We start from the raw sequence: 55207 nt of genomic DNA, 5'->3' as shown, positions 1-55207 counted from the left end.
ACGACGGCCACGGCCACGGTCATCACGGCCACGCTCACTAGTTAGTTTCAACGGAACACCCCCGGTCACCAGGCCGGGGGTGTTTTCGTTTTGATATGGACCGCATTTGGCAGTGGGCGTGGGACCGGTTTGGAGCGAAACACCGCTTGGCGGGTCTGGCCGTCGTATTGCCAGCAGGATTGCCGATCTACCTGTTCTGGTCGTTCCTCATCGTCGCTGTGGAAGGCTCCCGTCACTACGTTGAGGCAGGCGTCGTGACCCTCGTCGCTCTGCTGGCGCTGAATCTGTACGCGGCTTTCGCCGACCGCAAGCGCTATCGCCCGGTCGAGCAATGGGCGGCCGGCCGCGACGTCGATCGGGCAACAGCGCTGAAGGCCACATATAGCTTCTCCCGGAGCGCGGTTTACCGGGCGCTTTGGTTAGCCGCGGTTTGCTTTGCCCTGATGTCGGTGAGCATCGGTGCAATTGTTGGAGCGAGCGGACCGCGACTTGCACAGTATGGTGTGCTGGGCGCCGCGGTCGGGACCGTGACGTATCTCATCAGTGTGCACAGCATGTTGGAGGCGACCGCTCGGCCTGCACGGGTCGCGATCGCTGGCGACACGAGCATCGGGGACTCTCTACCCCGCGCTCGTCCGACGATCGCCGCGTGGTCAAACATGACGGTCCTGGGGACTGCGTTCGTTTTCTCCGTCGACAGCGCAATGTTGGTTGCCGCGATCGTTGGGGCCAGCCCGCAGCCACTTCTGTTCCTTGGGATCGGCACTGCCTTGACAGTCGCATTCGGAATTCCGCTAGTCGTCGGCGTCGGTTTCTCACCGTCGATGCGGCCGATTCGGGATCTCGCGGAGGGAACCGAGCGCGTCGCAGCCGGTGACTACGGCAGGCGCGTGCCGGTGGTTCAGGACGACGATCTCGGAGTGCTGGCAGCGTCGTTCAATCGCATGCAGGCGGGATTGGCTGAGCGCCAACGACTTCAGGCGGCATTCGGCACCTACGTCGACCCCGCTCTCGCCGCGCGACTGCTCGAGCAGGGCGACGATGTTTTCACCGGCGAGCGCCGCGAGGTGACGGTGATGTTCGTCGACATCCGCGACTTCACCCCGTTCGTCGAGGCGAACACCGCGGAGGACACCGTAGCCCGACTCAACGCCCTGTTCGAGATCGTGGTGCCCGCTGTCCTCGACGCCGGAGGGCACGTCAACCAGTTCCTCGGCGACGGCGCGATGGCCGTCTTCGGCGCTCCGAACGATCTCGCGAACCATGCCGACGCCGCAGTGAGCGCCGCGGTGCTGATTCACCGTCTCGTTGCCGAGCGATTCGGCGGTGAGCTTCGGATCGGCATCGGGATAAACACCGGTACGGTGATCGCCGGCACTATCGGCGGCGGAGCTCATCTTGAGTTCGGCCTGATCGGCGATACCACGAACGTGGCTGCCCGCGTCGAGCAACTCACCAAGACCACCGGCGATGCCATCCTTCTCACTGACCAAACCGTTGACGCCCTGGTTTCTCGACCGCCCGGACTGGCTGACCGTGGTCTCCACGCGCTGAAGGGTAAGTCAGCCCAGACCACGGTCTTCGGTCTTGACCCGGTCGCGACGCCTTCGTAGCGCCGCACCCGCCTCAGCAGTGATCAGACTGGCTTCCTCCAGTTGCGGCACAAGCAGATACGCGTCGGTGTACAGGGTGCTGATCTCACAGGGGAGGCAGACAAAGTCGGGCAGCGCCGAGACCTGAGCTTCGGGCGGCGCAGCGACCAGGCGCAGGCTGTCCACCAGCATGTGATGTTGGACCGCAGGTGTCATAGCCATGAAAGATTGTTCGTTCAGAGCGTGTGCTTGGTCAACCTATTTGGGCTTCGCCGCAACGCGCAGGTCTAGTTCGAACGGAACACGCCCCGTGGCCGGGCCGGGCATGTTTTGTTTTCGGTATGGACCGTATCTGGCAGTGGGCGTGGGATCGGTGGGGGTCGACATACTCGTGGGCCGTCTGGGGAATCATGGTCGTCCCCATGCTGGTGTCGTACCTTGTCGTGTCGTCGTTGGTTGTCGCTTTCGAGAAGTCGGGTCATTACGCCGAAGCGGCCGCCTACACCGTTGCCGCCGTGGTGGTAGACGCGTACGTGGTGATTCTTCCGGGCAGCCGGCTATTCCGCCTCGCTCAGCGGTGGGCAGCCGGCCACGAGGTCGACCGCGCTCAGGCGTTGCATGACACGTACACCTGGACTCGGGCGGCAGGTGTCCGAGCGTTGTGGTTCCAACCCGCGTGGACGGCAGTGCTGCTAGTGGTTGTTGGTGCGATGTCCCAAGCGAGCGGGGCGCGGCTGATTGAATACGGAATCTTGGGCGCTACCTTGGGAGTCGCCATGGCGCTCATGGGTTTACACACGTCTGTGCAAGGAATGTTGCGGCCCGCCAGGGCGGCCCTCGCCGGAGACACCGCCATCGGCGACACGCTTCCCCGCTCTCGCCCGACCTTTGCCGCCTGGTTGAACCTCGCCTTCCTGGGTGCCATTTTCACCTTTGCGATCGGGGGCGCGCTGCTGGCAGTTGTATTGGACCGAACGAGTGATTTTCCGGTGCTCACCGTGGTAGTGACCGCGTGTGCGTGGACGGCGTTCGCGGTGCCCGTCACCGTCGGCGTACTCATCGCGCCGTCACTGCGACCGGTTCGCGACCTCGCCAAGGGCACCGAACGGGTTGCCGCCGGCGACTATTCGCAACGCCTGCCCGTGGTCCAGGACGATGATCTCGGTGCGCTGGCGGCGTCGTTCAACCGAATGCAGGCGGGTTTGGCTGAGCGGCAACGACTTCAGGCGGCTTTCGGCAGCTACGTCGATCCGGTGCTCGCGGCTCGGCTACTCGAGCAGGGCGACGACGTGTTCACCGGCGAGCGCCGGCAGGTGACGGTGATGTTCGTCGACGTCCGCGATTTCACGCCGTTCGCCGAGGCGAACACGGCAGAGGACACGGTCGCCCGTCTCAATGCACTGTTCGAGATTGTGGTGCCTGCCGTCGTCGATGCCGGGGGACATGTCAACAAGTTCCTCGGTGACGGCGCGATGGCCGTCTTTGGCGCCCCGAATGATCTTGCCGATCACGCCGATGCGGCGGTGAACGCCGCGGCGCTGGTTCACCATCGCGTCGCCGAGCGATTCCGCGGCGAGTTGCGTATCGGGATCGGGATCAACACCGGCGTCGTGATCGCCGGAACGATCGGCGGCGGAGGCCATCTCGAGTTCACCCTGATCGGCGACACGACCAATGTCGCCGCCCGTGTCGAGCAGCTCACCAGGGTCACCGGTGATCCAATTCTTCTGACCCAGCAGACCGTTGACGCTCTTACGTCTCCACGATCGGGACTCGTCGACCGAGGACCGCACGCGCTGAAAGGCAAATCAGCCGAGGTGAAGGTCTTCGGGCTCGATCCGAGTGTGAATGAATAGCCTCCGCTCGATGACGTACGGGCATACGCTGCCAACAAGATCAGCACCAGATGACGAGGAAGTATGCCTCTGACTTGGCTATCTCGCGTAGCCGCCGGCCTTGTTGCCGCCGTGGCCGCGATCGCGTTCGGGTCGCCGGTCCGTGCTGACCCGGGAGAGCCGATTCCGGGCAGCGGTTTCTTCGTCGTTGGCACAGACATTGCGCCCGGCCTGTACCGGACGGACGGGACGGCATCGACCTGGCAGGTGTTGATAAACGATGTGCCGACCGAGGATTCGATGTGCCTGTGGTTCACCTACAGCACGCCTGATGCGAACAAAGACCATGTGGTCGCGACGAACATGTCCGTCGGTCCGATGTATGTGACCATCAACTCGACCGTGAAGGCCTTCGAGTCGCAGAACTGCGAACCCTGGATCAGAGTCACCTGAGTTCGTTTCTCACTTCTGTTGGCCCCACACGCTTAATCTCGCGGGATGGACCGTATCTGGCAGTGGGCGTGGGATCGGCACGGACCGAGGTACTCGTGGGTGATCTGCGTGGTGTTCTCCGCGATCATGCTGCCGATCTACCTCTTCGCGTCGGTCGTCGTTGTTGCTTTCGAGGGCTCCAGTCATTATGCCGAGGCTGTCGTGGCCACCCTTGTGGCCGTGCCGGTGCTGGTGTACTTGTCGGTTCTCCCTGGTCTGGGTCGGGTCCGCCTTGCTGAGCAATGGGCTGCCGGCCACACGGTGGACCGGGCATCGGCAATGGAAGCCACCTACACCTGGGCTCGGCGTTTGGTCATTCGAACGCTGAGCGTCAACTCTGGTTGGGCCGCTTCGGTAATGGTCGCTGTCGCTGCGATCGCAGGGGCGACCGGGTCACGGCTCGTCCAGTACGCGGTCCTTGGCGCCGTACTCGGACCTTCTATCGTTGTGATCGGTGTGCACAGCGGGTTTGAAGCAGCGCTGCGGCCGGCCAGGTCCGCCATCGCCGGTCACACCGGGATCGGTGATTCACTTCCGCAGTCTCGGCCGACGTTTGCCGCGTGGACAAACATGGCTATGCTCGGCGCTGTCTTCGCGTTCTCCGTCGCGAGCGCGCAGTTGGCAGCCGTGTTCGACCCGGCTGGGCACGGCCCATTGATTGTTCTCATGATCGCTTGTGCTCTAACACTTTTCAGTGTAGCGATCACCCTTGCTCCCTCATTTTCGCCGTCCCTGCTACCGATTCGCGATCTCGCCGAAGGGACCAAGCGCGTTGCGAGCGGGGATTACGGTCAGCGAGTGCCGGTGGTGCAGGACGACGATCTCGGTGCGCTGGCGGCGTCATTCAATAGCATGCAGGCGGGTTTGGCTGAGCGGCAACGACTTCACGCTGCCTTCGGCACGTACGTCGATCCCGTTCTGGCGGCCCGGTTGCTCGAGCAGGGCGACGACGTGTTCGGCGGGGAGCGCCGGGAGGTAACGGTGATGTTCGTCGACGTCCGTGATTTCACGCCGTTCGCCGAAGCAAACACCGCCGAGGAAACTGTCGCGAGGCTCAACGCACTGTTCGAGATCGTCGTGCCCGCGGTCGTCGATGCCGGTGGGCACGTCAACAAGTTCCTTGGCGACGGCGCGCTGGCGGTGTTCGGCGCACCGAATGACCTTGCAGATCATGCTGACTCGGCTGTGAAAGCCGCGCTGCTGATTCAGCGACTTGTCGCCGAGCGGTTCGCCGGAGACCTTCGGATCGGCATCGGGATCAACACCGGCAAGGTGATCGCAGGCACCATCGGGGGCGGAAGCAAGCTCGAGTTCACGTTGATCGGCGACACGGTCAATGTCGCTGCCCGCGTCGAGCAGCTCACCAAAACCACCGGAGACGCGATCCTTCTCGCCAAGCCCACCGTCGACGCGCTGGGATCTGCACCGACCGGACTGATCGACCGTGGGGCGCACGCGCTGAAAGGCAAGGCGGACGCTGTGACGGTGTACGGTCTCGCGCAATAGACGATCGGTGCCCCGGGCTTCGTGTTGCGGCTAGATTTTCAGGCATGAGCCAGGGTTCTCACAGGTTGGGTGGCCGCTTCGCGGCGTTGACTATCGCGGGCGCCGCACTGCTGTGTGTATTGACCGCATGCGGCGCTTCGCCCGAGCGGCCGATGCCTGCGACCGACGGCATGGCGGGAGTTGCGGGAGCGCCACCACCGCAGGATGTGCCTGGGCCGGCACCGAAGGTCGAGCGCGACATCGTCAAGACGGCGTCAATGACCGTCGTCGTGGCCAATCCCGCTGAGGCCGCCGACAAGGCCGCCGTCATCGCCGGGGACGCGGACGGCCGAGTCGACAGCCGGTCCGAAGATGCCGGGTCGGGCAGCGGGAAGGCGAGCACATCGGTGACGCTGAGAATTCCCGCCGCGAAGCTCGACGAGGCGATGCGGGATCTCAAGGCACTGGGCACCGTCGAACGTGCCGAGGTCAGCGCCGAGGACGTCACCGCGCAGCGCGTCGACCTCGACGCCCGGGTCAAGGCACTGCAGACGTCGGTAGATCGGTTGCTCGCCATCATGCGAGATGCCAGGGATCCCGATGCGCTGATCAAGGCCGAGGACGCGCTGTCGAAACGTCAGGCGGAGCTCGACAGCCTGCGGGCACAACGCCAGGCTCTCGGGGACCGTATCGACTACAGCACCGTCAACGTCACCTTCATCGCCGAGACCGTCGGCGGCCCGGCGCCCAACGAGTATCAAGGTTTCCTGGGGCAGATCGAAAGAGGTTGGGATGCATTGGTTTCCGTAGTCGGTAACCTGGTGCTGCTCTTCGGTCTGGTGCTGCCCTGGCTGGGGGTGCTGGCCGTAATCGGCGGCATCGGCTACGGCGCCATCAGGCTGATGAAGGCTCGCCGGTCGTGAGTGCGCCGGACTTCATCCAAGCCGCGGATATCCTCGTCAAGGCCATGGGCTATTGGCCGTCGTTCCACGACGCCGACGTTCGACAAGCCACTCGGGATTCGGATTCCTGCACCGTGATCATCCATGTCTACGAAATGACCGATCAGGTTGATTCGGCGGGCTTCTTCGTCCTTCGCAAGCATCACCTGGTCGAACTCTTGATGCTTGGCGTGCAGTCAGATTCGTTGCCCTCACCGTATGAGGGAGATGTTCTGAGCAGCCTGAGCTTCCAGAGGGCAGGGTCTGGTATCCGAGTGACTTTCGATTCTCACATGGATCTTGGCGGCGAGGTCGTGTGTGAGGAGGTGCTCGTCAAGAGCGTCGTGCCCTACGTGGAGCCCGGTCGGAGTTCCTAGAAAGGCTATCGCTGCTTCGCGATAAGGCGCCGCCGCGGCTACGCACATCGAGATAGCTGCACGACGCCGCGCACTGTGATTTGGCGGAACACTCGCATGCCTCAACCTGGCAGGTGTAACGCCCTGGAATCGTCCGGCGATAGGGAAAATAACGTGACAGTAAACTTTATTGACTACATGCCTCTACTGTCTATTTGCCTGATGAGTGCTGTATAACTGTTAAAAACGTGGTTACCAGCGATTACACAGTTTATAACGATTTTATTGATTGTTTGCCAAACGCCTAACAGGCGCTATTCTTGGCAAACCAGGGCAACAACAGGAGGGTGAAGGCAAGCATGAACAAGGCAACGAAGGCGGTCGGTGTTGGACTCGTCGCGGGCGGACTGTTGCTGGCAGCGCCGGCAGGAATGGCATTCGCAGACGGCGCGCTCGACTCGGCCGTGAGCGGCGCGAACGGCGCGGTGCAGAACATCGTGAACCAGAACAACAAGGGTCTGCAGGGCATCACCGCTATCAACAACGGTGGTCTGCAGAGCAACACCTCGCTCAACAACTCGGGCCTCCAGAATGGCGTTGGCTCCCTGAACGCCTGGTTGCAGAGCTTCCTCGGCAAGTAGTCCTGCGCCGCTGAGTAGCACGCGAAACACCCCCGGCTGTCCGCCGGGGGTGTTTTGCGGTGTGAGCGAAAACACCGGGAACTCTGGGAGATAACGGAACGAGCACCGGGGGCCCGCGCGTTGTGGTGTCCGAGTGAGCGGGAGTAAATGGAGGAAAGTGCAGTGCAGTTGACCCGTGGGCGCGCGGGCCAGCCGTGGGGGGCGCGTCAACGCGAAATCTTGAATCGAATAGTCCGGGAAACCGATCCGCCGACGGGCAGTCTGCCTCGGATCACCGATCCAGTGCGCAGCGAGCACGACGCTGCTTATCAGGAGCTTGTCGGTGAGGTGCTCGATCTGGCAGGCAACATCGGCGCCATTCTGATGGCCTCCGGTACGCCCGCTACGGCCACGATGGACCAGGTCGCGGCGATCGCCGCCGCGTACGGCATCGAGCGGTGCCAGGTCGACGTCATCAACACGACGATCCACGTCGCCGCATACCGTGGCCCGACGATGCCTGCGGCCACCACGTTGCACATCGTGCATGCCAGATCGATGGACTTCAGCCGGCTGGCGGCCGTTGACCGCCTGATCGGCCGGATCCGTGCGGGCGAGGTCCCGCCGTCGCAAGCCCGCAAGGAGCTCGACGCCATCGTCACCGCGCCGCATCCCTACAAGCGCTGGATCGCCACTCTCGCCTGGGGCGCGTTGGCGTTCGCGACCGCGGGCACGCTCGGCGCGGGCTGGCTGGTCTGTCTGGTCAGCGCTGTCAGTGCGATGACGATCGACCGCGTGAACCGGGTGCTCAACCGGCATGGGCTGCCGTTCTTCTTCCAGTACGCAGTTGGCGGTGCGATCGCGACTGCGCCCCCGATCCTGCTCTACGCGCTGAGCCCGAAGCTCGGATGGCACTTCGAACCGACGGTGGCCATCGCGGCCGGCCTGGTTGTTCTTCTTGCCGGCCTTTCGTTGGTGGGTTCGGTTGGTGACGTGATCACCGGGGCCCCCGTCACAGCTGCGGCGCGCTTCTTCGAATTGGTCATGTTGACAGCTGCGACGATCGCAGGCGTTGCATTCGTACTGCACCTCGCCAGCCGCTTCGGCGCGCCGTTCGTCGCCATCAGCGCCGATGCCCCGCCGGCCCTGGCAGAGTTCCCCGCACGTGTGGCATTCGGCGCGGCGAGCGCCGCGGCTTTCGCCTTGGCCTGCTATGCCGAGCGGTCCGCAGCCATGGCCGCGGCGTTCGGCGGCGCGGCGGGCACCATTGCGTTTCTTCTCGCTCAGGGAGCGGGCCTGGGCGCAGTGGTGGCATCGTTCGTCGCGGCAGTGCCGATCGGCCTGGTCGGCCGGCTGATGGAACGACGCAATCTGGCTCCGCCGCTTGTGGTTTCGATTACGGGCATCGTGCCCTTACTGCCTGGCCTTGCGCTGCTGCACGGCATCTATGCGGTTCTCAACGACCAGCACGCCGTTGGATTCGCTTCGGTGCTCGGTGCGCTCGCAATCGGCACCGCACTGGCGGCCGGCGTCACGCTGGGTGAGTGGAGTTCGTGGAAGGTCAGGCGGCGTCCTAGCTTGCGGCGTTCCGCGACGTCGTAGCGATGTCGATCTCCGACGTCAGGGTCTGATGAACGGGGCAACGTTCGGCGATCTGCAGCAGCCGCTCGCGTTGCGTGTCGTCGAGGTCTCCCACTAACTCGATGTCGAGATCGATGTGGTCGATGAAACCCTTGGTGGTCTCGCATTCGGCACAGTCCCTGGCGTGAATACGCTTGTGCCGCAACGTTACCCGAATACTCCTTAGCGGCCAGCCCTTGCGGTCGGCGTACATCCGTACTGTCATGGAGGTGCAGGCCCCGAGCGCGCCGAGCAGAAGATCGTAGGGCGTCGGTCCTGTGTCGTCGCCGATCGGCGCCGGCTCGTCGGCGACGAGCTCGTGGCGCCCCGCTGTGATCTGTCGGGTGAAAGTCCCCGAACCGGTCTCTGTGACGATCACCGTGCCTTCGGCCGATGCAGTCTCTGGTGTTGTCATGCCACCTATTGTCACTGGGTGATCGAGGACGCAGTCCAGTGGAAAGACGAGCTTGTCAGGGTCGCCGACCGACTGGAGGCGAAGACCAGGCAGACGCGGTGGACCGAGCGCACCGGCTTGCTGATCGAACGGGATTTCATCGTCGGTTCCTACGCGATGCGAAAGCTCGTCGATTCACACGGCGTGTCGGCGGAGATGTGTCGGCGTCACATCCCGGTCAGGCGATACGAGCTGACCGCGGCGCCGCCGCCTGATCCAGACGACATCTCGGGGTGCTACGACTTCGAGAACGGCCGTCGCAGCACGCTTTCGGTCACGGACCTGTGCCACGAGATCATGCACAGCTTCGCTTTCACGTTCTTTTGTGGTGAGACCGCGGACCTCTTCGATGGCATCTACGTGTCATCTGATCGCGACAAGAAGCGCCACCTCTACCTCGTGCTGGCATCGGACTTCATCGCGCTGTGTTCGGACGTGGCGGCAGAAGACCAGACGAAAAAGGCCCCACCCGGATCGCCGGAGTAGGGCCCTTTCGGTATGGGGTCTTCAGGAAGCGCGGCGGATCCCTCGCTTCAGCAACAATTCACGCTCAGATTCGGACAGGCCACCCCAGATGCCGTAGGGCTCGCCGACGGCCAAGGCATGGGCGCGGCACTGGGCGACGACGGGGCATTGACGACACATCTCTTTCGCGCGCATCTCACGCTGTGCGCGGGCCCGGCCACGTTCGCCGTCGGGATGAAAAAACATTGCCGAATCGACACCTCGGCACAGGCCGGACATCTGCCAATCCCAGATGTCGGCATTTGGTCCGGGTAGCTGCTGCGGCTGTGGCATAGGAAAACCCCTCTCTACCCACCCTTTTCGCGACAGATGGGCGCATGAGTTGTGTGGAACCGATCCGAGCACAAGTCGCCAATGACTACTCGTGCACACAAACTAGGGGCGCTCACGAAATTTCGTCAATAGCCCGATCATGTGCTCAACCACATAACCGCAGGCCGAGAATTTACATCACGTTCATCGTTGCGACCCTCCGGCAACGCCAGCGGTGGTAACGAAAGACCGGCACTGCAATCACGACTTGTGTTTTCGCTGTTCGCTTCTCGTCGCGTCGCAAACAAAGGCTGTGGCTACCTGAAGCCAGTTGACATCGATTTAACGTGGCGACCACGAACTGTTAACCGATCACAATTTTCGCAACTCGTCCGAGGCGTGCCCAGCGGTACCGGGTATTGCACGGCGTATTGATAGCGTCGCGACCCGATGAGCAGTCTCAGTGATGCGGCCTTCGGTGGCACACCGAATCTCTGGCCGTTGCCGGCGGCGTCCACTCCGCACGAGCTGTGGCTGCGTGCGGTGGCTGCGGGCGGGCAGGGCCGCTACGGCAACGCCATCGCGGATCTGGACGAGCTGTGCCGGACACAGCATCGCGGTCCGTTGGCGTCGCTGGCGCACAGCACCAGGGCGTCGTTCCTGCGTCAGCTCGGCTGGCACGACCGCGCCCGCGGCTGGGACGGGCGGGCACTGGCGCTGGCAGGTTCCGACCAAGAGGCGGGCGCTGACGCGCTCATCGGGCTGGCCGCCGACGCACTCGGCGTCGGCAGGCTAGCCGCCTCGGCTGTCGCGCTCCAGCGCGCCGGCGGGTTGGTCAGCGGATCAAGGTTGCCGGTCCGGCTGGCGTGGGTGTCTGCGGAGCTGGCGATGGCCTGCGGTGAGGGTGCCAGGGCCGTTGGCCACGCGGAACGCGCCGTCGAGTTGGCCGAGGCGCTCGGATCGGCCCGGCACGCGGTGAAATCGGAGGTCGTCAGGGCCGCGGCGTTGTGCAGTGCCGGCGAGCTGGATGCGTCCAGGGAGGTCGCCGATGCCGCACTACAGGACACCGAGCGGCTGGGAATCATCCCACTGCGCTGGGCGTTGGCCTGCTTGCTGGCCGACATCGGCAGCGCCCGTCACACAGCACCAGAGATGCTGAGGATTCGTAACGAATGCGCAGCTACGGTGCGTCGCCGGGGTGGCGACCTGGCGGAGCGCTGACAATGGTCACGCCTTGATGATCGTTATTGTTTAGCTGACGTCCACACCTCGGGGACGTGTCCCTCACGTAACGCTGGAGATACCACTCACGATGACATTTTCGGGAGAACGTCTCGATGCTGTCGTTGCTGAGGCGGTGGCTGGCAACAGGGACGCGCTCCGGGAGGTACTGGAGATCATTCGCCCGATCGTGGTTCGGTACTGCCGAGCCCGGGTTGGGACGACAGAGCGAAGTGGTCTTTCAGCCGATGACGTCGCACAGGAGGTGTGCTTGGCCGCCATCACGGCCCTGCCGCGCTACAAGGATCAGGGACGACCGTTCCTGGCCTTCGTGTATGGCATCGCTGCACACAAGGTTGCTGACGCGCACCGCGCGGCGGCCAGGAATCGTTCCGACCCGACAGACGTCGTGCCGGAGCGATATTCCCTGGAAGCGGGACCCGAGCAGATGGCTTTGGACTCCGAATCGGCCGCCAGGATGAACAAGCTGCTGGCCGTGCTGCCCGAAAAACAGCGCGAGATCCTGATCCTGCGCGTGGTCGTCGGGATGAGCGCCGAAGAGACCGCAGAGGCCGTCGGCTCGACGCCCGGCGCGGTCCGGGTCGCACAGCACCGGGCACTGGCCAAGCTGAAGTCTGAAATCAGCGCGACGGAGCACGGCCGTGCCTGACTTCGGACGCTGGAACGCGAGCGGCGGCGACCCGTCGCTCAATGAAATCAACCGCACGGACCGGTTCCTCGATGCACTGGCCGGTCAACAGCCGGTGTACTCGACCGAGCCGAGCGAGGCTGAACTCGCGCAGCTGCTGGCCGGTTGGCGCGACGAGATTCGCACTCCGCCGTTGATGCGGCCCGTGACGCCGCGCGATGCCGCGACGGCGTTGACGCGTGCAATCGACGCCCGCAAGCGCACCCGCTTCTCGATGGCTCTGGTCGGCTCGGTCGCCGCGGCCGTGTTGTGCATCGGCGGTTTCGGTGCCGTAATCGCGAGCTCCGGTCCCGGCGACGCGCTGTACGGCTTGCACACGGCATTGTTCGGCGAGCAGACCCGAACCGACCAGGTGACGCTCGCCTCGCAGCAACTGGCCGAGGTGCAGCAGCTGATCGACGAGGGTCAGTGGCAGGCCGCGCAGGACAAGCTGCAGGCTGTCACCACCACGGTGGCGACCGTCAATGACGTTGAGCAGAAACAAGAATTGGTCACGCAGTGGCAAGAGTTGACCGTCAAGGTCGACGCCAAGGACGCCGACGCGACGCTGCCGCCCGGTGCGCCACCGCCGCCGATGCCCGAGCCCGCTGTGGTTGCGCCGGATTCCAACACGGGGACGACTTCGTCGGTGACCGACAGCGCAACGTCGTCGGCGACCACCACTTCGTCTTCGCCGTCGGAGACGTCGTCTTCGTCGTCGGCCACCACGCCGAGTTCGTCGACATCGGGTTCGGCTTCTGCTGAACCGCCGCCGCCGAGTGGCACGCCGACCACGACCACGTCGTCGCCGACTCCGACGACAACGACCACGACGACAACGACTACTCACGCGGTCACGACGACCACCACGACCTCACCGGCTGTCATCGCCGGGCCGCCTGCGGGTGGCGGCGCACCGCCCGCGGGGGGCGACTCCGGTTCACCGGTCGCCGGCGGCGCCCAGGTCGTCGCGCCCCCGGTCACGGTTCCGTCAGAGGCGCCGCGTCAGCGCGCACCTGAGGCCCCGGCGATTCAGAGCCCGGCGACACAAAGCCCGGTGACGCAGAACCCGGCGCCTCAGAATCCGGTGGTCGAGAATCCGCCGTCAGTCAACATTCCGGTCACGACGACGACATGGGAGATGCCGCCGCCCAAAAAGCGCGGCGACGGCTGACAGCGGGTTTAGCCCTTAGCGATAACCGTCGGATTCCGACGTGGCTTCGTTGAGCGACGCGTCGGCATAGCCGCGGCAGTAATCCCAGGTCACGTAGGCATCGGGCTCGGGGTCGTAGGCCGGCTCGTGCGGACGTACGGTGCCGTCGACCAACAGCTGCAGCAGGTTGGCGCGCAGCATGTCCCAGTCGTGATAGTGGTCCTGCTGGCATTCGTCGCAGCACACCACGAGACCACGAATTCCCTTGTGCGCCAACAGCGCTTCGTAGACCGCCAGATCGGCGAGATCGGCCTCGACCGCTGTCCGCTCCTGCGGGTCAAGCGGCTGGCCAGGCTCGAGTGCATCAAGCGCCGCCGAGGGGTCGCACGGGTCATCGGCGAACGGATCGGGCGGCAAACCCGGTGGCAGGTGATCTCGCACGAGTCCACACTACGCAGCAGCCCTGGCATCGCGCCAGCCGTTGGCAACCTCGTTACCTGCGTGTCCGCAAGCCAGTGTGGGGCCGAAGCGGTGACTTCATTGCCGATAAGATGGATGTCTAGCTCGACGACTGTGCTTGTCACGGGAAGGCCCGCCCATGTCGATTGCTGAAAGCAGCATTCCCATCGCCGTTCCGGTGCCGACCGGCGGCGATGACCCGACCAAGGTCGCCATGCTCGGGCTCACGTTCGACGACGTACTGCTGTTGCCCGCCGCTTCAGATGTGGTGCCCGCCACGGCCGACACCTCCAGCCAGCTCACCAGAAAGATCCGCCTGCGGGTGCCGTTGGTCAGCTCGGCGATGGACACCGTCACCGAGTCCAGGATGGCCATCGCGATGGCCCGCGCGGGCGGCATGGGTGTGCTGCATCGCAACCTGCCCGTCGCAGAGCAGGCCGGCCAGGTCGAGACGGTCAAGCGCTCAGAGGCCGGCATGGTCACCGACCCGGTCACATGCTCGCCGGACAATACGCTGGCCGAGGTCGACGCGATGTGCGCGCGGTTCCGGATTTCCGGGCTGCCGGTGGTCGACGCCGACGGCGCGCTTGTCGGCATCATCACCAACCGCGATATGCGATTCGAGGTCGACCAGTCCAAGCCCGTCTCCGAGGTGATGACGAAGGCCCCGTTGATCACCGCGCAGGCCGGCGTCTCCGCCGAGGCCGCGCTAGGACTGTTGCGCCGCCACAAGATTGAGAAGCTGCCGATCGTCGACGGACACGGCAAGCTGACCGGGCTGATCACCGTCAAGGACTTCGTCAAGACCGAACAGTTCCCGCTGTCCACCAAAGACAGCGACGGCCGGTTGTTGGTCGGCGCCGCGGTCGGTGTGGGCGACGACGCGTGGACGCGCGCGATGACCCTGGCGGATGCGGGCGTCGACGTACTTGTGGTGGACACCGCACACGCACACAACCGCACGGTGCTCGAGATGGTGCACCGGGTCAAGACGGTGCTGGGCGATCGGGTCGAGGTGATCGGTGGCAATGTCGCCACGCGCACCGCGGCCGCCGCACTGGTCGATGCGGGCGCCGATGCGGTGAAGGTCGGGGTCGGCCCCGGCTCCATCTGCACCACGCGCGTGGTCGCAGGAGTTGGCGCACCCCAGATCACCGCGATCCTCGAGGCCGTCGCCGCCTGTGCGCCACACGGCGTGCCGGTCATCGCCGACGGCGGATTGCAGTACTCCGGCGACATCGCCAAGGCGTTGGCCGCCGGCGCGTCCACTGCGATGCTGGGCTCGCTGCTGGCGGGCACCGCCGAGTCGCCTGGCGAGCTGATCTTCGTCAATGGCAAGCAATTCAAGAGCTACCGCGGCATGGGCTCGCTCGGTGCGATGCAGGGCCGTGCCGGCGCCAAGTCATATTCGAAGGACCGCTACTTCCAAGACGACGCGCTCTCCGAGGACAAGCTGGTGCCGGAGGGCATCGAGGGCCGGGTGCCGTTCCGCGGGCCGTTGTCGACGGTGATCCACCAGCTCACCGGCGGCCTGCGCGCGGCCATGGGGTATACCGGTTCGGCGACTATCGAGCAGTTGCAGCAGGCGCAGTTCGTGCAGATCACCGCGGCGGGCCTGAAAGAGAGCCATCCGCACGACGTCGCGATGACCGTCGAGGCGCCCAACTACTACGCCCGCTGAAGGGTGGGCGCGCTGATGTGCGCGTGCGTGAAGAGGAGATGACCCATGCGAGACATGGTTGAAATCGGCATGGGCAGAACCGCCCGTCGCACATACGAACTCGGCGACATCAACATCGTGCCGTCGCGGCGCACGCGGTCGTCGCAGGATGTGTCGACGGCCTGGCAAATGGACGCGTACCGATTCGAGATCCCGGTGGTGGCGCATCCGACCGACGCGCTGGTCTCACCGGAGTTCGCGATCGAACTCGGGCGATGCGGTGGGCTCGGCGTGCTCAACGGCGAAGGGTTGATCGGCAGGCACGCCGACGTCGAGGAGAAGATCGCTCAAGTTCTCGAGGCCGCCGAGAAGGAACCCGAGCCGTCGGCGTCGATTCGACTGCTGCAGCAATTGCATTCGGCGCCACTGGATCCCGAGCTGCTTGGCGCAGCGGTCGCGCGGATCCGTGAGGCAGGCGTGACGACAGCGGTGCGGGTGAGTCCGCAGAACGCGCAGTCGCTGACGCCGGCGTTGGTCGCCGCGGGCATCGACTTGTTGGTCATCCAGGGCACCATCATTTCGGCCGAACGCGTCGCGCAGGACGGCGAGCCGCTGAACCTGAAGACCTTTATCTCCGAGCTCGACGTGCCGGTGGTCGCGGGCGGCGTGCTCGACCATCGCACGGCGCTGCACCTGATGCGCACCGGCGCCGCCGGCGTGATCGTCGGCTACGGTTCGACCTCCGGCGTCACGACGAGCGACGAGGTGCTTGGCATCAGCGTGCCGATGGCGACGGCGATCGCCGATGCGGCTGCGGCCCGTCGCGAATATCTCGACGAGACCGGCGGGCGCTATGTGCATGTGCTGGCCGACGGGGACATCCACACTTCCGGCGACCTGGCCAAGGCCATCGCGTGCGGAGCCGACGCGGTGGTGCTCGGCACGCCGCTGGCGACGGCGGCCGAGGCGCTTGGCGGCGGCTGGTTCTGGCCGGCCGCGGCTGCCCACCCGTCGCTGCCGCGCGGCGCGCTGCTGCAGGTGGCCATCGGTGAGCGGCCGCCGCTCGAGCAGGTGCTCGGCGGCCCGTCGGACGACCCGTTCGGCTCGCTGAACCTGGTCGGCGGGCTGCGCCGGTCAATGGCGAAGGCCGGTTATTGCGACCTCAAGGAGTTCCAGAAGGTCGGCCTGACCGTCGGGTCCTGATTTCCGCTGCTCGGCGACGCGTCGCTTTACAAATTAGGCCCCCCTGTCTAGAACTTTGCGAGCGCTAAGTCCATACTGGTCGCATGCGACCTGACTATGACGTTCTGATCATTGGTTCGGGGTTCGGGGGAAGTGTCACCGCGCTGCGGCTCACCGAGAAGGGCTATCGCGTCGGGGTGCTCGAGGCGGGCCGACGGTTCAATGACGAAGACTTCGCCAAGACCTCGTGGAACCTGCGCAAGTTCCTGTGGGCGCCGAAGCTCGGCATGTACGGCATTCAACGAATCCATCTGCTGCGCAACGTCATGATCCTGGCAGGCGCCGGCGTGGGCGGCGGTTCCCTGAACTACGCCAACACGCTGTATGTGCCGCCGGAGCCGTTCTTCAACGATCCCCAGTGGAAGAACATCACCGACTGGCGCGCCGAGTTGATGCCCCACTACGACCAGGCTCAGCGGATGCTCGGCGTGGTCAAAAACCCGACGTTCACCGACGCCGACCGCGTGATGAAAGAGGTCGCCGACGACATGGGCGTCGGTGACACCTTCGTGCCGACACCGGTCGGGGTGTTCTTCGGGCCGGACGGTGAGAAGGTGCCGGGCAAAACCGTGCCGGACCCGTACTTCGGTGGCGCCGGGCCAGCCCGCACCGGATGCATCGAATGCGGTTCCTGTATGACGGGCTGCCGCTACGGCGCCAAGAACACGTTGGTCAAGAATTACCTCGGGCTCGCGGAAAGAGCTGGGGCAGAGGTCATTCCGATGACCACTGTGACCGGTATCGAGCCGCAGTCCGACGGGTCATGGAAGGTCCGCACTGCCAGAACGGGCTTGCTGCCGCTCAAGCGGCGCACGTACACCGCCTCGCATGTGGTGCTCGCTGCGGGCACGTGGGGCACGCAGAAGCTGCTTTTCAAGATGCGCGACAAGGGCAAGTTGCCCAAGCTGTCCGACAGGCTCGGCGTGCTGACTCGGACGAATTCCGAGTCGATCGTGGGTGCGGGCCGCTTCACCGTGGCGCCCGACCTCGACCTCACGCACGGTGTCGCGATCACCTCGTCGATCCATCCGACGTCGGACACACACGTCGAGCCGGTGCGATATGGCAAGGGCTCGAACGCGATGGGACTGTTGCAGACGCTGATGACCGACGGCGACGGGCCGCAGGGGACTGACGTTCCGCGGTGGAAGCAGTTCTTCCAGCAGGCCGGTGAGGATCCCCGAGGAATGATTCGGTTGCTCAACCCTCGGCGGTGGAGCGAGCGCACGATGATCGCGCTGGTGATGCAGCATCTCGACAACTCCATCACCACCTTCACGCGGCGCACCAGGCTCGGCATCCGACGGCTTGACAGCAAGCAGGGCCACGGCCAACCCAACCCGTCGTGGATCCCGGCAGGCAACGAGGTCACTCGTCGGATCGCCAAGAAGATCGATGGCGTGGCGGGCGGTACCTGGGGCGAGCTGTTCAACATCCCGTTGACCGCGCACTTCCTTGGCGGGGCCGCCATCGGCGATACGCCCGAGCACGGCGTCATCGACCCGTACCAGCGGGTGTACGGCTACCCGACGCTCTCGGTGCACGACGGTGCCTCGATTTCTGCGAATCTTGGTGTGAATCCGTCACTTTCGATCACCGCGCAGGCCGAACGGGCGGCGTCGCTGTGGCCGAACAAGGGTCAGGTGGACCAACGCCCGGCACAGGGCCAGCCATACAAGCGGCTCGCACCCATTCCGCCGGAACATCCTGTCGTGCCAGCCGACGCGCCTGCGGCGCTGCGCCAGCTGCCCATCGAACCGGTTAGCTCAGCGGGCTGACAGGCAGCTCTACGTAACGGTTCTGGTGCCTGTCACTGGCCGGCAGGTATGAATCTCGCTGTCCGATCGTAACTTTGCGAGGAAGCGAGAGCCCGTTGTCGTTGATCACTGCCCATATCCGCAAGCGCGCATCCCTGAGCGTCGGCATCACCGCCGTCGCGGCCGGGGTGCTCTCGGTGGCGTGCAGCACGAGCGCGACACCCGCGCCGACCGCGACTACCACGACAACAACGACCACGGCGACTTCGGCCGCGGCGTCAGGTGGCGGCCACCATGAAAAGCACGACTCGTCGGGCGGGTCAGGTGGTGGTGCAGCCCAAGCTTCCGAAACCGACACCGTCACAGTCGCTCCCAACACGGTGACGAATACCGAAACCGACGTGCAGACGACAGTGCAAACCACCGTCCAGACGTCGGTGGCGACGGAGACTCAGACAGTCACTGCGACGCCGACATGGCAGCAACGCGACCAATTTGGACACACCGACAACCGCAACCAGTTCGGCACCCAGCAAGGCCACTGATCCGCACCGGTTTGCGTCGCTCCGGCTTGGGTACTTGCTACGCGAGTACCCTGAGACCGGAGGTCAGACCATGCGGACAACCTTTCACGAGGAGCTTTCCGCACTGTCCGCGCAAGTTGGCGACATGTGCGGGCTGGCCGCCGACGCGATGGAACGCGCCACCGAAGCGCTACTGGGCGCCGACCTATCGGTGGCCGAGCAGGTCATCGCCGACCATGAGCACATCGTCGCGATGAGCAGAAAGGCCGAGGCAAGCGCGATCAAACTGCTCGCGACGCAGCAACCGGTCGCGGGTGACTTGCGGACGATTGTGGGTTCGCTCCACATCGGCGCCGACGTCGAGCGGATGGGCGCGCTGGCGGTGCACGTCGCCAGAATCTCCCGGCTGCGGCATCCGGAATGCGCGCTGCCCGATGATGTGCGCGCCAGTTTCTCCGAGATGGGTTACAGGGCAGTGAAATTGGCGCGGATGGCCCGAGAGGTGCTGATTTCGCGCGACCCCGAAAAGGCCGTACAACTGCGCGCCGAGGACGACGCCGTCGACGCCGAACACCGCCACCTGTTCACGCTGCTGATCGATCACAAGTGGCAGGACGGGGTGTGTTCGGCGGTCGACGTCGCGCTGCTCGGCCGGTTCTACGAACGCTTCGCCGACCATGCCGTCGAGATCGGCAAGCGGGTGGTGTTCGAGGCGACGGGCGGGTTGCCCGACCACAAACAGATGGCTTAGTGCTTCTTCAGCGATTCCCAGTCGTGCTTGTCTTCTAGGTGGGCGATCGCCTTGGCGGTGCGTTCGCGCAGCAACAGCGTCATGCCGATACCGATGAGCACCGCGACTACGAGCGCGATCCACGAAAACCTCGACAGCCACTTCTCGGCGGCCAGCCCGAGATAGTAGACAACTGCGGTGGTGCCGCCGGCCCAGCACAGCGCGCCGCTGGCATTGGCGGCAAGAAAACGCGGATAGGGCATCTTCAACGCGCCGGCGAGCGGGCCTGCCAAGATCCGCAACAGCGCGATGAAGCGACCGAAGAAGACCGCCCAGACACCCCAGCGGTGGAACAGCTGTTTGGCCAGCGCGACGTGACCGGTGCCGAAGTGTTTGGGGAAGCGGTTGCCGAGGCGTTCGAACAGCGACATGCCGTACCGGTGACCGATCGAGTACCCGATCGTGTCGCCGATGATGGCTCCGATCGTGGCGGACGCGCCGACGGCCACCGGGCTGATGTCGAGGGTATGACGGGATGCCAGCAGGGCGGCACTGACGAGCACGATCTCCCCGGGCAGCGGGATGCCAAGGCTTTCGATGCCGATGACGGCCCCGACGATGAGGTAGATGGCCAGCGGAGGGATCGTCTGCAGGATCGCGTCGACATTCACACCGCTAAGGATGCACCATCGACGTCGCACAACCCAGCTAATGCGCCGCCATGCGATCCCTGCGCGAATTGCGCTGTCCGCGAAGTCGAGAAACGCTCCGACAAAACATTGAGTGCTTTATGGTTCTGCGAATGGGCGCACTCGACGGGAAGATCGCGATCGTCACGGGCACGAGTAGGGGCGTTGGCGTCGGCATCGCGCACGAACTGCTGCGTGCAGGCGCCACCGTGATCGGCTGCTCGCGCTCGAAAATCGACGAGCTGCCGGGCATCACACCCGAGTGGTCGTCGCGCTGCGCCCAAATGACGTGCGATCAAGGCGATTACCGCGCGATCGATGAGTTTGTCTCCGAGGTGGTTGCGACCTACGGCCGCATCGACATCCTGGTCAACAACGCCGGCGGCACGGTACCTACCCCGCACGTCGAGGAGGTGCCGTCGTTGGTTTCGAAGATCCAGGGCGCGCCACGTAGCGACGACGAATTCGAGCGCACCGTGCTGTTTCACTCGTTCGCGATCCAAATGAACCTGATCAGCCCGTTGTGGTTCGCGATTCGGGTGTACCGGCAGATGCGCGAACAGGACGGCACCGGGTCGATCATCAACATCTCCAGCGGCGCTGGGCATCCCGCTGGTTCACCGACGCTGGTGTCCTACGGCGCCGCCAAGGCGGGCCTCAACCAGCTGACCCGTTCGCTGGCCGAGGAGTGGGGGCCGCGCGTGCGGGTCAACGCGCTGGCCCTCGGCCCGACGATGACCGACAACTTCCGCAGCTTCGTATTGCCCAAGGACGATCCCGACGGTGCGCAGTATTTCCGCAGCGTGCCGCTCGGACGCGCGGGGGAGCCCGCGGAAGTCGGTCGCACCTGCGTGTTCTTGTGCAGCGGCGCAGCCGATTTCATCAACGGCACCACCATCGAGATCGACGGCGGCATGCTGCCCGGTGTGCTCTACGAGGCCGGCCTCAAAACCATCACCGATCTGCTCTAGGGAATCCACGTGCGACGAGTCATCCAATACTCCACCGGAAACGTGGGCCGCCATGCGCTGCGCACGATCATCGAACGCCCCGACCTGGAACTGGTCGGCGTGCACGCCAGCGGCGCGCAGAAGGTGGGCCGCGACGCCGCGGAGTTGTGCGGACTGACGACGCCGAGTGGCGTGGTGGCGACCGACGACATCGACGCACTCGTCGCGCTGGGTGCGGACTGCGTGGTGTACACGTCACAGGCAGAGATGCGCCCGAGCGAGGCCATCGATGAGATCTCCCGATTCCTCGTGGCGGGTACCAATGTCGTTGGGACGTCCATGGTCTGGCTGGTCGCGCCCGGGTACGCCGACGGGTGGCTACGCGAGCCCCTGCAGTTCGCATGCGAGGCGGGCGGCACGTCGTTGTACATCAACGGCATCGATCCCGGCTTCTCCGGCGATACGTTGGTGTACACCGCGCTGAGTCTGGCGGCGCGTGCCACCGCGATCACCGTGCAGGAGATCTTCGACTACGGCACCTACGACGATGCCGAATTCACCGGCGTCAGTATGGGATTCGGTACGACACCCGATCACACCCCGATCATGTTCGCGCCAGGGGTGCTGAGGTCGCTGTGGGGTGGGCAGGTCAAAAGTCTCGCCGAGTGCCTCGGCGTCGAGCTCGACGACGTTCGCGAGCGTCATGAAACCTGGGTGACTCCAGAGCCGATCGCGTGCACGATGATGACAGTCCCAGCGGGTGGAGTGGCTGCCGTCCGGTTCGCAGTCGAGGGCGTGCGTGCCGGGGAGCCCATCATCACCATGGAGCACGTCAATCGGCTTACCGACATCGCAGGACCGGACTGGGCGTATCCGCCTGACGGTCGCGCTGGCGTGCACCGCGTCACCGTCGCGGGTGACCCCGGCGTCGAGATCAACGCACATGTGGGGCTGGCCGGCGTCGACCACAACCAAGGCGGCGTGATCGCCACCGCCGCCCGCGCCGTCAACATGATCGAACCGGTGTGCACCGCACCCAGTGGACTGCTGGCCGCCCGTGATCTGCCCGCAGCGCATATCCGCGGTGTGATGCGGTGACACAACTGCGTGCCGAGCGCACCCGCGCACTGGTGATCGACGAGACGATTCGCTGCATCCTCGACGAGGGGTTCGCCGCTGCCAGCGCCAAACACATCACCGAGCGGGCCGGGGTGACATGGGGTGTCGTGCAGTATCACTTCGGGGACCGCGACGGCCTGCTGATGGCGGTCGTGGACAAGGGCTTCGCCGAACTGACCGCGGCGCTGCGCGGCCTGCCGCTCGCCGCCGAAAACGTCGGTGACCGAGCAGAATTCGTCGTCAACGCGGCTTGGGAGGCGTTCTCCAGCCCGACGTCGATGGCGGCGCTGGAGATCCTGATCGCCACCCGCGCCATGCGGGATACCGGGGCCAGTGCGCACCTTGCCACGCTCGGCGCCACGATGGCCCGGTTGGGCAAGCACATCGGCGAAGGCCTTCACGCGCGCCACGCGGCGGCGATCGGCAATCTGATCTGGGCGACGCTGCGCGGGCTCGTGGTGGCCACGCTTGTGGTGTCGGAGCCGGTGGACACCCGCCGTGAGCGACGCGCGCTGGTGGACATGATCACCCACTACGTCGAGGGCGTCTCTGCGTGACCGGCCTGCGGTGACGAGGCCGTATCGGTGCTGTGGCGGCTTGATTCACCACGCAAACAGCAAATCGGTGCCTTATATTGAGCGGGTTTCACAGCGGCGCTCGCAAACCCGTGACGCCAGTTGGTTCTAGAAAAAGGACTTACTACATGACGTATCAGCCGCCCCCACCGCCGCCGTCCGGACCTCCGCCCTATGGACCCCCGCCCTATGGACAGCCGCCGTACGGAGCGCCGCAGGGTGGCTACCCCGTGCAACAGCCGGACAGCAACCTCGTGTGGGGCATCCTGTGTGCGCTGCTGTGCTGTCTGCCGCTGGGCGTCGTGTCGATCTTCTACGCGAGCAAGGTTTCGGGGCTGTGGGTGCAGGGTCGCTACGCCGAGGCCCAAAGCGCCGCCGACAGCGCCAAGAAGTGGGCCATCTGGGGCGCCGTGGCAGGCGTCATCGGGCTCATCATCTACGGCGTCCTCGCCGTCGCCGGTGGGCTATCCGGCTACATGTCCGTTTCGTGATGCACGTCCACCCGCTTGCTGCGCCGTTGGCGGTCGCCGCCGCGGCGGCGGGCGGGTGCGCCGTCATCTGGGCGGCCAACCCGACGATCCCCGGCGGGATCCTGCCGGTCTGCCCGACGAAGGCGCTGCTGGGCATAGATTGCCCGGGCTGCGGGAGCCTGCGGATGATCTATTCCCTGCTCCACCTTGATTTCGCCTCCGCGGCGCACTACAACGCTCTCGGTCTGGTGGCGGTGTTACTGCTGGTGTGGGCATTCGCGGCGTGGACGTACGGGAGGGTGGTGGGCAGGCAGGTGCGCAGCTGGCAGCACCTGCGATGGTCGGCGCCGACGGTTCTCGCGTTGACGGTCGTGTGGTTTGTGGTGCGCAACTTGGGTTTTGGGCCGTTTCCAGCGCTGCATGTCTGAAGCGTCGACGTCACGGCGCGCGTTTTGCCCAGCCAACTAGACTGAGTCGGTGGAATCAGCATCGCCTCGCCCCGTGTTGGTGGTCGACTTCGGCGCGCAATACGCGCAGCTCATCGCCCGCCGCGTCCGGGAAGCCAGGGTGTTTTCGGAGGTCATCCCGCACACCGCCAGCGTCGAGGACATCAAGGACAAGGACCCGCAGGCCATCGTGTTGTCGGGTGGACCGGCCAGCGTGTACGCCGACGGCGCGCCGCAACTGAATCCCGCGATGTTCGACCTCGGGGTCCCGGTGTTCGGCATCTGCTACGGGTTTCAGGCGATGGCACAGGCACTCGGCGGAACGGTCGCGAAGACCGGAACCAGCGAGTACGGCCGTACCGACCTGAATGTGTCTGGGGGACAGCTGCATTCGGATCTACCGACGACCCAACCGGTGTGGATGAGTCATGGCGACGCCGTCACCGCCGCTCCCGATGGGTTCGATGTGGTGGCCACCAGCGCCGGCGCCCCGGTGGCGGCGTTCGAGAACCGGGAGCGGCGCCTGGCGGGTGTGCAATATCACCCCGAGGTGATGCACACGCCGCACGGACAGCAGGTGCTCAGCCGGTTCCTGCACGAGTTCGCGGGTATCGACTCGTCCTGGACGCCGGCCAACATCGCTGACTCGCTGGTCGAGCAGGTGCGCAACCAGATCGGCAACGGCAGGGCTATCTGCGGACTGTCGGGCGGCGTGGACTCCGCCGTGGCCGCAGCGTTGGTTCAGCGCGCCATTGGCGATCGGTTGACCTGCGTCTTCGTCGACCACGGCCTGCTTCGTGCGGGCGAACGCGCACAGGTGCAGCGTGATTTCGTCGCCGCCACCGGGGCCAACCTGGTGACTGTCGACGTCGCCGACCGGTTCCTCGAAGCGCTGGCCGGGGTCACCAACCCGGAGGGCAAGCGCAAGATCATCGGCCGCCAGTTCATCCGCGCGTTCGAGGGTGCTGTCCGAGACATCGTGGGTGACAGCGGTTCTGACGTCGAGTTTCTGGTGCAGGGCACCCTTTATCCGGACGTCGTCGAATCCGGCGGCGGCACAGGCGCGGCCAACATCAAGAGCCACCACAACGTCGGCGGGCTTCCCGACGATCTGAAGTTCAAACTCGTCGAGCCGCTGCGGCTGCTGTTCAAGGACGAGGTGCGCGCGGTGGGCCGCGAACTTGGTCTGCCCGAGGAAATCGTTGCGCGCCAACCATTTCCGGGGCCCGGTCTCGGCATCCGGATCGTCGGCGAGGTCACTGCCGCCCGGCTGGACACGCTGCGCCGCGCGGACTCGATTGCCCGCGAGGAGTTGACCGCGGCGGGCCTGGACAACCAGATCTGGCAGTGCCCGGTGGTGCTGCTGGCCGACATCCGGTCGGTCGGCGTGCAGGGCGACGGCCGCACCTACGGCCACCCGATCGTGCTGCGTCCGGTGTCCAGCGAGGACGCGATGACCGCCGACTGGACGCGGGTGCCCTACGAGGTGCTCGAACGCATCTCCACACGCATCACCAACGAAGTTCCCGAGGTGAACCGGGTTGTGCTGGACGTCACCAGCAAGCCGCCCGGCACCATCGAGTGGGAGTAACTTCTCTTTGTGAAAGTCGCCCGCCCCATGTGCAGTGCTTAGTGGCTCGCGGACGAAGCTCCAACTGTCTCATCGAGCAGGTCTAGCACCGCCTGCCAGGCCCGTGTCGCGTGCAAAGCGTGATGACCGACGCCGGGCACGGTGGCGACGACGTGGGTGGTGCCACCGGTCAATGAACCGTCGGGATGCGTCGGAGCGGCCCAGAAGGCATGCTTGGCTCCACCGTAAACGTTTACGCGCCAATCAACTCCGGCATCCTGAAGCGCACTGGCGAACGCGAACAGTTGATCGGGAGTGCAGAGGGGGTCCTCGGAGCCTGTGCATAGCAAGTAGGCTCCGCCCACGTTGTTCCAGTCTTCGGCGCGCGCGGCTGGCAGGCCCGGATGGATCACGGCGACTGCCTTGAATGGCACTCTCGCGCTGGCAAGTTCGAGCACGATCCGGCCACCGGCACCGTATCCGAGCGCTGCGAGCCGGTCGTGGTCTGCGCCGGGTACAGCGAGTAGAACGTCGAGCGCAGCACGGCCGATGGCGTGCATGCGGGTGGGGTCAGCCATCAGGGGCATAACCCGCGCCAACATCGCTTGCGGGTCGCCGAAGAACGTCCGGCCAGCGTGGTAATCCATCGCGAGGGCGAGGTAGCCGTGCTTGGCGAGGTCGTCGGCGCGGCCGCGTTGATAGTCATCTAGACCGATTCCATCGTGTCCGATGAGCACTGTCGGCCAGGGACCCTTGCCGTCTGGCCGTGCCAAGTGGGCCACCATCGTCAGACCGTCGACGTCGTAGGTGACCTCCTGCGTGACGATCATGTGGCCAACGCTAACCAGGATTTGTGCACCTCAGCGCCGCGTTCGCCCTAAGCTGACCGACCCCATCATCGGAGGTGCTTCGACCAGGCTGCTACGCGTCCGCGTCGGGCGCCGCCGCGACATAGTCGGCGAGGATGCGGCTGACCAGTTCCTCGATCGTCGACTCGATGGACGACGCCAGCGTCGCGGTGACCGCCGCCACCGCCTGCGTCCGGAACCGCACCAGCATCGTGATCAACTCGGCGACCTCGGTGTCGTCGGGCAGTCCTACGCCGGGTTTGATCCGATCCTGCACGTGCTCGAGGCCCGCCTGCACCAGGATCGCACTGATCTGGTCGACCAGAGGCAGCACCTGTTCGTGGATGTCGATGAGCTTGTCGATGGACACCCCGTACTCGCGGATGTCGTTGAACGCCTCGATCAGCTTGGGCCGCACCACGATTGCGTCGTCATCCTCGAGCCGAATCAACCCAGCCCCGACCAGCCGGTCGAACGCGGCGTCGTCGTCGATCAGCCGACGCGCGTCGACGACCGTCATCGTCTGCGGCTTCTCCGCCGCCCAGGTGCCCGCGATCGCCGACTCCAGCCCGAGCACCGAGCCCAGATCCTTGCCCTGCTCCCAGGCGCTGAGCATCTCATTGACGTGGGCGATGTTGTAGCCGCGGTCCAGCAGCGACGTGATCAGCCGCAACCGGGTCAGATGCGTGTCGTTGAACAGGGCCAGCCTGCCGACGCGCAGCGGAGGGTGCAGCAACCCGCGATCGCGATACACGCGGATGTTGCGGGTCGTCGTGCCCGCCAGCCGGGCCAGGTCATCGATGCGGTATTCGCCCGACGCGGCGACCCCGTGCGGGTGGACGGCGGCGTCGAACAACTGCGCTACCGCCGTCTCGATGACGTCGCGTGAGCCGCGCTGGACCCGGCGGCGAAGGTTTGTCAGCACCGTGGAAATCGCACCGGACTGCTGCCGCGGCTTGCGCGACGACGCGTCCGGCCTGGTGGTCATGCTTGTACGCGGGCACCGATCGCGTCGTGCGCGACCGCCTCGTAGTCACCGAACCGGAAGTCCCGCATCTGTCGAAGATACTGCGTGGCAAAGCCGGGATACATCGCGGCGTTGAATCCGTCGGCGGTCAGGTACCAGCTGCTGCAGCCCGACATCCATGTCGTCTTGGCCAGCCGCTTCTGAATGCGGTCGTTGTAGCGCAGCTGCACGTCCGCGCGCACATCGAGATAGCGCAGATTCTCATTGAGAATCGTGGTGATGGCACGCACGGCGTAGTCGAGCTGTCCCTCGACATAGACCAGCAGCGAGTTGTGGCCAGGACCGGAGTTGGGCCCCGTCATGAAGAACAGGTTCGGGTAGCCGTGCGCGTTGATGCTCTTGTACGCCTGTGCTCCGCCGGCCCACTCCTGCGCCAGGGACCGGCCACCGATTCCGGTGACCGGATACGGCGGCCCCGTCAGATGCACGTCGTAGCCGGTGGCGAAGACGACGCAGTCGACGTGATGCTCGATGCCGTCGCTGGTGCGGATTCCGGCCGGGCTCATCGTGGCGATCGGCCAGTCGATGAGCTTGCAGTTGTCACGCTGCAACGCGGGGTAGTAGTCGCTGGAGATCAGCATCCGCTTGCACCCCGGCGTGAAGTCGGGTGTGAGCTGGCGCCGCAGCCATGGGTCCTTGACCTGGCGGCGTAGGTGGGCCTTGCCGAGCCTGGCCACCAGCCCCGTCAGCGGAGTGTCCCACACCAGTGCCGTCGCCGAGATCTCGTGTCCCCAGAACAGGGCTTGTCGCGCGAGTTGTTGTACCGCAGGCACTTTCGCGAACAGTTCCTGAGCTTTGGCGGGCGTGGCCAGGTCGAGCCTTGGCAGCACCCAGCCCGGTGTGCGCTGGAAGACCTTGACGAACTGCGCCTCCTTGACGAGTTCGGGGATGATCTGCACCGCGCTAGCGCCGGTTCCGATGACCGCGACCCGCTTGCCGGTGAAGTCGTAGGTGTGATCCCAACGGGCGCTGTGGATCTTGTGACCCTCGTAGGTGTCCAGGCCGCGGATCGCCGGCCAGTCATGGTCGGGTAACGGACCCGACGCCAGCACGACGGTGCGAGCCCGGAAGCTGTTGCGCCCGTTCGCCTTTACTGTCCACAGGCCTTGGGTTTCGTCGAATTCCAGCGCGTTGACCTCGACCCCGAACTGGATCTTGGGTTCAAGGCCGAAGTCGGACACCGTGTCCTCGATGTGCTTGCAGATCTCGTCGGCCGGTGAGTAGGCGCGAGACCAGGCCGGGTTGTGGACGAACGAGAACGAATACAAAAGCGAGGGGATGTCGCAGGCGGCACCGGGATAGGTGTTGTCGCGCCAGGTTCCGCCGACGCGGTCGGCGCGCTCGAGGATGACGAAGTCGTCGACGCCCGCTTCGGTCAGCTTGATCGCTGCGCCTACGCCGGTGAAGCCGGCACCGACGATCAGCGTGTCGTATACGTGAATGGGCATGTCAGGCCGCCGGCTCGTGGGTGACCTCTTTGACCCAGCTCGGTACTGAGGGCAGCAGCGGCCTCGGATAACGGTCGGAGAGCCAGACCATCGAATTCGCCAGCAGGTGGTACGGGTGACGCGGGTTGGTGACCACGCCTGCGTAACGCCTCAGGAACCGGTATGTCGGTACGCGACTGGTGTATTGGCCCCGATCACCCAGCTCCTTGAACCGCTTGACGGCCCGGTAAAGCCGCTCGGGTTCCATGCCCATGGCCGTGATCTCGTTGCGGATCCGGTTGATCAGCGGTGCGCCCATGATCGCGCCGATGATGAGACCGGGAGTCGCGTTGTGGCCGATGAAGTCGATCAACATCCGCCGGATCTTGGCGTGCCCGATCATGTCGAGCACCTCGAAATCGACGACGAGGTGCCGGGACTCGTCGTTGTTGATCTTCTCGAAGACCTGATGGCACACGGGATCGTGCACTTCGTCGAGAAGGAACTTCAGCAGCGCGCCGTCAAGGGCGACCTCCAGCATCGGGATCACCGTGCCGAGCAACGACAGCGGCATGTCGTCGGCCCAGCGGTCCAACCAGTCGATGGCCAACCGGATGTTGACGTTCGGCTCGGGCACTTCACCGTCGGAGAGCATGCCCCACCGCTTCATCAGTGCCAGTTCGGCATTGGCGTGCCGTTGCTCCTCGGCGTGGAAGTAGCGATAGATCTCGGCGATGGTGGGCGTCGGCGCCTTCTTGGCCAGCGCGGCGAAACCCCGTGCGCCGATGTTCTCGATCCAGCACAGGTCGGCCATGAATGCCTTCAACTGTGGGCGCTGCTCGTCGGTGATCATCTCGGCGCCCGGTGCATCCCAGTCGATGTCGGCCAGCGCCCATTGGCGGTCCTTGATCTTGGCCAGCATGACATCCATGTCGATCATCGCGTCCTCCTACGTCGTCACGCGGTTGGCGAGGCCGGCGGCGCGGGTGTACACCGTCGGAGTGAAACGCTTGATGCCCCAGCCGATCCGGGCATCGGGTTGCGGCATGCAGTACAGGCCGCCGCGGTCGTTGGTGTCCAGGCACATCCGGGCCACGCGTTCGGACGAGAAGCCCGTCCAGCGCATCAGCCGATCGGCGAGTTGGCTGGATTGTGCTGTGATGCGGCCGGATTCGACGATATTGGTCTTGACGAACGTCGGGCAGAGCACGGTGACATTCACCCCGGTGCCGGACAGTTCGGCGGCAAGCGTCTCGGACAGCGAGAGCACGCCTGCCTTGCTGACGTTGTAGGCGGCCATGCCGGGTGCGGCGCCGAACGCCGCAGCCGATGCCACGTTGATGATGCCGCCGAAGCGCGCTTCCCGCAGAATCGGCGTGAATACATGGCAGCCGTTGATCGGACCCCACAGGTTGATGCTCAGCACCCAGTTCCAGTCATCGAGGCTGGTTTCACCGATCGCCGTGCCGCCCGCGCCGACGCCGGCGTTGTTGATGACGAGCGTCGGCGGCCCGCCGAACCAGTCCTGCGCATCAGCGGCGAGACGTTGCACTTCGTCGACCTGGGTTACGTCGCATTTGGTGGCCAGTGCGCTTCCGCCGTCGGCGATGATCGCGTCGGCCGTTGTACGGGCTGCTTCTTCATCGATGTCGCTGCAGACGACGCGACCGCCGCGGCTCGCCAGTTCTGTCGCGAACGCAGCGCCGATGCCGCTGCCCGCTCCGGTGATGACAGCGGCGGCATCGTGGCTGCGCTTCTTCGAAGTTCCGAACAGTCCCATGCGGATCACCCCGCGGCCTTGTCTTTTTGGTTGTGGCGCAATGCATGTGCGATGAAGCCCGCGATATGGCGCATGGCCGGGCGGGCCTCCGGGCTGATTCGCGGGAGCGCCTGGAAGACGTGCACCTGGTCGGGCCAGATCTGCAGTTCGCACTGTCCGCCTGCGGAGCGGATGTGGTCGGCTAGCGCGATCGCGTCAGCGGCCAGCATCTCGGCTCCGCCGGCCTGGATCAGCGTCGGCGGAAGGATGCGCCCGGCCGCGACGTCGAGCTTCAGCCGGGGATGGCTGGAATCGATGTCCGCGCAGTACAACTCGATGAGACGGATGGCGTCGCGAGAGCGGACGGCCGGATCGCTGCGCAGTCGTTCGCGGGTGCGGGCGAGGGTGAACGTCAGGTCGATCGCGGGGGAGAGCAATACCGCGCCCGCCGGGTGGACGACGTCGGGTTGCAGGAGCAGGTCGACCGACAGATGCCCGCCTGCGGAGTCGCCGGCCACGATGGTGCATTCGGGCGAAATCCCATAGTCACCGGTCAGCCAGTCCCACCCGGAGCGGACATCGTCTGCGGCAGTGGGGAATCGGTACTTTGGCGCCAGGCGGTAGTCGATGCTGAATACCGGGATTCCGGTCAGGCGGGAGAGCCACGAGGCCAGCCGTCGATGTGTCCGTGGCGAGCACAGGGCATAGCCGCTGCCGTGAACGAAATAGATTGCGGCATCGGCAGGACCGTGGGGCACCCCGGCGCCGTAGACCCATTCGCCGACGACGCGGCGGCCATCGGAGGTCCTGGTGTCGACGGGGATGACGTGGGTGCCGGTGAGCGACGGCCCGAACGTGTCCATCACGCGGGCGATGATCTGGCGAGACAGCCAGATGCCCCATGCCGGTTCGGAGGGAATCACGGCGGCGATCTGCCGGAGGGTCAGGCTGCTGACTGCTGCGGCGCCGCGGGAACGGAGCGATCCGCGCTCATCATTGAGCATCGCTGGAGTACAGCACCGAATGATGACATTTGTCAATGTCACCATCGATCAATGGGAACTTATGCGGCCCCTGACCAGTGGTATCGCTAAATGTAGGGAAGGTTCCCCGATGCCGCTGACCTTCTCAGCGGCGCAGACTGTTGCAATGAATGAGGTCTACCTGGCATTCCAGATCAAGTCCGACAACACGCCGTGGTTGGCCGTGGGGCTGATCGCAGTAATTGCGGGAGTTATCGCATGGGGCCTTTGGATGACGTTCATCGGATCGAGGCAAACCAAGATTCGTGGCCAGGCGCTGACTGGAACCGCGCGGGTCTTGGGAGTGAAAACCCGTGGGGCCGTGGGTGACGCGGTTCAGGGTGCCCAGCGGGTCGTGTGTCGAATACGTCTGAGCGTGGAAGTCCCGGGTCGCGAACCCTACGAAGCGACGGCTCGGCAGAATTTCCGTCCGCGGACGCTCGACGCCATCCATGTCGGCAGGACGGTCGCGGTGCAGGTTGATGCCGGCAATCCGCAACGCGTGCGGATCGATCTCAGTCGACCGCCGGAGGCGGGATCCGCTTCGATGCAAACAGTTTTCAATGCGCCGCCCGTGGTCAGTTTCAACCAGTCGAGTTGGTCGCCGCAGACAGGATGGTCGGGTTCGCCGCCGTCCGGCGACATTGCGGACCAACTCAAGACAGTCTTCGGGAATCCGTTCATATCCGCGGCAGACTTACTGGCGACCGGTCAGCGCGTACCGGCGGTGTTGAAATCGTTCGCTCCTACCGGAACGACGGCGCGCAGTCTTGGCAGGACTGCCAGCAGACCCGAACTCATTGATGCTCCGCACTACATGCTCGAGGTCGAACTGCACTTTCCGCACCTGGCACCGATGACTGGCCGAGCCGTTCAGGCGGTGCCGGTGTCCCAGGTGCCCAACCTCGCCATCGGCCTTCAGTTGACGTGCGCGGTGGACCCGGCTGACCCCACGCACCGTTTCGTCGTGGACTGGGCCGGCATCTGATCGTCGCTTGACGGTGTCGGTGGGTGGGTGTTTACTCGAGACATCGAACATACATTCGAAAATAGAGTGATTCTGATGATGCAGGAGGTGCTGCTGTGACAGTGGCAATGGGCCTGGAGCAGCGCCGCGTCAACCGCGCTGAGCAGGTAGAACACCTGCGTCGCAAGATCGCGGCGGTGTCCGGGAAGGTGGGCGACGGGCGCCGCGGCGCTGCTTCGTCGATCGACCCGCTACCGGACGCTGAATCTTTGCTGCCGGTGCCCGAATCGCTGTCCGAACTGCTACCTGCGCCGTTGCCGCGGGGCACGGTGGCGGTGCTGTCGGGCGCTCGGTCCCTGTCGTTGAGCATGGTGGCGGCGGTGACGGCGGAAGGTGGGCACGCCGCGATCGTCGGCCAGCCGGATGTCGGACTGCTGGCGGCCGTCGAGATGGGCGCGGACCTGAGCAGGATCGCGGTCATCCCCGAACCCGGCGCCGATCCGGTCGAGGTGGCCGCGGTGCTGATGGATGGCATGGACTTGGTGGTGCTCGGCCTTGGTGGCCGGTCGGTGCCTGCGGGCCGGGCGCGGGCGGTGGTGGCCAGGGCGCGGCAGAAGGGGTGCACCCTGCTGGTCACCGGTGGCGACTGGCAAGGGGCGTCCACCCGGCTGGAGGCCAGGGTCTGCGGTTACGAGGTCACTGGCCCCGGCCGCCCGGGGATCGGCCGGATCAGCAAGGTGCGGCTGGCTATGCGGGCCAGGGGTCGGTCCTTCGGAGGGGCCGTTCGGGCAGTAGGCGGATGAGTGTCTTCCGGATCTACCTCAAGAGTGCTGGCCGTGTGGTGCATGGACTGGCCGGCGGTCGCCGCGTTGGCTGCCGCCGACCTTCCTCCCACGACGCCGGCGGCGGTCACCCTGGCCAACCGGGTGATCGCGTGTTCGGCGTCAGCGCGAGCGGCTGGCGTGCGACGAGGCCTGCGCCGCAGGGAATCTCAGGCGCGGTGCCCGGAACTGCACGTCGTCACGGCAGATCCCGCGCGCGATGCCCGCCATTTCGAAGTCGTGACGGCAGCCGTCGACGACCTGGTGCCGCGGGCCGAGGTGCTGCGGCCCGGCCTGCTGGTGTTGTCCGTGCGCGGTGCGGCCCGCTACTTCGGATCTGAAGAGGCAGCCGCTGAGCTATTGGTCGATGCGGTGGCGGCGGCGGGGGCCGAATGTCAGGTCGGCGTCGCCGACCAGTTGGCCACCGCCGTCTTCGCTGCGAGGGCGGGCAGGATCATCGCACCCGGCAAGGACGCGCTGTTCCTGTCCGCACTGTCGATCCGGCAACTGGCCACCGAGCCCAGCCTGGCCGCGCCCGGCCGCGAGGACCTAGCAGACCTGTTGTGGCGCATGGGCATTCGCAATATCGGTCAGTTCGCCGCGCTTACCCGCAGCGATGTGGCGTCCCGGTTCGGCGCCGATGCCGTCGCCGCGCACCGGTTCGCTCGTGGCGAGCCGACCCGCGGGCCATCGGGTAAGGAGCCACCGACAGAACTCGACGCGGTGATGAGCTGTGATCCGCCGATCGACCGTGTCGATGCCGCCGCGTTCGCAGGCCGGTCGCTGGCAAGCTCGCTGCATCGCAGCCTCGAGGCGGCCGGGGTCGGATGCACCCGGCTGGCGATCCACGCTGTCACCGCCAATGGTCAAGAGCTGGAACGTGTTTGGCGGTGCGCCGAACCGCTGACCGAGGACGCCACCGCTGACCGGGTGCGCTGGCAGCTGGACGGCTGGCTGAACAAACGCAATCCGAACGACCGGCCGACCGCGCCGGTGACGCTGATCCGGCTGCGGCCGGTTGAGGTGGTGTCGGCCGAGGCGTTGCAGCTGCCGTTGTGGGGAGGTATCGGTGAGGAGGACCGGCTACGCGCTCGCCGCGCGCTGGTGCGGGTGCAGGGCCTACTCGGGCCCGAAGCCGTACAGGTGCCGGTGCTCAGCGGCGGTCGCGGGCCGGCCGAACGCATCACGTTCGCCCCGCTTGGCGATGAGCTGGTGCCGCGGGCCGATCCGGGTCAGCCGTGGCCAGGTCAGCTGCCGGAGCCGTCACCGACGGTGCTGCTCGACGATCCGGTCGAATTGCTCGACGCCGACGGCAACCCGGTGCGGGTGACTGGTCGCGGGCTGTTCTCCGCCGACCCGTCGCGGCTGGCCTCGCCGGGGAGGGACAGCAAGCTGTCCTGGTGGGCGGGACCATGGCCGGTAGACGAGCGGTGGTGGGATCCCGAGCAGGCCAAGGCAGGCCGGACCGCGCGGGCGCAGGTGCTGGTCAACGGTGATCAGCGGCCGCAAGCCCTGCTGCTGTGCTATCGGCAGCGGCGGTGGTACGTCGAGGGGATCTACGAGTAGATCTTAGATTAGTTGTACACAACTGAATTGTGCGCTACAGTTCTGCGCATGGCTACGATGAGCGTTGATCGCCAGCTGTGCTTCGCCCTCTATTCGGCGTCGCGGGCGATGACGGCCGCGTACCGGCCGATCCTGACCGAGCTGAACCTCACGTATCCGCAATACCTCGTGCTGCTGGTGCTGTGGGAAGACGAACGTGTCACCGTCGGGCGGCTCGGCGAGCGGCTGCAGCTCGACTCGGGAACCCTGTCGCCGCTACTGAAGCGGTTGGAGGCCAACGGGTTTGTCCGCCGCGAACGCTCGCAGGACGACGAGCGCCTCGTCGAGGTCACGCTGACCCCGGCCGGCCGTCGCCTCGAGCGCAAAGCCCAATGCATCCCCGAGCAGCTGTTCGGCTCGACCGGAATGACCGAACAAGAAGCCGCGGACCTGCGCGATGCGGTCCGTCACCTCACCGATGCGCTCAACGCATCGCAACGAAAGGAATCCGCATGAAGACCCTCTACACCGCCGAAGCGCTGGCCACCGGCGAAGGGCGCGATGGCCATGGCCGCACCTCGGACGGCAAGCTCGATCTCGACCTCGCCATCCCCAAGGAGATGGGCGGCAGTGGCAACGGCACCAATCCCGAGCAGCTTTTCGCCGTCGGCTACGCCGCCTGCTACCACTCGGCGCTGCGACTGGTCGGCCGCCAGGACAAGGCTGACGTATCGGATTCGGCTGTAGGGGCGCGGGTTTCGCTCGGCCAGCTCGACAACGGCGGCTTCGGTCTCGCGGTCGAACTCGAGGTGACGTTGCCCAACCTTGACCATGACGCCGCCCAGCAGTTGGCGGAAAAGGCGCATCAGGTGTGCCCGTATTCCAACGCCACGCGCGGCAACATCGACGTGAAGCTGGTCGTCACCGACGACTGAGCCCGATTGAGCACCGCGAAACTGCGGCGAGATCGAGATTTCGACGAAATCCGCGATCTCCCCGCAGTTTCGGCGTGAGAAGGGCTAGCCCAGGCGCTGCGCGAAGGTCCCTACCCGAGCGATGAACCGGTCGAAGAAGGCCGCGGGGTCGACGCCAACTCCGATGAGCGCATTGGGTTCTCGTCCCCAGTGCTTGCTCCAGTCGGCGATGGTCATGCCGCGAGTGAGCGTTCCCGTCAACTCGACATCGATCGCGGCAGGCCGACACTGGACCAGATCGGGGTCAAGCGCCACCGCCGCGGCCAGCGGGTCATGCAGGTGCGCCAGGTAGCCCTCGCCCTGATCGAAGTGGAACTCGAAGTAGAACCGCATCGCGTCCTCCAGCACCGCGATCAGCGGGTTGGACGCCACCGACCTGGTGCCGCGGTCATCGAGCACGCTCATGGGCGTCGACGACGACTCCGCCGCTGTCGCTAGCCGGGACAACAGCGCAGGCGTCATCGCGATGTGCTCAGTCAGGTTCAGGCCCAGCACGATCGGAAGGTGTTCGGGTGGGTGAAGTCCCCACGCCGCGCCCCACACCGCGAACACTTCGGCGGCAGCCTCCGGGTCGACGCTGATGTTCCATTCGGCAACGGGCGTGGTGTTGCCGCGGTAGTCGAATGCGCCGCCCATGATCACCAATCGCCGCAACAGCTTGGGCAGCGCGGGTTCGATGCGCAGTGCCAGCGCCAAGTTGGTCAGCGGGCCGGTCGCGATGGCCACCAACTCACCGGGGTAGGCGCGTGCCGCCCGCACCCACGCTTCGGCTGCGTCGTACGCAGTGAGTTCCCGATCCGTCGACGGCAGCGTCGCGTAGCCCATGCCCTGCGGGCCGTGCGTGTCCTCAGCCGTGCGAAGCGGTGCGCTGATCGGCTGCTCGGAACCCTTGGACACCGGCACGCCCGCGATCCGGCACATCTCGAGCAATGCCAGGTTGTTCTCGCAAACCTGTTGCACCGGAACGTTTCCCGCAGTCGAAGCGATGCCGACGACCTCGGCGTCGTCGCTTGCGAACAAATACACCAGAGCCATCGCGTCGTCGACGCCGGTGTCGACGTCGACGAAGACGGGCAGCGCAGTCACGTCGCCAACGATAGAGCCGGCCACTTACCAGTGCACGCCCGGCACCAGCCGCACCGCCCGCTTGACGGTTCGCGGCACGCGCAACGCCGTGACCGCCGGCTTCGGGCGCTTGGGCCGCCGCGGTGTGCGCTGTTGAACCCGTTCGGTGTCCTGTCCGCGGGCCGCAGGCGAATCGGGGTAGCCGAGGTACAGCTGGTGCAGCACGCGCCGCGACAGCTTCGGCGTGAAATACATCCCGACATCGGCGAGCGTTCCGACCGGCGTGTCGATGCGCGCTGGTTTCTCGACGAGGCCCCGCACCACCATGGCCGCCGCATGCTCGGCGGTGATAGGAGGCATCGGGTTGAGTCGGCGCGACGGCGCGATCATCGGCGTCTTGACCAACGGCATGTGGATGCTCGTGAACGTGATGTGGTCGGAGAGCGTTTCGGTGCCGACCACTTCGGCGAATGCGTCCAAGGCAGCCTTGCTCGGAATGTATGCGCTGTATTTCGGGCTGCTGGCCTGCACGCCGGCGCTGGACACGTTGACCACATGGCCGAACCGGCGTTCACGCCAATGCGGTAGCAGGGCGAGGACCATGCGGACCGCACCGAAGTAGTTGACAGCCATCACGCGTTCATAGTCGTGCAGCCGATCGGTGGATGCAGAGATCGAGCGGCGGATCGACCTGCCCGCATTGTTGACCAGATAGTCGACGTGGCCGAACTGGCCGAGGATGTCTTTGACCGTGTGCTCGACCGACGTCGAATCCGTGACGTCGCACGTGAAGGCATAGGCCCGCCCGCCCGCGGCCCGGATCTCGGCAATCAGCCCGTCGAGTGCTTCGGCGTTGCGCGCCAACGCGAATACGCATCCGCCGCGCTCGGCGACCGCGATCGCCGAGGCGCGGCCGATACCACTTGATGCGCCGGTGATGATCACATGCTTGTCGACCAACGGCCCGGCAGGATCGTCGCGGCGGGCGCGGTCGGGGTCAAGGTGGTCGGCCCAGTACCGCCACAACTTCGGCGCGTACGATGCGAACTCCGGCACCGTTATCCCTGTGCCGCGCAACGCTTCTACCGTGTTCGTCGTCGCGAACGTCGGCACCAGGTCGACGACGTCGAGGATCTCACCCGGGATGCCGAGTTGCGTGGCGGCCATGTTGCGCAGGATCTTCGCCCGTCCGCTGACGCGCAGGAAGGGTGTCGCGGTCGCGCCAGGCAGTGAGCCCCGCAGCGGCGGCAGTCCCGCCGCTTCGGCGACCCCGCGGTAAATGCCGCGCAGCCCAATGGTTTTCGGGGCCGTGAGATGAAAGGTCTGCCCGTCTCGGCCGTCGGTGTGCATCAGCTCAACCAAAGCGTCCACCACATAGTCGACGGGGACGATGTTGGTGCGCCCGGTGTCGGGCAACACCATCGGGGTAAAGCTGGGCAGCACGGCGAGCTTCGCCAACAGGCCGAAGAAGTAGTACGGGCCGTCGATCTTGTCCATTTCGCCGGTGCGTGAGTCACCAACCACGACGGCGGGTCGGTACACCCGGTAGCGAAGCCCCGGCGTGGACCGGACCAACGACTCTGCCTCGAACTTCGTCTGGTGATACGGCGTCGGTAGCTCCTGGGCCACATCGAAGTCGTCTTCGGTGAACTCGCCGCGGTAGGTGCCTGCGACGGCAATCGACGAGACGTGATGCAGCGTTGCATCCAGTCGTCGGCACAGGTCGATGACCGCCCGGGTGCCCTCGACATTGGCGGCCCGCTGACTGACGTCGTCAGCGGTGATGTCGTATATCGCCGCACAATGTACGACGTGGTCGACGGCGCCCAACTCGGTGATCGCCTCGTCGGTAAGCCCCAGATCGGCTGCCGTCAGATCACCGACCAGCGGCTTGGCCCGCGGACCCCATTCGGTGGCGAGCCGTTCGAACCGTCCCAGCGAATTCCGCCGGACCAGCACGCACACCTCGGCGTCGTGGCTGCCGGCCAGGATCTCGGACACGACTCGGCGGCCAATAAACCCGGTACCGCCGGTAACGACATAGCGCATGCGAGCCATGGTCACCCGTTACCCGGCGAAGGTCAACAAGGTGTGACGTGGTCCTCGACCGACCCGATATCGTCCGACTATGCCGATTGACCCCACCGCCGTAGGCGCCAAGACCGACCCGACCGTCTTCGAATGGACCGACCGCGACACCCTGCTCTACGCGCTCGGCGTCGGCGCGGGGGTCGACGATCTCGCGTTCACCACGGAAAACAGTCACGACATCCCGCAGCAGGTGCTGCCCACCTACGCGGTTATCGCCTGCCTGCCGTTCGCCGCGGCAGCCAAGATCGGCTCCTTCAACTTCGCGATGCTGCTGCACGGTTCGCAGGAGATCCGGTTGTTCAAGCCGTTGCCACCGGCGGGCAAGCTCAGCGTCGTCGCCGAAGTGGCCGATATTCAGGACAAGGGCGAGGGCAAGAACGCGATCGTCATGTTGAAGGCGACGGGCACCGATCCGGCCACCTCCGAGGTGGTCACCGAGACGTTGACGACGGCCGTGATCCGCGGCGAGGGTGGCTTCGGGGGTCAGCCGGGGCAGCGTCCCGTCGCGCCGGAGATCCCCGAGCGGGAACCGGACGCGCGCGTCGCACTGCCGACGCGTGAAGACCAGGCGCTGATCTACCGGTTGTCCGGCGACCGCAATCCGCTGCACAGCGATCCATGGTTCGCGCAGAACCTCGCCGGCTTTCCCAAGCCAATCCTGCACGGGCTCTGCACATATGGGGTCGCCGGGCGCGCGCTGGTCGGCGAGCTCGGCGGCGGCGACGCCACCAAGGTCCGACAGGTCGGTGCTCGCTTCACCTCACCGGTGTTCCCAGGCGAGACGCTCACCACGTCGATCTGGCGGACCGACCCCGGGCATGCGGTGTTCCGCACCGAGGCGGCCAACCCCGACGGGTCCAACGCGCGCCTGGTGCTCGAGGACGGCACCGCCGAATACCTCGACTAATTGCGGGTCCTCGCCAAAGTGACCTAACCGGCTGCCGGGAGTTGACAGGATGTCTCCCATGAAGCTGGTCGTTGCTTATCTGGCCACACCGGGCGGCGCTGACGCGATGGCGCTTGGCGCGCGGCTTGCCAGGACGCTCGATGCCGAGTTAGAGGCGTGCATCGTCCTGCCTGCGGATCGGGCGCTGCCGACGCTCACGGGCGCGCGGGACTACGAGGCGAAGCTGGGCGAGCAGGCCGAGAAATGGTTGACCGAGGCGCTGGCATCGGTGCCCGACGACCTCACCGCGCACAGCCACGTGAGCTTCGATGACTCTTTCGCCGACGGGTTGATTCGGGAAACCGCGCGACTCGAGGCCGACCTCATCGTTGTCGGTGGCTCAGGCGGTGGACTGGCGGGCAGTTATTCGCTGGGCTCCGTGGTCAACGAACTGTTGCACTCGGCGCCCGTGCCCGTCGTGGTCGCCGCACGCGGCACCCGTGACACGAAGATCGATCGGGTCCGTGAAGTCACCTGTGCACTCGGGCAGCGTCAGGGCGCGGATCTGTTGTTGGAGAAGGCCGTTCAGTTCAGCAAGGCGGCCGGTACACCCCTGCGGTTGGTCTCGCTGGTGGCGCTCGATCCGGTATTCGGCCAGTTGCGCGGCGACGAGGAAGCGGTCCGTGAGCGCGCGATGGCGCACGCGCAGCAGGTTTTGGAAACCGCGAAAAGCTCGCTGCCGGAAGGGTTTCCGGTGACCGCTACGGCCGTGGAAGGGGCGACCGTCGAGGAGGCGGTGCGTAAACTCGACTGGCACGACGGCGACCTCATCATGGTCGGTTCAAGTCGGCTGAGTGCGCCAAAGCGCCTCTTCCTGGGCTCGACCGCCGCCAAGATGCTGCGGGTGCTGGACACTCCGATGATGGTCGTGCCGCGCGACGAACTCGGCAAGCACGACATTCCGTAAGGTCAGCGGCTGCCGCCGTTGGGTCCGTAGGCGCGGGCGATGTCGGGGGAGTCCGACCATCTGGAGTAGGTCGGCGATTGCGGCCAACCGTCGGGCGAGTCCTGCCATTCCTCTTGCCGGCCCCACGGAAGGATGTCGATCAGCGCGAAGCTGTGGCTGAGCTGTTCGGTGCCGCGACCATTGGTGTGCCAGGTGCGATACACCCTTTCGCCGTCACGCAGAAAGACATTCACCGCGAATCCGCCTCCTGGCGGCGCATCGACGTCGGCGCCGAACGAACTCTCCGACGAGGAGTACCAGTCCATCTTGTTGCCCACGCGTTCCTTGTATGCGAGGGCTTCGTCGATGGGTCCGTTGGTGACGATGACGAAGCGCGCGTCGTAGTTGTCGAGGAACTCGAGCCTGGTGAACTGCGAAGTGAAGCCGGTGCACCCACCGCACTGCCACTCGGCGCCGTCCTCCCACATGTGGTTGTAGACGATGAGCTGCGCGCGTCCGTCGAAGACGTCGGCCAGCCGGACGGGTCCGTCCTTGCCGATCAGTGTGTAGTCCGGCATCTCGACCATGGGCAGGCGACGGCGCTGCGCGGCAATCGCGTCCAGCTCGCGGGTGGCTGCCTTCTCGCGTCGGCGTAGCTCGTCGAGGGCGGCGCGCCAGGTGTCGTGGTCGACCAACGGGGGCAACGCGGTTGCCGTCTTTTCAGTCACGATTCCTCCAGGGCTATCGGTGTGCTTTCCAGTGTTGACCGGAATCGAGCCCGAAAGTCATCGTGGCTCGCCATCGAACATGCGTTCGATTATGCTGGCGGCATGGGCTGGCATACCGGGCCGCCGAGCTGGACCGAGATGGAGCGGGTGCTCAACGGCAAGCCGCGCCGTGCCGGCTGGCCCATCGACGAGCAGGTGGGCGACGGCGGCGACAGCCCGGCCTGGTCCCGTAAGCGGGGGGACTACGAGCCGCTCGAGGTCGACCGGCCGGCTTCGTCGACGCCGTATGCCGAACTGCATGCGCATTCGGCGTACAGCTTCCTCGACGGCGCCAGCACTCCGGAGGAACTCGTCGAGGAGGCAGCCCGCCTCGATCTGCGGGCCATCGCGCTGACCGACCACGACGGGCTCTACGGGGTGGTGCGGTTCGCCGAAGCGGCCAAGGAACTCCAGATGCAGACGGTGTTCGGCGCCGAGTTGTCACTTGGCGGTGGCGACCGCACCGAGGATCCCGATCCGCCGGGACCGCACCTGCTGGTGCTCGCCCGCGGGCCGGAAGGCTATCGGCGGTTGTCGCGACAGCTGGCGACGGCGCATCTGACGGGCGGGGAGAAGGGCAAGCTGCGCTACGACTACGACGCGCTGACCGAGGCGGCAGGTGGACACTGGCACATCCTGACAGGCTGCCGCAAAGGCCATGTCCGCCAAGCGCTTTGCGAGGGCGGCCCGGAGGCAGCCGGCCGAGCCCTTGCCGATCTGGTTGACCGGTTCGGCGCCGACCGGGTCAGCGTCGAGCTCACTCACCACGGCCATCCCCTCGACGACGAGCGCAATGCGGCGCTTGCCGACCTTGCGCCGCGATTCGGTGTCGGCATGGTGGCCACCACCGCCGCGCACTTCGCCGCGCCGTCGCGGGGCCGGCTCGCCATGGCGATGGGTGCGATCCGGGCCCGAAATTCGATGGATGAGGCGGCGGGATACCTTGCGCCACTGGGCGGCTCGCACCTGCGATCGGGGGAGGAGATGGCGCGGCTGTTCGCACACTGCCCCGAGGTGGTCACGGCTGCGGCCGATCTCGGCGAGCAGTGCGCGTTCGGGCTGGCGCTGATCGCCCCGCAGCTGCCACCGTTCGACGTCCCCGAAGGGCACACCGAGGACAGCTGGTTGCGGCAGCTGGTGATGGAGGGTGCCCGCGGGCGATACGGCCCACCGGAGCGGGCGCCGCGGGCGTATGCACAGATCGAGCACGAGCTGAAAATCATTGAGCAGCTGACCTTTCCGGGCTACTTTCTGGTCGTACACGACATCACCAGGTTCTGCCGCGACAACGGCATCCTGGCCCAGGGTCGCGGGTCGGCGGCCAACTCCGCGGTCTGCTATGCGCTCGGCGTCACCAACGTCGACCCGGTCGCCAACGAGTTGCTGTTCGAACGGTTCCTGTCCCCGGCGCGCGACGGTCCGCCCGACATCGACATCGACATCGAATCCGACCTGCGCGAGAAAGCAATTCAGTACGTCTACGACCGCTACGGTCGTGACTACGCCGCGCAGGTCGCCAACGTCATCACCTACCGAGGCCGCAGCGCGGTGCGCGACATGGCGCGAGCGCTGGGGTTCTCGCAGGGCCAGCAGGACGCGTGGAGCAAGCAGATCGGCCAGTGGGGAAACCTGGCCGAAGCGCCTCACGTCGAGGACATCCCGGAAGCCGTGATCGACCTCGCGATGCAGATTTCGAACCTGCCCCGGCACATGGGCATCCATTCCGGCGGCATGGTGATCTGCGACCGGCCGATCGCCGACGTGTGCCCGGTCGAATGGGCGCGGATGGAGAACCGCAGCGTCCTGCAATGGGACAAGGACGACTGTGCGGCAATCGGTTTGGTGAAGTTCGACATGCTGGGCCTTGGCATGCTCTCGGCGCTGCACTACTGCATCGATCTGGTCGCCGAACACAAGGGCATCGACGTCGACCTCGCGAAACTGGACCTCTCCGAGCCTGCGGTGTACGAGATGCTGCAGAAAGCCGACTCCGTCGGGGTGTTTCAGGTGGAGTCGCGCGCGCAGATGGCCACGCTGCCGAGGCTGAAGCCGCGAGTGTTCTACGACCTGGTGGTCGAGGTCGCGCTGATCCGGCCAGGACCGATCCAGGGCGGGTCGGTGCACCCGTACATCAAGCGCCGCAACGGGGAAGAACCCGTCACCTACGACCATCCTTCGATGGAATCGGCACTGCGAAAAACGTTGGGGGTGCCGCTGTTTCAGGAGCAGTTGATGCAACTCGCGGTCGACTGTGCCGGCTTCTCAGCCGCCGAGGCCGACCAGTTGCGCCGGGCCATGGGATCCAAGCGTTCCACCGAGCGGATGCGACGATTGCGCGGCCGGTTCTACGACGGCATGCGCGAGCGGCACGGCATCACCGGCGAGGTGGCCGACCGGATCTACGAGAAGCTGGAAGCCTTCGCCAATTTCGGTTTCCCGGAAAGCCATTCATTGAGCTTCGCGTCGCTGGTGTTCTACTCGTCGTGGTTCAAGCTGCACCATCCGGCGGCGTTCTGTGCGGCGCTGCTGCGGGCGCAGCCGATGGGCTTCTACTCCCCGCAGTCGCTGGTGGCCGACGCCCGCAGGCACGGCGTGACAGTGCACGGCCCCGACGTCAACGCCAGCCTCTCGTACGCCACGCTGGAGAATGCGGGCTTGGAGGTGCGGCTTGGCCTCGGGAGTGTCCGCCACATCGGCGACGAGTTGGCCGAGCAGATCGTCGACGAGCGAAAAGCCAACGGGCCGTATGCTTCTCTGCTCGACCTGACCGGACGCATCCAGCTGTCGGTGCCGCAGACCGAGGCGTTGGCCACCGCGGGGGCGCTTGGCTGCTTCGGCGTCACCCGCCGCGAGGGGTTGTGGGCCGCGGGCGCGGCGGCCACGCAGCGGCCGGACCGGCTGCCCGGCGTTGGGTCGTCGTCGCATGTCCCGTCGCTGCCCGGCATGACCGATCTGGAGCTGGCGGCAGCCGACGTGTGGGCCACCGGCATCTCACCGGACAGCTATCCCACGCAGTTCCTGCGCGAAGATCTCGAGGCCATCGGCGTGGTGCCCGCCGATCAGTTGTTGTCGGTGCCGGACGGCACCCGCGTGCTGGTCGCGGGTGCGGTGACGCATCGACAGCGGCCCGCGACCGCGCAGGGCGTCACGTTCATCAATCTCGAGGACGAGACCGGGATGGTGAATGTGCTTTGCGCGCCTGGGGTTTGGGCGCGACACCGCAGGCTGGCGCAGACGGCGTCGGCGCTACTGGTCCGCGGTCAGGTGCAGAACGCCACCGGCGCGGTCACCGTCGTCGCCGATCGGCTAGGCAAGCTGTCCATGAAAGTCAGCTCGAAAAGCCGCGACTTCCGCTGACCCCCAACTACGCCGAGTGTGCGTGTCTGCACGCCAACACGCCGCGGCGAGCGGACATTTCGCGCACACTCACCAGTCGTTCCAGTGCGAAACCTGCTGCGCGGGCAGCCTCGTCGCGCGCCGGAAGTCGGTGCCCTTTGTGTACGCAATCGGGAAGAGGCCGGCCTGGCTGTACTTGTCGAACGGAATGCCGAGCAATTCGGCGGCCTGCTTCTCGCCGTCGCCGAGCAGGTGCAGCGTCGTCCACGCCGACCCGAGCCCGCGCGAGCGCAGTGCCAGCATGAAGCTCCACACCGCGGGCAGGAGCGATCCCCAGAACGACGCGCTCATGCCTGCGGGCGCTCCGTCGGGACGGCCCTCCAAGCAGGGAATCAACATGACCGGCGCCTCGTGAAGGTGCTCGTTGAGATACTTCGCCGAGTCGTACACCCGCGGGCGCTGTTCGTCACGCACGTCGCCGTACTCGGGCTTCGGCAGATCGAGGTACGGCGTTGCGTTGGTCCGGTAGATGTCGGCCAGCGCCTTCCTCTTGTCGGCGTCGTCGACGAAGACCCACTGCCAGCCCTGGGCATTCGAGCCCGTCGGCGCCTGTAGCGCCAGTTCGAGACACTCCAGTAGCACGTCTCGGGGCACGGGCTTGTCGAAGTCGAGCCGCTTGCGCACCGAGCGTGTGGTGGTCAGGACGTCATCGGCGGACAGGTTCAGGGTCATTTCGCGAGATTACATTCGTTTCATGGCAGTCGAATTCACGCCTGACATTTCCCGCCGACTGCGCTTCGATCATTACGGCTGGTTGACGACGGTTGCGAAATCCGGCCAGCCGGTCCCGCGGTTGGTGGGTTTCTACTTCGACGACGCCCACGTTTTCGTGTACTCCATGCCGGACGCCGCGAAGGTTCGGCATATCAAGAGCCAGCCCCGGGTCAGCCTCAATTTGGAGTCCGACGGCAACGGCTTCGGGATCGTCGTGGTGGGCGGCGTTGCGACCGTCGACGCGGTCGACGTCGACCCGCGTGCGGACCACGCCTATTGGGCCAAGTACCGCGCTGACATCGAGCGGGCCGGAATGACCGAGGCGATCGCCGCGTACAACACGCGACTGCGGATCACGATCGACAAGGTGTGGACCGGGGGCTGACGTCGAGCGTGCGCAGAATGCACACCAAATGCGGCGTGTCGGCGTGCAGACGCGCACGCTCGCGGTACTAGAGGGGGCGCGCGGTACTAGGGGTTAGACGGCGCCGCGGAAGCCCTGCTGGCGCCAGGCCTCGTAGACGGCGACGGCCGCGGCGTTCGACAGGTTCAGTGACCGCCTGCCCGCCAGCATCGGGATGCGCACCTGCACAGTGATGTGCGGGTCGGCGAGCGTCGCCGCATCAAGGCCCGTCGGTTCCGGGCCGAACATCAATACGTCGCCGGGTTGGTAGCTGACGTCGGCGAAGGAATCCGTGGCATGGGCGGTGAAGGCGTAGACCCGCGAAGGCGCCAACGCCGACCATGCCGTCGCAAGATCGCGATGCACAGTGACCGACGCCAGGTCGTGATAGTCGAGGCCGGCCCGGCGCACCTTGGGTTCGGACAAGTCGAATCCGAGCGGTTCCACCAGATGCAGTTCACATCCCGTCGCGGCCACCATCCGGATCGCGTTGCCCGTGTTGGGCGCGATACGCGGCGAGAAGAACAGCAATCTGAACACGGCGATAATGCTTGCATGGTCGAGCGGAGCATCTGGATGCAGAAGGTTGCTGCCAATCCCGGACATTCGGATTGGTACATCGAGCGCTTCCGCGCCATGGCGCGTGCCGGCGAGGATCTGGCCGGCGAGGCGCGCTTCGTCGATGCGATGGCGCCCCGTGGCGCGCGCATCCTCGACGCAGGCTGCGGCTCCGGCCGGTTGGGTGGGGCACTGGCCAAGGCCGGTCACGACGTAGTCGGCGTCGACGTCGACCCGGCGCTGATCGAAGCCGCCGAGCACGATCACCCCGGCCCGCGCTGGCTCGTCGGCGACCTCGCCGAACTCGACTTGCCCGCCCGCGGCATCGTCGAACCGTTCGACGTCATCGTGGCAGCGGGCAACGTCATGGCGTTCTTGGCTCCGAGCACCCGGGTTCAGGTGCTGCGTCGGCTGCGTGTACACCTCGCCGCCGACGGTCGCGCGGTGACCGGTTTCGGTGCGGGCCGCGATTATGAGTTCGCCGAGTTTCTCGATGACGCGGCCACGGCGGGATTGGTGCCCGATCTACTGCTGTCCACCTGGGATCTGCGGCCGTTCGCCGATGACTCCGACTTCCTTGTCGCGGTCCTTCGGGCGGTCTGAAAGATTCGTCGCTTCACCGCCCAATCATTTGCTCGGGCGTATCGAAACGGCTCGTCAGAGTGGTTATCAAGTCTGTCTGTTCAGTAAGAATTGTGGAATCGGCTGCACATGGCTGTCATACTCGACCAATTGCCAGGCGTAGAACGCCGCCCATCGGTGGGCGAAATCAGCAGGAAGTCATATGAACGACGCTCCATTACTGAATTGCGGGCAGGCGACCGATAGCAACGGCGGCCGCCCATGACCGCGTTCTCGCAGCTGAAAAAGGCCGATGGCACGCTCGTCGATTTCGAACCAAAGCCTCAGCGGCCCGCCAAGAGACCATCGCGATGGTCGATGACGAATTGGCCGGTTCGGTGGAAAGTCTTTGCGATCGTTTTGGTGCCGTTGGTTCTCGCCGGGACGTTCGGCGGATTGCGCATCTACTCGAGTGCGACGGACGCGGCCGATTTGCGCCGGGCCGCCGATCGCGCCGAAATGGTGCCCGCGATCGAGAGCTACATGGGTGCGCTCGACGCTGCGATGCTGGCCGGTTCGACCGGTGGTGACACCCAGGCCGCGCTGAGCAAGTTCGACACCGCCCGGCAGAACCTGCAACGACGACTGACCGACACCGACGTCGTCCCCGATGTCAGCAAGGCCGTGACGACGATGATCGGCGCAGGCCAGGCGCTGATGGACAAGGTCACGGCCAACAGCATCGGGCTGCGCGATCGCGTGCAGGCCTACACCCCGATCCTGCTGACCGCCGAGGACGCCATCAACGGCTCGGTGCGGGTGGAAGACGAGCGCATCCGCGCCGAGACGCTTGGCCTGAGCCGGGCCGTCGGTGCCCGAGGCCAGATGATGATCCAGCAGCTGCTGGTGAACCTCGGCGGTGAATTGCCCGACCCCGAGTTGCGGATGTCGATGACGACAGTGGCAGGCACCGAACCGTCGACGCTGTTCGGCATGAGCCAGGTGCTCGGCATCGGCTCGCCCGAGGCGGGCAAGCTGCAGCAAGAGTTCGTCAAACGGATGGCGATCATGTCCGACCCCGCCGCCGTGCTGGTCAACAATCCGGACCTCAGCGCATCGATCCAGGCGACCAACCAGATCGCGAACGAGATGGTCGCCGACACGTCGAAGGCGGTGACGGATGCGGTGGAGCGCGAGGCCGCGGCCCAGCGCACGGCTGCGATCCGCGACGCGGCGATCGTCGTTGGCGCGATGCTGGTGGCGCTGCTGCTCGTCATCCTGGTGGCGCGATCGCTGGTGCGCCCGCTGCGGAGACTGCGCGACAGCGCACTGAAGGTCGCGCACGACGATCTGGCCCGCGAGATCGATCGAGTCCGCGCCGGTGGCGAGGCGGGCCACGTTGCGCCGATTCCGGTGTACACCTCCGAGGAGGTCGGCCAGGTCGCGCACGCCGTCGACGAGCTGCATGAGCAGGCCGTCATGTTGGCCAGTGAACAGTCCCAGCTGCAGCTGCAGGTGAGCGACATGTTCGAGACGTTGTCGCGACGCAGTCGGTCGCTGGTGGATCAGCAGCTCTCGCTGATCGACCGCCTCGAGCGCAACGAGGAGGACCCCGAGCGGCTGGAGAGCCTGTTCCGGCTTGATCACCTCGCCGCCCGGATGCGTCGCAACGGCGCCAACCTGCTGGTGCTCGCCGGTGCCAAGGTGCCGCGCGACCAGGCCGAGCCGGTCCCGGTGTCGGCGATCATCAACGCTGCCGCCTCGGAGGTCGAGGACTACACCCGCGTGGTCACCGCGACGGTGCCCGACAGCGAGGTGATCGGCGCCGTCGCAGGCGATCTGGTGCACCTGCTGGCCGAGCTTCTCGACAACGCACTGCGTTATTCGCCGCCGATCTCCCAGGTCCGTGTTTCGGCCGTGCACACCGGCAACGGCGGCCTGGTCATCGAGGTCAGCGACATCGGCATCGGCATGACCGAACCCGATCTGCGCGTGGCCAACACGCGCCTGCAGTCCGGCGGCGAAGTCAACCCGTACACCGCTCGGCACATGGGCCTGTTCGTGGTCGGGCGGCTCGCCTCGCAGCACGGGCTGGTGGTCCGGCTGCGCAGCACCATTGCAGGCGAACCGAATTCGGGTACGACCGCCGGTGTCTTCGTGCCCGGCGACTTGCTCGTCGTCGCAGGGGCTGGGCCCGATCAGTTCGGCGAACCCGAGTACGGCGCCCCCGCTGATGCCCACGCGGGCATCCACACTGCGTTGGCGCTCGACGAGGACCACGACTTCGGCGACTACGTCGAAGAACCCGGACACGAATACACCAACGGCCACGGCGACGTGCCCGTCGCGTTGTTGCCGCAACGCAATCCCGGCGCAAGCGGAATCTCCGACCTTCCTGCGTCGCTCGCCCAACCCGCCGAGGAAGAGCCCGCCGACGAGTGGCCGGCCGAAGAGCAGTGGCCCGAAGACTCGATGCCCGCGCAGACGCAAGAGGTCCCGCCTTGGGGTCAGCGCCTCGCGCCGCAGCCCGAGGCCGACCGGGCTCCGGTCGACACATCGGCGTTCTTCGCGTCGCGCGCGCAGGCCGCCAGCAACGGTGTGCCCGCTTCGCCGGAGGTCGAGGAAGCGCAGCCGCAACCCACTGCGCAAGCTCAGCCGTCTGCCGCTTCAGAGGACCCGCAACCCGAGTCGACGGGGCCTGCGGTCGAAGAGCCGTCGGCCACGGCGGGTGCCGACGACGCGATCTATCAGAAGATGCTGTCCGAATGGCTCGTCGATCCGACCGACCTGGCCAAGAGCGAGGACCTGAATTGGGAATCGGTGTGGGATCACGGCTGGTCGGCGGCCGCGGCAGCGGAGGAGGCGCCGGTCGCCGAGCACACCGAGGAAGGTCTGCCGGTTCGTGAGCCGGGCGCGCGCCTGGTCCCGGGTGCGGTCGACGTGGCAAGGCCGTCCAACGGCACTGCGCACACCAACGGCGGTGCTCACCGGAGCGACCAGGACGACGACGAGGTAGCATCGGCGGCTGAGTTCGGCGCCGGCGGAGGACCGATTCCGTCCCGCGATCCTGAGGCCGTCCGCGCAAGCATCAGCAACCATTTCGGTGGAGTGCGGGCCGGCCGATCACATGCCCAAGAGACCAGAGGAACCGATAACGAATGAACTACCCGCCACGTTCGACGCAGCGCGACTCGCTCGACTGGCTGGTCTCGAAGTTCGCCCGCGAAGTATCCGGTGTCTCGCATGCCGTGCTGGTGTCCGCCGACGGACTGCTGATGGCGGCCAGTGAACACATGCCGACCGAACGGGCCGACCAACTCGCCGCGGTCGCCTCGGGCCTCGCGAGCCTGTCGACGGGCGCCTCGCAGTTGTTCGACGGCGGATACGTGCTGCAGTCGGTTGTCGAGATGGAGAACGGCTATCTGCTGCTGATGCGTGTCGGCGACGGCTCCAACCTTGCGACGCTGGCCACCCGTAACTGCGACATCGGCCAAATCGGTTACGAGATGGCCATTTTGGTGGAGCGAGTAGGCGCCATGGTCCAGTCGGCACGACGCTCCCCGCAGCACTCGTGAGTGGCCTATGGAAAATTGGGAGTCAGGCGACACGGCCGAACCGCAGCTGGTCCGGCCGTACACCCTGACGGCCGGCCGCACCGATTCCCGCGTCAACCTGCCGCTCGAGGCGCCGATCGAGACCGTGCTTTTGCCGCCGAAAGCGCCGCGCTGGCCTGGCAACGACGTACGCGGCCGGATGCTGTCAATGTGCGCAGACAGCCCGTCGGTCGCCGAAATTGCCGCTGTCTTATCGCTGCCTCTCGGCGTGGCGCGCGTGCTTATCGGTGACCTCGTGACGCAAGGTTATCTACGGGTGCACACGACCCTGGGTGATTCCACCACCATCGATGAACGACGTGAATTGATAGGAAGGACGCTGCGTGGCCTTCGAGCGCTCTGAGGGGCGGGACACCGCCTCGACGAAGATCGTCATCTCCGGTGGCTTCGGCGCCGGCAAGACGACGTTCGTGGGTGCGGTTTCCGAAATCATGCCGCTGCGCACCGAGGCGTTGGTGACCAACGCGTCTGCGGGCGTCGATGGGCTCGAGCTGACCCCGACGAAGAACACCACCACCGTGGCGATGGACTTCGGCCGCATCACGCTCGCCGAGGATTTGGTGCTGTACCTGTTCGGCACACCGGGGCAGCGCCGGTTCTGGTTCATGTGGGACGACCTGGTGCGCGGTGCCATCGGTGCCATCATCCTGGTCGACGTGCGACGGCTGGCGGACAGCTTCGCCGCGGTCGACTTCTTCGAGGCGCGCAAGCTGCCGTTCCTGATCGCGATCAACGAATTCGACGGGGCGCCAAAGCATCCCGCTCAGGCGGTGCGCAAGGCGTTGGCGCTGCGCGAGGACATTCCGATCATCACCGTCGATGCGCGCGACCGCCATTCGACCAAGGCTGCGTTGATCGCCATCACCGAGTATGCGCTGAATAGCCTGACCCCAGTTCGTGGCTGACGAGGTTTGGGCCGAGCGCGAGTTCAACGGTCACGACTTTCGTGACGAGGACCTGAGCCGGCTGCGAACCGAACGCGCAATTTTCACCGATTGCGATTTCAGCGGAGCCGACCTGTCGGAATCAGAGCACGAGGGCTCGGCTTTTCGCAATTGCACGTTCCGACGAACATCGTTGCTGCACAGCATCTTTCGGCACTGCAGTTTCTTGGGTTCGGTTTTCACCGAATGCCGCCTGCGGCCGATCAAGTTCGTCGAGGTGGATTTCACGCTGACGGTTCTTGCCGCGGCGGATCTGCGCAGCGCCGACCTGTCCGACTGCCGATTGCGCGAAGCCAGCCTGGTGGACGCGGACCTGCGCAAGGCCGTGCTGCGGCGCGCCGACCTGACCGGTGCTCGCGTACAGAACGCAAAACTGGAAGAAGCCGATCTGCGTGGCGCACGCGTTGATCCGACGCTGTGGACCACGGCGAGGTTGCGTGGCGCGAAGGTCGACATCGAGCAGGCGATGGCGTTCGCCGCTGCGCACGGTCTGGATATCCAGGGCGGCTGACTGCGTCCCGCCCGCCGAAACTGCGGATTCCTGCCAACCGGCGGTCAATTTCTGCCAGCGGGATTATCGGCTTCGCCAGCGCGTTTAACCCTACAGAGCCGTTAATGCGGTTAGAACCTACAGAGGAAGGCATCGAAATGAAGAAGTTCGGATTCGCCACCCTGATCGCCGGTGGTCTGACAGCGGCACTGCTCGGTCTCGCTGGACCGGCCCAGGCCGATATCGTCACCAACCCCGTCGCGCCTCACTACCAGGTCGACAATCACGACGACGCGAACACGACGAACGGCTTCGTCGACGTCCCGTTCTGATCGCCTACAGGCAGTAAGCAGACCGCCGATTGCGGCGGTCTGCTTGCTTGTGCGGGCGTCATGGGGCCAGGTGGCGACTGACGATGGGCGCGATCCGCTCGATCAGTTCTTCCATCGGCGTCGACGCGACGGGTTCGACGCGCAGGATGTGCCGGAGATACGCGATGCCCAGCAGCTGCGACATCGCAAGGTCGATGCGAAGCTCGGCGTCCGGCGCCTTGAGAGCCGCCGCGATGTGCGCGTACACCTGTCCTTGGATGAATTGGCGCACCAGGTTCGCCGACTCCTCGTGAGTTGCCGCCCCACGCAGAATCGCCAGCAGTGGCGCACGGGATTCCGGTTGCTCCCACGCCTCGAAGAACACCCGCGTCAGGCGCTCACCGATGTCGCCGCGGTCTCCCGCGGTGATGCGGGCGGCAATGTCGGCAGGCTCGAACGGCCAACCCATCGTTGCGCGGAAGAGTTCGACCTTGCTGCCGAAGTAGTGGCGGATCATCGCCGGATCGACGCCGGCGGCGGCGGCGACGTCGCGTACCGAGGTCTTGTCGTATCCGGTGTCGGCGAACAACCGCCGTGCTGCGCCGAGGATGACGTTGCGGGTATCGGTCTTGCCGCGCGGGCGTCCGATCCTGGCCATAGTGGCGAAATTCTACAGCCGTTGACTTTTGAGCGATGCATAGTTAGCGTGATGATCAGAAATTCCACAGGTGAGGAGTTTTTGATATGCCAGCACCACGATGGGTTGCCCGCGCAAACAAGATCGGCCTGAATCGCCTGACGAAATTCGTCGCCCCGTGGGCGCCCGGATGGGCAGTCGTCATCCACCGAGGACGCAAGTCGGGCCGGACGTTTGAAACCCCGCTGTGGGCCTTCCGGCGCAGGGGCGGATACGTGATCGCGCTGACGTACGGTTCCGGCGCCGACTGGGTGCGCAATGTCATGGCCGCGGAAGGCTGCCAGCTGGAGAGCAGGCGGCGCCGCTACCAAATGGGTGCACCGCGCCTCTACCGCGACGAGACCGCCTCCGACATGCCGGCGTTCATCCGCTTCATGCTGAGGCGGGTCATCAAGGCGCCGGAGTTCCTCAGCCTCGACATCGTCAGCGAGCCGGACGTCAACGTCGGACAGCGCGCAGCTCAACAAGATTCACTCCAAGGGCCCGCCGACTGATCAAATGCAACGAATCCCGCCTGCGTCGGCCCCGCGCGGGCGAGGATGAGCCCATGGCTGCTACCTGGGACACGATCGATCGCTACGTTGTCATTTCGACGGACACCCACGCGGGGGCTGATCTATACGACTACAAGCCGTACCTGCCGGCCCGGCTGCACGACGAGTTCGACGCGTGGGCAAAGACCTACGTGAGTCCGTTCGACGACCTCGTTATTGCCACTGCGCAGCGCAACTGGGACCACGACATGCGGATGTCCGAAATGGACGCCGACGGGGTTGCCGCCGAGGTGCTACTCCCCAACACGATTCCCCCGTTCTTCCCGACCACACCCAACATCACCATCAGCCTGCCGAGTACCCGCGAAGAGTTCGAAAAGCGTTGGGCAGGAGTGCAAGCGCACAATCGCTGGCAGGTCGACTTCTGTTCATTGGCCCCCACGCGCCGTAGGGGTTTGATCCAGATCTTCCCCAACGACATCGATCTGGCCCTCGAAGAGATCCGATGGGGCGCAGCGCAGGAGTGCTTCGGCGGCGTGCTCATCCCCGCCGTCTCACCCGGTGATCCGACCGTCGCCCCGCTGTTCCATACCCGCTACGAACCGATCTGGGCGCTCTGCACCGAACTCGACCTGACAGTGGTCCAGCACGCCGGAGCAGGGAGTCCGGCGATGCCGATGGATCAGCCGGCCTCCAACGCCGTACTGGTCACCGAGATGGCAATGTGGGCCCAACGCACCGTCAGCCACCTCGTCCTTGCCGGCGTCTTCGAACGGCATCCAACACTGCGGTTCGTGCCGACGGAGCAAGGCACGATGTGGCTGCAGCACCAGATGATGATGCTCGACGCGATGGTGCCGAGCATGAAATCCGAAGCAGGCAACCGCACCTATGGCGTGTTCGGCGGATCGTCGGTCGACGAGTTGACCATGGCGCCAAGCGATTACGCAAAGCGGAACTGCTACCTCGCGGCCGAACTCATGCCGTTCGAGGATTCGATGATCGACTACATGGGTGCCGATCACATCATGTGGGGCAGCGACTATCCGCACGAGGAAGGCTTCGCGCCGCATTCCAAGCTCGCTATCAGGTGGGCCTTGCACCACCGGCCCGAGGACGCCTGCCGCAAGATTCTGGCCGGCAACGCGGGGCGGTTGTACCGGTTCGATTTGGCGGCACTGGCCCCGATAGCCGCCGAGATTGGTCCGACGGTCGCCGAGGTCCATACGCCGTTGGGGGACACGGGTTACGTCGCTCCGGCCGCGTTCGGCTACCGACCATTCGAAGGTGGCCTCGCGCTGAAGCGGCTTGCGCCGGCGCGCAGCTAGGGGAATAACTGCCGCGTAGCCGGGTTGACGGTGGCATGCGAGCAGTCATCTACGACCCTCAGGCACGGGCGAACCTGCGACTTGCCGACGTCGACGAGCCCGTCGCCGCCGAATCCGAGGCGATCAT

The 55207-nt window shown here is 65.7% G+C and carries 60 protein-coding genes (2 of these 60 running past the window's edge); 43 read left to right on the top strand and 17 right to left on the bottom strand.

Translation table 11 applies throughout. The features are described from left to right. Both groL and GGC64_RS08430 read left to right on the top strand, forming a co-directional pair. Positions 1-41: the 3' portion of a chaperonin GroEL gene (groL, locus tag GGC64_RS08435; RefSeq protein WP_192721935.1), read on the top strand. Its footprint begins 1585 nt before the window's first position; the window shows 41 of its 1626 coding nt (coding positions 1586-1626); the start codon falls outside the window, past its left edge; it ends in the stop codon at positions 39-41. Positions 42-95: 54 nt separating this feature from the next. Beyond that, on the top strand, positions 96-1613 hold the full coding sequence (locus tag GGC64_RS08430) for an adenylate/guanylate cyclase domain-containing protein (protein ID WP_192721934.1): 1518 nt from the start codon (positions 96-98) through the stop codon (positions 1611-1613). On the opposite strand, the gene GGC64_RS08425 is transcribed toward GGC64_RS08430, so the two are convergent. After that, positions 1563-1814, bottom strand: coding sequence for a hypothetical protein (locus tag GGC64_RS08425; RefSeq protein ID WP_192721933.1), 252 nt, complete (start codon positions 1812-1814; stop codon positions 1563-1565). The genes GGC64_RS08430 and GGC64_RS08425 overlap by 51 nt on opposite strands. 119 nt (positions 1815-1933) lie before the next feature. Between GGC64_RS08425 and GGC64_RS08420 the strand changes: the two genes are divergently transcribed. From GGC64_RS08420 to GGC64_RS08390, 7 genes are all read left to right on the top strand, one after another. Continuing rightward, on the top strand, positions 1934-3448 hold the full coding sequence (locus GGC64_RS08420) for an adenylate/guanylate cyclase domain-containing protein (protein WP_192721932.1): 1515 nt from the start codon (positions 1934-1936) through the stop codon (positions 3446-3448). Positions 3449-3511: 63 nt separating this feature from the next. Next, positions 3512-3880 carry a hypothetical protein gene (locus GGC64_RS08415; RefSeq protein WP_192721931.1) on the top strand — a complete coding sequence of 123 codons (369 nt, stop codon included), beginning with the start codon at positions 3512-3514 and terminating at the stop codon, positions 3878-3880. Positions 3881-3925: 45 nt separating this feature from the next. Continuing rightward, on the top strand, positions 3926-5425 hold the full coding sequence (locus GGC64_RS08410; protein ID WP_192721930.1) for an adenylate/guanylate cyclase domain-containing protein: 1500 nt from the start codon (positions 3926-3928) through the stop codon (positions 5423-5425). 110 nt (positions 5426-5535) lie between these two features. Further along, a complete protein-coding gene (locus tag GGC64_RS08405) occupies positions 5536-6327 on the top strand; it encodes a DUF4349 domain-containing protein (RefSeq protein ID WP_370582058.1) in 792 nt (263 codons plus the stop codon). Beyond that, a complete protein-coding gene (locus GGC64_RS08400; protein WP_192721928.1) occupies positions 6324-6722 on the top strand; it encodes an Imm50 family immunity protein in 399 nt (132 codons plus the stop codon). The genes GGC64_RS08405 and GGC64_RS08400 overlap by 4 nt, the downstream gene beginning before the upstream one ends. A 338-nt stretch (positions 6723-7060) precedes the next feature. Continuing rightward, positions 7061-7342 (top strand): hypothetical protein, encoded by a 282-nt coding sequence (locus GGC64_RS08395; RefSeq protein ID WP_192721927.1) that lies wholly within the window; start codon positions 7061-7063, stop codon positions 7340-7342. 147 nt (positions 7343-7489) lie between these two features. Further along, positions 7490-8923 (top strand): threonine/serine exporter ThrE family protein, encoded by a 1434-nt coding sequence (locus GGC64_RS08390; RefSeq protein ID WP_225951209.1) that lies wholly within the window; start codon positions 7490-7492, stop codon positions 8921-8923. Here the strand turns inward: GGC64_RS08390 and GGC64_RS08385 are convergent. After that, positions 8895-9356 (bottom strand): OsmC family protein, encoded by a 462-nt coding sequence (locus GGC64_RS08385; protein WP_192721926.1) that lies wholly within the window; start codon positions 9354-9356, stop codon positions 8895-8897. The two genes, GGC64_RS08390 and GGC64_RS08385, sit on opposite strands and share 29 nt — an antisense overlap. Positions 9357-9374: 18 nt before the next feature. Between GGC64_RS08385 and GGC64_RS08380 the strand changes: the two genes are divergently transcribed. After that, positions 9375-9881: a hypothetical protein gene (locus GGC64_RS08380; RefSeq protein WP_192721925.1), complete on the top strand. Its 507-nt coding sequence runs from the start codon at positions 9375-9377 to the stop codon at positions 9879-9881. A gap of 21 nt (positions 9882-9902) precedes the next feature. Here the strand turns inward: GGC64_RS08380 and GGC64_RS08375 are convergent, their stop codons facing one another. After that, positions 9903-10193: a WhiB family transcriptional regulator gene (locus tag GGC64_RS08375; protein ID WP_015305128.1), complete on the bottom strand. Its 291-nt coding sequence runs from the start codon at positions 10191-10193 to the stop codon at positions 9903-9905. Positions 10194-10622: 429 nt separating this feature from the next. On the opposite strand from GGC64_RS08375, the gene GGC64_RS08370 reads away from it, so the two are divergent. The 3 genes from GGC64_RS08370 (at position 10623) to GGC64_RS08360 (ending at position 13255) form a co-directional block, all read left to right on the top strand. After that, positions 10623-11393, top strand: a complete 771-nt coding sequence (locus tag GGC64_RS08370; protein ID WP_192721924.1) for a hypothetical protein — start codon at positions 10623-10625, stop codon at positions 11391-11393. Positions 11394-11484: 91 nt separating this feature from the next. Beyond that, the gene (locus GGC64_RS08365; RefSeq protein WP_210084267.1) at positions 11485-12063 is read left to right on the top strand and encodes a sigma-70 family RNA polymerase sigma factor; all 579 of its coding nucleotides are present in this window, start codon (positions 11485-11487) and stop codon (positions 12061-12063) included. Next, entirely contained in the window at positions 12056-13255 is a 1200-nt protein-coding gene (locus GGC64_RS08360; RefSeq protein WP_192721923.1) for an anti-sigma-D factor RsdA, read from the top strand. Before GGC64_RS08365 ends, GGC64_RS08360 begins: the two co-directional genes overlap by 8 nt. A gap of 15 nt (positions 13256-13270) precedes the next feature. On the opposite strand, the gene GGC64_RS08355 is transcribed toward GGC64_RS08360, so the two are convergent. After that, entirely contained in the window at positions 13271-13675 is a 405-nt protein-coding gene (locus GGC64_RS08355; RefSeq protein WP_085192450.1) for a DUF5319 domain-containing protein, read from the bottom strand. Between the two features lie 157 nt (positions 13676-13832). Between GGC64_RS08355 and guaB the strand changes: the two genes are divergently transcribed. The 5 genes from guaB (at position 13833) to phoU (ending at position 19627) form a co-directional block, all read left to right on the top strand. Next, positions 13833-15374, top strand: a complete 1542-nt coding sequence (gene guaB / locus GGC64_RS08350; RefSeq protein ID WP_192721922.1) for an IMP dehydrogenase — start codon at positions 13833-13835, stop codon at positions 15372-15374. Positions 15375-15428: 54 nt separating this feature from the next. Beyond that, positions 15429-16556 (top strand): GuaB3 family IMP dehydrogenase-related protein, encoded by a 1128-nt coding sequence (locus GGC64_RS08345; RefSeq protein ID WP_192722460.1) that lies wholly within the window; start codon positions 15429-15431, stop codon positions 16554-16556. An 83-nt stretch (positions 16557-16639) separates the two neighbouring features. After that, complete coding sequence (locus GGC64_RS08340) at positions 16640-18373, top strand: FAD-dependent oxidoreductase (RefSeq protein ID WP_192721921.1); 1734 nt, start codon at positions 16640-16642, stop codon at positions 18371-18373. A gap of 95 nt (positions 18374-18468) precedes the next feature. Next, positions 18469-18897 (top strand): hypothetical protein, encoded by a 429-nt coding sequence (locus tag GGC64_RS08335; protein WP_192721920.1) that lies wholly within the window; start codon positions 18469-18471, stop codon positions 18895-18897. Positions 18898-18967: 70 nt separating this feature from the next. After that, positions 18968-19627, top strand: coding sequence for a phosphate signaling complex protein PhoU (gene phoU, locus GGC64_RS08330; RefSeq protein ID WP_192721919.1), 660 nt, complete (start codon positions 18968-18970; stop codon positions 19625-19627). Here the strand turns inward: phoU and GGC64_RS08325 are convergent. Next, positions 19624-20277, bottom strand: coding sequence for a DedA family protein (locus GGC64_RS08325; RefSeq protein ID WP_192721918.1), 654 nt, complete (start codon positions 20275-20277; stop codon positions 19624-19626). The genes phoU and GGC64_RS08325 overlap by 4 nt on opposite strands. A 131-nt stretch (positions 20278-20408) precedes the next feature. Between GGC64_RS08325 and GGC64_RS08320 the strand changes: the two genes are divergently transcribed. The 6 genes from GGC64_RS08320 (at position 20409) to guaA (ending at position 25446) form a co-directional block, all read left to right on the top strand. Then, the gene (locus GGC64_RS08320; protein WP_192721917.1) at positions 20409-21266 is read left to right on the top strand and encodes an SDR family NAD(P)-dependent oxidoreductase; all 858 of its coding nucleotides are present in this window, start codon (positions 20409-20411) and stop codon (positions 21264-21266) included. Between the two features lie 9 nt (positions 21267-21275). After that, the gene (locus tag GGC64_RS08315) at positions 21276-22343 is read left to right on the top strand and encodes a dihydrodipicolinate reductase (RefSeq protein ID WP_192721916.1); all 1068 of its coding nucleotides are present in this window, start codon (positions 21276-21278) and stop codon (positions 22341-22343) included. After that, on the top strand, positions 22340-22921 hold the full coding sequence (locus GGC64_RS08310; protein ID WP_192721915.1) for a TetR/AcrR family transcriptional regulator: 582 nt from the start codon (positions 22340-22342) through the stop codon (positions 22919-22921). The genes GGC64_RS08315 and GGC64_RS08310 overlap by 4 nt, the downstream gene beginning before the upstream one ends. Before the next feature lie 146 nt (positions 22922-23067). Then, on the top strand, positions 23068-23430 hold the full coding sequence (locus tag GGC64_RS08305; RefSeq protein WP_192721914.1) for a CD225/dispanin family protein: 363 nt from the start codon (positions 23068-23070) through the stop codon (positions 23428-23430). Further along, complete coding sequence (locus GGC64_RS08300; protein ID WP_192722459.1) at positions 23430-23837, top strand: DUF2752 domain-containing protein; 408 nt, start codon at positions 23430-23432, stop codon at positions 23835-23837. Before GGC64_RS08305 ends, GGC64_RS08300 begins: the two co-directional genes overlap by 1 nt. Positions 23838-23886: 49 nt before the next feature. After that, entirely contained in the window at positions 23887-25446 is a 1560-nt protein-coding gene (gene guaA / locus GGC64_RS08295; protein WP_192721913.1) for a glutamine-hydrolyzing GMP synthase, read from the top strand. A 38-nt stretch (positions 25447-25484) separates the two neighbouring features. On the opposite strand, the gene GGC64_RS08290 is transcribed toward guaA, so the two are convergent. From GGC64_RS08290 to GGC64_RS08265, 6 genes are all read right to left on the bottom strand, one after another. After that, positions 25485-26255, bottom strand: a complete 771-nt coding sequence (locus tag GGC64_RS08290) for a dienelactone hydrolase family protein (protein WP_192721912.1) — start codon at positions 26253-26255, stop codon at positions 25485-25487. A 91-nt stretch (positions 26256-26346) separates the two neighbouring features. Continuing rightward, positions 26347-27261, bottom strand: a complete 915-nt coding sequence (locus tag GGC64_RS08285) for a MerR family transcriptional regulator (RefSeq protein WP_192721911.1) — start codon at positions 27259-27261, stop codon at positions 26347-26349. Beyond that, positions 27258-28748, bottom strand: a complete 1491-nt coding sequence (locus GGC64_RS08280) for an NAD(P)/FAD-dependent oxidoreductase (RefSeq protein WP_192721910.1) — start codon at positions 28746-28748, stop codon at positions 27258-27260. The genes GGC64_RS08285 and GGC64_RS08280 overlap by 4 nt, the downstream gene beginning before the upstream one ends. A gap of 1 nt (position 28749) precedes the next feature. Further along, on the bottom strand, positions 28750-29667 hold the full coding sequence (locus tag GGC64_RS08275) for a ferritin-like domain-containing protein (protein ID WP_192721909.1): 918 nt from the start codon (positions 29665-29667) through the stop codon (positions 28750-28752). Between the two features lie 9 nt (positions 29668-29676). Beyond that, the gene (locus GGC64_RS08270; protein ID WP_192721908.1) at positions 29677-30507 is read right to left on the bottom strand and encodes an SDR family NAD(P)-dependent oxidoreductase; all 831 of its coding nucleotides are present in this window, start codon (positions 30505-30507) and stop codon (positions 29677-29679) included. A gap of 5 nt (positions 30508-30512) precedes the next feature. Beyond that, on the bottom strand, positions 30513-31490 hold the full coding sequence (locus tag GGC64_RS08265) for an alpha/beta hydrolase (protein ID WP_192721907.1): 978 nt from the start codon (positions 31488-31490) through the stop codon (positions 30513-30515). Between the two features lie 19 nt (positions 31491-31509). Between GGC64_RS08265 and GGC64_RS08260 the strand changes: the two genes are divergently transcribed. The 5 genes from GGC64_RS08260 (at position 31510) to GGC64_RS08240 (ending at position 35776) form a co-directional block, all read left to right on the top strand. Beyond that, entirely contained in the window at positions 31510-32496 is a 987-nt protein-coding gene (locus GGC64_RS08260) for a hypothetical protein (protein ID WP_192721906.1), read from the top strand. A 95-nt stretch (positions 32497-32591) separates the two neighbouring features. Continuing rightward, on the top strand, positions 32592-33278 hold the full coding sequence (locus GGC64_RS08255; RefSeq protein ID WP_370582025.1) for a hypothetical protein: 687 nt from the start codon (positions 32592-32594) through the stop codon (positions 33276-33278). Between the two features lie 42 nt (positions 33279-33320). Further along, complete coding sequence (locus tag GGC64_RS08250) at positions 33321-34862, top strand: DNA polymerase Y family protein (RefSeq protein ID WP_192721905.1); 1542 nt, start codon at positions 33321-33323, stop codon at positions 34860-34862. A 48-nt stretch (positions 34863-34910) separates the two neighbouring features. Next, positions 34911-35357 carry a MarR family winged helix-turn-helix transcriptional regulator gene (locus GGC64_RS08245; RefSeq protein ID WP_192721904.1) on the top strand — a complete coding sequence of 149 codons (447 nt, stop codon included), beginning with the start codon at positions 34911-34913 and terminating at the stop codon, positions 35355-35357. Next, positions 35354-35776: an organic hydroperoxide resistance protein gene (locus GGC64_RS08240; protein ID WP_192721903.1), complete on the top strand. Its 423-nt coding sequence runs from the start codon at positions 35354-35356 to the stop codon at positions 35774-35776. The genes GGC64_RS08245 and GGC64_RS08240 overlap by 4 nt, the downstream gene beginning before the upstream one ends. A gap of 84 nt (positions 35777-35860) precedes the next feature. On the opposite strand, the gene GGC64_RS08235 is transcribed toward GGC64_RS08240, so the two are convergent. Both GGC64_RS08235 and GGC64_RS08230 read right to left on the bottom strand, forming a co-directional pair. Then, positions 35861-36892 (bottom strand): nucleoside hydrolase, encoded by a 1032-nt coding sequence (locus tag GGC64_RS08235; protein WP_192722457.1) that lies wholly within the window; start codon positions 36890-36892, stop codon positions 35861-35863. 33 nt (positions 36893-36925) lie between these two features. Further along, positions 36926-38929 carry an SDR family oxidoreductase gene (locus GGC64_RS08230; RefSeq protein WP_192721902.1) on the bottom strand — a complete coding sequence of 668 codons (2004 nt, stop codon included), beginning with the start codon at positions 38927-38929 and terminating at the stop codon, positions 36926-36928. A gap of 79 nt (positions 38930-39008) precedes the next feature. Here GGC64_RS08230 and GGC64_RS08225 point away from each other — a divergent pair, with 79 nt between their 5' ends. Both GGC64_RS08225 and GGC64_RS08220 read left to right on the top strand, forming a co-directional pair. Further along, positions 39009-39878, top strand: coding sequence for a MaoC/PaaZ C-terminal domain-containing protein (locus GGC64_RS08225; RefSeq protein WP_192721901.1), 870 nt, complete (start codon positions 39009-39011; stop codon positions 39876-39878). Positions 39879-39936: 58 nt separating this feature from the next. Continuing rightward, positions 39937-40824 (top strand): universal stress protein, encoded by an 888-nt coding sequence (locus tag GGC64_RS08220; RefSeq protein ID WP_192721900.1) that lies wholly within the window; start codon positions 39937-39939, stop codon positions 40822-40824. A 2-nt stretch (positions 40825-40826) separates the two neighbouring features. Here GGC64_RS08220 and GGC64_RS08215 read toward each other — a convergent pair whose 3' ends face one another. Beyond that, on the bottom strand, positions 40827-41531 hold the full coding sequence (locus GGC64_RS08215) for a DUF899 family protein (protein ID WP_192721899.1): 705 nt from the start codon (positions 41529-41531) through the stop codon (positions 40827-40829). 102 nt (positions 41532-41633) lie between these two features. Between GGC64_RS08215 and GGC64_RS08210 the strand changes: the two genes are divergently transcribed. Further along, positions 41634-44927: an error-prone DNA polymerase gene (locus tag GGC64_RS08210; protein ID WP_192721898.1), complete on the top strand. Its 3294-nt coding sequence runs from the start codon at positions 41634-41636 to the stop codon at positions 44925-44927. 69 nt (positions 44928-44996) lie between these two features. On the opposite strand, the gene GGC64_RS08205 is transcribed toward GGC64_RS08210, so the two are convergent. Beyond that, the gene (locus tag GGC64_RS08205; RefSeq protein WP_192721897.1) at positions 44997-45638 is read right to left on the bottom strand and encodes a nitroreductase family protein; all 642 of its coding nucleotides are present in this window, start codon (positions 45636-45638) and stop codon (positions 44997-44999) included. A gap of 22 nt (positions 45639-45660) precedes the next feature. Between GGC64_RS08205 and GGC64_RS08200 the strand changes: the two genes are divergently transcribed. Further along, positions 45661-46065, top strand: coding sequence for a TIGR03667 family PPOX class F420-dependent oxidoreductase (locus GGC64_RS08200; protein WP_192721896.1), 405 nt, complete (start codon positions 45661-45663; stop codon positions 46063-46065). A gap of 93 nt (positions 46066-46158) precedes the next feature. Here GGC64_RS08200 and GGC64_RS08195 read toward each other — a convergent pair whose 3' ends face one another. Further along, positions 46159-46623: a tRNA (cytidine(34)-2'-O)-methyltransferase gene (locus GGC64_RS08195; RefSeq protein ID WP_192721895.1), complete on the bottom strand. Its 465-nt coding sequence runs from the start codon at positions 46621-46623 to the stop codon at positions 46159-46161. A 15-nt stretch (positions 46624-46638) separates the two neighbouring features. On the opposite strand from GGC64_RS08195, the gene GGC64_RS08190 reads away from it, so the two are divergent. The 7 genes from GGC64_RS08190 to GGC64_RS08160 all read left to right on the top strand — a co-directional run bounded on the left by GGC64_RS08190 (position 46639) and on the right by GGC64_RS08160 (position 52582). Beyond that, positions 46639-47244 carry a bifunctional 2-polyprenyl-6-hydroxyphenol methylase/3-demethylubiquinol 3-O-methyltransferase UbiG gene (locus tag GGC64_RS08190; RefSeq protein ID WP_192721894.1) on the top strand — a complete coding sequence of 202 codons (606 nt, stop codon included), beginning with the start codon at positions 46639-46641 and terminating at the stop codon, positions 47242-47244. 240 nt (positions 47245-47484) lie between these two features. Then, positions 47485-50364, top strand: a complete 2880-nt coding sequence (locus GGC64_RS08185) for an ATP-binding protein (protein WP_192721893.1) — start codon at positions 47485-47487, stop codon at positions 50362-50364. Further along, positions 50361-50777 (top strand): roadblock/LC7 domain-containing protein, encoded by a 417-nt coding sequence (locus GGC64_RS08180; RefSeq protein WP_192721892.1) that lies wholly within the window; start codon positions 50361-50363, stop codon positions 50775-50777. Before GGC64_RS08185 ends, GGC64_RS08180 begins: the two co-directional genes overlap by 4 nt. Before the next feature lie 7 nt (positions 50778-50784). Next, positions 50785-51159, top strand: a complete 375-nt coding sequence (locus GGC64_RS08175) for a DUF742 domain-containing protein (protein ID WP_192721891.1) — start codon at positions 50785-50787, stop codon at positions 51157-51159. Beyond that, positions 51140-51721, top strand: a complete 582-nt coding sequence (locus GGC64_RS08170; RefSeq protein WP_192721890.1) for an ATP/GTP-binding protein — start codon at positions 51140-51142, stop codon at positions 51719-51721. Before GGC64_RS08175 ends, GGC64_RS08170 begins: the two co-directional genes overlap by 20 nt. Continuing rightward, positions 51714-52271, top strand: a complete 558-nt coding sequence (locus GGC64_RS08165; RefSeq protein WP_192721889.1) for a pentapeptide repeat-containing protein — start codon at positions 51714-51716, stop codon at positions 52269-52271. The genes GGC64_RS08170 and GGC64_RS08165 overlap by 8 nt, the downstream gene beginning before the upstream one ends. A 137-nt stretch (positions 52272-52408) precedes the next feature. Next, on the top strand, positions 52409-52582 hold the full coding sequence (locus tag GGC64_RS08160; protein WP_192721888.1) for a hypothetical protein: 174 nt from the start codon (positions 52409-52411) through the stop codon (positions 52580-52582). A gap of 58 nt (positions 52583-52640) precedes the next feature. Here GGC64_RS08160 and GGC64_RS08155 read toward each other — a convergent pair whose 3' ends face one another. After that, positions 52641-53219 carry a TetR/AcrR family transcriptional regulator gene (locus tag GGC64_RS08155; protein WP_192721887.1) on the bottom strand — a complete coding sequence of 193 codons (579 nt, stop codon included), beginning with the start codon at positions 53217-53219 and terminating at the stop codon, positions 52641-52643. A gap of 86 nt (positions 53220-53305) precedes the next feature. Here GGC64_RS08155 and GGC64_RS08150 point away from each other — a divergent pair, with 86 nt between their 5' ends. The 3 genes in view from GGC64_RS08150 to GGC64_RS08140 are tightly spaced (at most 53 nt apart) and all read left to right on the top strand, a layout consistent with a single transcriptional unit that may run on beyond the window. Then, complete coding sequence (locus tag GGC64_RS08150) at positions 53306-53752, top strand: nitroreductase family deazaflavin-dependent oxidoreductase (protein ID WP_192721886.1); 447 nt, start codon at positions 53306-53308, stop codon at positions 53750-53752. 53 nt (positions 53753-53805) lie between these two features. Further along, positions 53806-55080: an amidohydrolase family protein gene (locus tag GGC64_RS08145; RefSeq protein WP_192721885.1), complete on the top strand. Its 1275-nt coding sequence runs from the start codon at positions 53806-53808 to the stop codon at positions 55078-55080. A 35-nt stretch (positions 55081-55115) separates the two neighbouring features. Next, positions 55116-55207, top strand: partial view of a zinc-binding dehydrogenase gene (locus tag GGC64_RS08140; RefSeq protein WP_192721884.1) — the start only. The gene runs 823 nt beyond the window's last position; the window shows 92 of its 915 coding nt (coding positions 1-92); it begins with the start codon at positions 55116-55118; its stop codon lies beyond the right edge, outside the window.

The sequence above is a fragment of the Mycobacterium sp. OAS707 genome (assembly GCF_014873705.1).
In the GTDB taxonomy this organism is placed as follows: domain Bacteria; phylum Actinomycetota; class Actinomycetes; order Mycobacteriales; family Mycobacteriaceae; genus Mycobacterium.
This window is presented reverse-complemented; position numbering and strand designations above follow the sequence as displayed.

What these genes read in the sequence shown, in the direction of transcription:
- GGC64_RS08430 (WP_192721934.1), top strand. Translation starts at nt 96, where the DNA reads ATGGACCGCATTTGGCAGTGGGCGTGGGACCGGTTTGGAGCGAAACAC.
- GGC64_RS08425 (WP_192721933.1), bottom strand. Translation starts at nt 1,814, where the DNA reads ATGGCTATGACACCTGCGGTCCAACATCACATGCTGGTGGACAGCCTG.
- GGC64_RS08420 (WP_192721932.1), top strand. Translation starts at nt 1,934, where the DNA reads ATGGACCGTATCTGGCAGTGGGCGTGGGATCGGTGGGGGTCGACATAC.
- GGC64_RS08415 (WP_192721931.1), top strand. Translation starts at nt 3,512, where the DNA reads ATGCCTCTGACTTGGCTATCTCGCGTAGCCGCCGGCCTTGTTGCCGCC.
- GGC64_RS08410 (WP_192721930.1), top strand. Translation starts at nt 3,926, where the DNA reads ATGGACCGTATCTGGCAGTGGGCGTGGGATCGGCACGGACCGAGGTAC.
- GGC64_RS08395 (WP_192721927.1), top strand. Translation starts at nt 7,061, where the DNA reads ATGAACAAGGCAACGAAGGCGGTCGGTGTTGGACTCGTCGCGGGCGGA.
- GGC64_RS08390 (WP_225951209.1), top strand. Translation starts at nt 7,490, where the DNA reads ATGGAGGAAAGTGCAGTGCAGTTGACCCGTGGGCGCGCGGGCCAGCCG.
- GGC64_RS08385 (WP_192721926.1), bottom strand. Translation starts at nt 9,356, where the DNA reads ATGACAACACCAGAGACTGCATCGGCCGAAGGCACGGTGATCGTCACA.
- GGC64_RS08375 (WP_015305128.1), bottom strand. Translation starts at nt 10,193, where the DNA reads ATGCCACAGCCGCAGCAGCTACCCGGACCAAATGCCGACATCTGGGAT.
- GGC64_RS08370 (WP_192721924.1), top strand. Translation starts at nt 10,623, where the DNA reads ATGAGCAGTCTCAGTGATGCGGCCTTCGGTGGCACACCGAATCTCTGG.
- GGC64_RS08365 (WP_210084267.1), top strand. Translation starts at nt 11,485, where the DNA reads ATGACATTTTCGGGAGAACGTCTCGATGCTGTCGTTGCTGAGGCGGTG.
- guaB (WP_192721922.1), top strand. Translation starts at nt 13,833, where the DNA reads ATGTCGATTGCTGAAAGCAGCATTCCCATCGCCGTTCCGGTGCCGACC.
- GGC64_RS08345 (WP_192722460.1), top strand. Translation starts at nt 15,429, where the DNA reads ATGGTTGAAATCGGCATGGGCAGAACCGCCCGTCGCACATACGAACTC.
- GGC64_RS08340 (WP_192721921.1), top strand. Translation starts at nt 16,640, where the DNA reads ATGCGACCTGACTATGACGTTCTGATCATTGGTTCGGGGTTCGGGGGA.
- phoU (WP_192721919.1), top strand. Translation starts at nt 18,968, where the DNA reads ATGCGGACAACCTTTCACGAGGAGCTTTCCGCACTGTCCGCGCAAGTT.
- GGC64_RS08320 (WP_192721917.1), top strand. Translation starts at nt 20,409, where the DNA reads ATGGGCGCACTCGACGGGAAGATCGCGATCGTCACGGGCACGAGTAGG.
- GGC64_RS08305 (WP_192721914.1), top strand. Translation starts at nt 23,068, where the DNA reads ATGACGTATCAGCCGCCCCCACCGCCGCCGTCCGGACCTCCGCCCTAT.
- GGC64_RS08300 (WP_192722459.1), top strand. Translation starts at nt 23,430, where the DNA reads ATGCACGTCCACCCGCTTGCTGCGCCGTTGGCGGTCGCCGCCGCGGCG.
- GGC64_RS08290 (WP_192721912.1), bottom strand. Translation starts at nt 26,255, where the DNA reads ATGATCGTCACGCAGGAGGTCACCTACGACGTCGACGGTCTGACGATG.
- GGC64_RS08285 (WP_192721911.1), bottom strand. Translation starts at nt 27,261, where the DNA reads ATGACCACCAGGCCGGACGCGTCGTCGCGCAAGCCGCGGCAGCAGTCC.
- GGC64_RS08280 (WP_192721910.1), bottom strand. Translation starts at nt 28,748, where the DNA reads ATGCCCATTCACGTATACGACACGCTGATCGTCGGTGCCGGCTTCACC.
- GGC64_RS08275 (WP_192721909.1), bottom strand. Translation starts at nt 29,667, where the DNA reads ATGATCGACATGGATGTCATGCTGGCCAAGATCAAGGACCGCCAATGG.
- GGC64_RS08270 (WP_192721908.1), bottom strand. Translation starts at nt 30,507, where the DNA reads ATGGGACTGTTCGGAACTTCGAAGAAGCGCAGCCACGATGCCGCCGCT.
- GGC64_RS08265 (WP_192721907.1), bottom strand. Translation starts at nt 31,490, where the DNA reads ATGCTCAATGATGAGCGCGGATCGCTCCGTTCCCGCGGCGCCGCAGCA.
- GGC64_RS08260 (WP_192721906.1), top strand. Translation starts at nt 31,510, where the DNA reads ATGATGACATTTGTCAATGTCACCATCGATCAATGGGAACTTATGCGG.
- GGC64_RS08250 (WP_192721905.1), top strand. Translation starts at nt 33,321, where the DNA reads ATGGACTGGCCGGCGGTCGCCGCGTTGGCTGCCGCCGACCTTCCTCCC.
- GGC64_RS08245 (WP_192721904.1), top strand. Translation starts at nt 34,911, where the DNA reads ATGGCTACGATGAGCGTTGATCGCCAGCTGTGCTTCGCCCTCTATTCG.
- GGC64_RS08240 (WP_192721903.1), top strand. Translation starts at nt 35,354, where the DNA reads ATGAAGACCCTCTACACCGCCGAAGCGCTGGCCACCGGCGAAGGGCGC.
- GGC64_RS08230 (WP_192721902.1), bottom strand. Translation starts at nt 38,929, where the DNA reads ATGCGCTATGTCGTTACCGGCGGTACCGGGTTTATTGGCCGCCGAGTC.
- GGC64_RS08225 (WP_192721901.1), top strand. Translation starts at nt 39,009, where the DNA reads ATGCCGATTGACCCCACCGCCGTAGGCGCCAAGACCGACCCGACCGTC.
- GGC64_RS08220 (WP_192721900.1), top strand. Translation starts at nt 39,937, where the DNA reads ATGAAGCTGGTCGTTGCTTATCTGGCCACACCGGGCGGCGCTGACGCG.
- GGC64_RS08210 (WP_192721898.1), top strand. Translation starts at nt 41,634, where the DNA reads ATGGGCTGGCATACCGGGCCGCCGAGCTGGACCGAGATGGAGCGGGTG.
- GGC64_RS08205 (WP_192721897.1), bottom strand. Translation starts at nt 45,638, where the DNA reads ATGACCCTGAACCTGTCCGCCGATGACGTCCTGACCACCACACGCTCG.
- GGC64_RS08200 (WP_192721896.1), top strand. Translation starts at nt 45,661, where the DNA reads ATGGCAGTCGAATTCACGCCTGACATTTCCCGCCGACTGCGCTTCGAT.
- GGC64_RS08190 (WP_192721894.1), top strand. Translation starts at nt 46,639, where the DNA reads ATGGTCGAGCGGAGCATCTGGATGCAGAAGGTTGCTGCCAATCCCGGA.
- GGC64_RS08185 (WP_192721893.1), top strand. Translation starts at nt 47,485, where the DNA reads ATGACCGCGTTCTCGCAGCTGAAAAAGGCCGATGGCACGCTCGTCGAT.
- GGC64_RS08180 (WP_192721892.1), top strand. Translation starts at nt 50,361, where the DNA reads ATGAACTACCCGCCACGTTCGACGCAGCGCGACTCGCTCGACTGGCTG.
- GGC64_RS08175 (WP_192721891.1), top strand. Translation starts at nt 50,785, where the DNA reads ATGGAAAATTGGGAGTCAGGCGACACGGCCGAACCGCAGCTGGTCCGG.
- GGC64_RS08160 (WP_192721888.1), top strand. Translation starts at nt 52,409, where the DNA reads ATGAAGAAGTTCGGATTCGCCACCCTGATCGCCGGTGGTCTGACAGCG.
- GGC64_RS08155 (WP_192721887.1), bottom strand. Translation starts at nt 53,219, where the DNA reads ATGGCCAGGATCGGACGCCCGCGCGGCAAGACCGATACCCGCAACGTC.
- GGC64_RS08150 (WP_192721886.1), top strand. Translation starts at nt 53,306, where the DNA reads ATGCCAGCACCACGATGGGTTGCCCGCGCAAACAAGATCGGCCTGAAT.
- GGC64_RS08145 (WP_192721885.1), top strand. Translation starts at nt 53,806, where the DNA reads ATGGCTGCTACCTGGGACACGATCGATCGCTACGTTGTCATTTCGACG.